At 68.5% G+C, this 57,671-nt stretch carries 49 protein-coding genes and 1 riboswitch (1 of these 50 running past the window's edge); of the genes, 42 read left to right on the forward strand and 7 right to left on the reverse strand.

Annotated elements, in window-relative coordinates:
* The 9 genes from J2Z79_RS06800 to J2Z79_RS06840 form a co-directional block, all read left to right on the forward strand.
* Positions 1-554 (forward strand): group II intron maturase-specific domain-containing protein (locus tag J2Z79_RS06800; RefSeq protein WP_280953627.1); only part of this gene is annotated, 554 nt, incomplete at its 5' end.
* A gap of 348 nt (positions 555-902) precedes the next feature.
* Positions 903-2,405, forward strand: coding sequence for an SLC13 family permease (locus J2Z79_RS06805; protein WP_209466117.1), 1,503 nt, complete (start codon positions 903-905; stop codon positions 2,403-2,405).
* Between the two features lie 190 nt (positions 2,406-2,595).
* A complete protein-coding gene (locus J2Z79_RS06810) occupies positions 2,596-4,290 on the forward strand; it encodes an ABC transporter substrate-binding protein (RefSeq protein WP_209466118.1) in 1,695 nt (564 codons plus the stop codon).
* 73 nt (positions 4,291-4,363) lie between these two features.
* The gene (locus J2Z79_RS06815; protein WP_209466119.1) at positions 4,364-5,284 is read left to right on the forward strand and encodes an ABC transporter permease; all 921 of its coding nucleotides are present in this window, start codon (positions 4,364-4,366) and stop codon (positions 5,282-5,284) included.
* 16 nt (positions 5,285-5,300) lie between these two features.
* Positions 5,301-6,221, forward strand: coding sequence for an ABC transporter permease (locus tag J2Z79_RS06820; RefSeq protein WP_209466120.1), 921 nt, complete (start codon positions 5,301-5,303; stop codon positions 6,219-6,221).
* A gap of 4 nt (positions 6,222-6,225) precedes the next feature.
* Entirely contained in the window at positions 6,226-7,188 is a 963-nt protein-coding gene (locus J2Z79_RS06825) for a peptidase C39 family protein (protein WP_209466121.1), read from the forward strand.
* 44 nt (positions 7,189-7,232) lie between these two features.
* Positions 7,233-8,381: an aminotransferase class V-fold PLP-dependent enzyme gene (locus J2Z79_RS06830; protein WP_209466122.1), complete on the forward strand. Its 1,149-nt coding sequence runs from the start codon at positions 7,233-7,235 to the stop codon at positions 8,379-8,381.
* 243 nt (positions 8,382-8,624) lie between these two features.
* On the forward strand, positions 8,625-9,122 hold the full coding sequence (locus tag J2Z79_RS06835; protein ID WP_342589434.1) for a cation:proton antiporter regulatory subunit: 498 nt from the start codon (positions 8,625-8,627) through the stop codon (positions 9,120-9,122).
* Positions 9,123-9,125: 3 nt separating this feature from the next.
* On the forward strand, positions 9,126-10,370 hold the full coding sequence (locus J2Z79_RS06840) for a cation:proton antiporter (protein ID WP_209466123.1): 1,245 nt from the start codon (positions 9,126-9,128) through the stop codon (positions 10,368-10,370).
* A gap of 61 nt (positions 10,371-10,431) precedes the next feature.
* Here J2Z79_RS06840 and J2Z79_RS19125 read toward each other — a convergent pair whose 3' ends face one another.
* A complete protein-coding gene (locus J2Z79_RS19125; protein WP_209466124.1) occupies positions 10,432-11,244 on the reverse strand; it encodes a pyrroline-5-carboxylate reductase dimerization domain-containing protein in 813 nt (270 codons plus the stop codon).
* 159 nt (positions 11,245-11,403) lie between these two features.
* Between J2Z79_RS19125 and prfB the strand changes: the two genes are divergently transcribed.
* The 15 genes from prfB (at position 11,404) to J2Z79_RS06920 (ending at position 28,492) form a co-directional block, all read left to right on the forward strand.
* A protein-coding gene (prfB, locus tag J2Z79_RS06850) for a peptide chain release factor 2 (RefSeq protein WP_209466125.1) occupies positions 11,404-12,523 on the forward strand; the annotation gives its coding sequence in 2 pieces (ribosomal slippage) (positions 11,404-11,472 and positions 11,474-12,523; 1,119 coding nt in all).
* Between the two features lie 86 nt (positions 12,524-12,609).
* On the forward strand, positions 12,610-13,023 hold the full coding sequence (locus tag J2Z79_RS06855; protein WP_209466126.1) for a hypothetical protein: 414 nt from the start codon (positions 12,610-12,612) through the stop codon (positions 13,021-13,023).
* Positions 13,024-13,047: 24 nt separating this feature from the next.
* On the forward strand, positions 13,048-15,150 hold the full coding sequence (locus J2Z79_RS06860; RefSeq protein WP_209466127.1) for a DUF5693 family protein: 2,103 nt from the start codon (positions 13,048-13,050) through the stop codon (positions 15,148-15,150).
* 26 nt (positions 15,151-15,176) lie between these two features.
* Positions 15,177-16,733: a murein biosynthesis integral membrane protein MurJ gene (gene murJ, locus J2Z79_RS06865; RefSeq protein ID WP_245302390.1), complete on the forward strand. Its 1,557-nt coding sequence runs from the start codon at positions 15,177-15,179 to the stop codon at positions 16,731-16,733.
* 51 nt (positions 16,734-16,784) lie between these two features.
* Positions 16,785-17,894 (forward strand): polysaccharide pyruvyl transferase CsaB, encoded by a 1,110-nt coding sequence (csaB, locus tag J2Z79_RS06870; RefSeq protein WP_209466129.1) that lies wholly within the window; start codon positions 16,785-16,787, stop codon positions 17,892-17,894.
* On the forward strand, positions 17,879-18,637 hold the full coding sequence (locus J2Z79_RS06875) for a WecB/TagA/CpsF family glycosyltransferase (protein WP_209466130.1): 759 nt from the start codon (positions 17,879-17,881) through the stop codon (positions 18,635-18,637). Before csaB ends, J2Z79_RS06875 begins: the two co-directional genes overlap by 16 nt.
* Positions 18,638-18,869: 232 nt before the next feature.
* Positions 18,870-19,559, forward strand: a complete 690-nt coding sequence (gene ftsE, locus J2Z79_RS06880; protein WP_209466131.1) for a cell division ATP-binding protein FtsE — start codon at positions 18,870-18,872, stop codon at positions 19,557-19,559.
* Positions 19,549-20,472, forward strand: coding sequence for a permease-like cell division protein FtsX (ftsX, locus tag J2Z79_RS06885; RefSeq protein ID WP_209466132.1), 924 nt, complete (start codon positions 19,549-19,551; stop codon positions 20,470-20,472). Before ftsE ends, ftsX begins: the two co-directional genes overlap by 11 nt.
* Before the next feature lie 17 nt (positions 20,473-20,489).
* Entirely contained in the window at positions 20,490-21,644 is a 1,155-nt protein-coding gene (locus tag J2Z79_RS18855; RefSeq protein ID WP_209466133.1) for a murein hydrolase activator EnvC family protein, read from the forward strand.
* A gap of 164 nt (positions 21,645-21,808) precedes the next feature.
* Positions 21,809-23,050 carry a S41 family peptidase gene (locus J2Z79_RS06895; protein ID WP_209466134.1) on the forward strand — a complete coding sequence of 414 codons (1,242 nt, stop codon included), beginning with the start codon at positions 21,809-21,811 and terminating at the stop codon, positions 23,048-23,050.
* 89 nt (positions 23,051-23,139) lie between these two features.
* Positions 23,140-23,814 carry a hypothetical protein gene (locus tag J2Z79_RS06900; protein ID WP_209466135.1) on the forward strand — a complete coding sequence of 225 codons (675 nt, stop codon included), beginning with the start codon at positions 23,140-23,142 and terminating at the stop codon, positions 23,812-23,814.
* Between the two features lie 130 nt (positions 23,815-23,944).
* Complete coding sequence (locus J2Z79_RS06905; protein ID WP_209466136.1) at positions 23,945-24,481, forward strand: hypothetical protein; 537 nt, start codon at positions 23,945-23,947, stop codon at positions 24,479-24,481.
* 304 nt (positions 24,482-24,785) lie between these two features.
* Positions 24,786-26,492 (forward strand): ABC transporter substrate-binding protein, encoded by a 1,707-nt coding sequence (locus J2Z79_RS06910; protein ID WP_209466137.1) that lies wholly within the window; start codon positions 24,786-24,788, stop codon positions 26,490-26,492.
* Between the two features lie 83 nt (positions 26,493-26,575).
* Complete coding sequence (locus tag J2Z79_RS06915; protein WP_342589435.1) at positions 26,576-27,571, forward strand: ABC transporter permease; 996 nt, start codon at positions 26,576-26,578, stop codon at positions 27,569-27,571.
* Between the two features lie 12 nt (positions 27,572-27,583).
* Complete coding sequence (locus tag J2Z79_RS06920) at positions 27,584-28,492, forward strand: ABC transporter permease (RefSeq protein WP_209466139.1); 909 nt, start codon at positions 27,584-27,586, stop codon at positions 28,490-28,492.
* A 74-nt stretch (positions 28,493-28,566) separates the two neighbouring features.
* On the opposite strand, the gene J2Z79_RS06925 is transcribed toward J2Z79_RS06920, so the two are convergent.
* Positions 28,567-29,295 (reverse strand): geranylgeranylglyceryl/heptaprenylglyceryl phosphate synthase, encoded by a 729-nt coding sequence (locus J2Z79_RS06925; RefSeq protein WP_209466140.1) that lies wholly within the window; start codon positions 29,293-29,295, stop codon positions 28,567-28,569.
* A gap of 80 nt (positions 29,296-29,375) precedes the next feature.
* Here J2Z79_RS06925 and uvrB point away from each other — a divergent pair, with 80 nt between their 5' ends.
* Positions 29,376-31,346, forward strand: a complete 1,971-nt coding sequence (uvrB, locus tag J2Z79_RS06930; RefSeq protein WP_209466141.1) for an excinuclease ABC subunit UvrB — start codon at positions 29,376-29,378, stop codon at positions 31,344-31,346.
* 224 nt (positions 31,347-31,570) lie between these two features.
* Here uvrB and J2Z79_RS06935 read toward each other — a convergent pair whose 3' ends face one another.
* Positions 31,571-32,305, reverse strand: a complete 735-nt coding sequence (locus J2Z79_RS06935; protein ID WP_209466142.1) for a phosphotransferase — start codon at positions 32,303-32,305, stop codon at positions 31,571-31,573.
* A complete protein-coding gene (locus J2Z79_RS06940) occupies positions 32,302-32,739 on the reverse strand; it encodes an NUDIX hydrolase (protein WP_209466143.1) in 438 nt (145 codons plus the stop codon). Before J2Z79_RS06940 ends, J2Z79_RS06935 begins: the two co-directional genes overlap by 4 nt.
* 220 nt (positions 32,740-32,959) lie before the next feature.
* Positions 32,960-33,065, forward strand: a riboswitch (TPP riboswitch).
* An 88-nt stretch (positions 33,066-33,153) separates the two neighbouring features.
* Here J2Z79_RS06940 and thiD point away from each other — a divergent pair.
* The 3 genes from thiD to thiW are packed head-to-tail and all read left to right on the forward strand — an operon-like array spanning position 33,154 to position 35,923.
* Positions 33,154-33,987 (forward strand): bifunctional hydroxymethylpyrimidine kinase/phosphomethylpyrimidine kinase, encoded by an 834-nt coding sequence (thiD, locus tag J2Z79_RS06945; protein WP_209466144.1) that lies wholly within the window; start codon positions 33,154-33,156, stop codon positions 33,985-33,987.
* Positions 33,984-35,402, forward strand: coding sequence for a hydroxyethylthiazole kinase (gene thiM / locus J2Z79_RS06950; RefSeq protein WP_209466145.1), 1,419 nt, complete (start codon positions 33,984-33,986; stop codon positions 35,400-35,402). Before thiD ends, thiM begins: the two co-directional genes overlap by 4 nt.
* Positions 35,399-35,923 (forward strand): energy coupling factor transporter S component ThiW, encoded by a 525-nt coding sequence (gene thiW, locus J2Z79_RS06955; RefSeq protein ID WP_209466146.1) that lies wholly within the window; start codon positions 35,399-35,401, stop codon positions 35,921-35,923. Before thiM ends, thiW begins: the two co-directional genes overlap by 4 nt.
* A gap of 77 nt (positions 35,924-36,000) precedes the next feature.
* Here thiW and J2Z79_RS06960 read toward each other — a convergent pair whose 3' ends face one another.
* Positions 36,001-36,822, reverse strand: coding sequence for a TolB-like translocation protein (locus J2Z79_RS06960; protein WP_209466147.1), 822 nt, complete (start codon positions 36,820-36,822; stop codon positions 36,001-36,003).
* 348 nt (positions 36,823-37,170) lie between these two features.
* On the opposite strand from J2Z79_RS06960, the gene J2Z79_RS06965 reads away from it, so the two are divergent.
* The 8 genes from J2Z79_RS06965 (at position 37,171) to J2Z79_RS07000 (ending at position 47,677) form a co-directional block, all read left to right on the forward strand.
* Positions 37,171-38,799: a long-chain fatty acid--CoA ligase gene (locus J2Z79_RS06965; protein ID WP_280953629.1), complete on the forward strand. Its 1,629-nt coding sequence runs from the start codon at positions 37,171-37,173 to the stop codon at positions 38,797-38,799.
* 477 nt (positions 38,800-39,276) lie between these two features.
* Positions 39,277-40,146, forward strand: coding sequence for a multicopper oxidase family protein (locus tag J2Z79_RS06970; RefSeq protein ID WP_209466148.1), 870 nt, complete (start codon positions 39,277-39,279; stop codon positions 40,144-40,146).
* Positions 40,147-40,344: 198 nt separating this feature from the next.
* Positions 40,345-40,914, forward strand: a complete 570-nt coding sequence (locus J2Z79_RS06975; RefSeq protein WP_209466229.1) for a DsbA family oxidoreductase — start codon at positions 40,345-40,347, stop codon at positions 40,912-40,914.
* A 59-nt stretch (positions 40,915-40,973) separates the two neighbouring features.
* Complete coding sequence (locus J2Z79_RS06980; RefSeq protein ID WP_209466149.1) at positions 40,974-41,276, forward strand: hypothetical protein; 303 nt, start codon at positions 40,974-40,976, stop codon at positions 41,274-41,276.
* Positions 41,277-41,529: 253 nt separating this feature from the next.
* Entirely contained in the window at positions 41,530-42,558 is a 1,029-nt protein-coding gene (locus J2Z79_RS06985; RefSeq protein WP_209466150.1) for a multicopper oxidase family protein, read from the forward strand.
* Positions 42,559-42,710: 152 nt separating this feature from the next.
* On the forward strand, positions 42,711-44,318 hold the full coding sequence (locus J2Z79_RS06990; protein ID WP_209466151.1) for an alpha/beta hydrolase family protein: 1,608 nt from the start codon (positions 42,711-42,713) through the stop codon (positions 44,316-44,318).
* Positions 44,319-44,430: 112 nt separating this feature from the next.
* Entirely contained in the window at positions 44,431-47,268 is a 2,838-nt protein-coding gene (locus J2Z79_RS06995; protein WP_209466152.1) for a phosphodiester glycosidase family protein, read from the forward strand.
* Positions 47,269-47,371: 103 nt separating this feature from the next.
* The gene (locus tag J2Z79_RS07000; protein WP_209466153.1) at positions 47,372-47,677 is read left to right on the forward strand and encodes a winged helix-turn-helix transcriptional regulator; all 306 of its coding nucleotides are present in this window, start codon (positions 47,372-47,374) and stop codon (positions 47,675-47,677) included.
* A gap of 49 nt (positions 47,678-47,726) precedes the next feature.
* Here J2Z79_RS07000 and J2Z79_RS07005 read toward each other — a convergent pair whose 3' ends face one another.
* On the reverse strand, positions 47,727-48,311 hold the full coding sequence (locus J2Z79_RS07005) for an HNH endonuclease (RefSeq protein ID WP_209466154.1): 585 nt from the start codon (positions 48,309-48,311) through the stop codon (positions 47,727-47,729).
* Positions 48,312-48,547: 236 nt separating this feature from the next.
* Here J2Z79_RS07005 and uvrA point away from each other — a divergent pair, with 236 nt between their 5' ends.
* The 6 genes from uvrA to J2Z79_RS07035 all read left to right on the forward strand — a co-directional run bounded on the left by uvrA (position 48,548) and on the right by J2Z79_RS07035 (position 57,549).
* Entirely contained in the window at positions 48,548-51,412 is a 2,865-nt protein-coding gene (gene uvrA, locus J2Z79_RS07010) for an excinuclease ABC subunit UvrA (protein WP_209466155.1), read from the forward strand.
* Positions 51,413-51,487: 75 nt separating this feature from the next.
* On the forward strand, positions 51,488-53,446 hold the full coding sequence (locus tag J2Z79_RS19130; protein WP_209466156.1) for an ABC transporter substrate-binding protein: 1,959 nt from the start codon (positions 51,488-51,490) through the stop codon (positions 53,444-53,446).
* A 176-nt stretch (positions 53,447-53,622) separates the two neighbouring features.
* Positions 53,623-54,282, forward strand: a complete 660-nt coding sequence (locus J2Z79_RS07020; RefSeq protein ID WP_209466157.1) for an RNA polymerase sigma factor — start codon at positions 53,623-53,625, stop codon at positions 54,280-54,282.
* Between the two features lie 4 nt (positions 54,283-54,286).
* Positions 54,287-54,640, forward strand: a complete 354-nt coding sequence (locus tag J2Z79_RS07025; protein ID WP_209466158.1) for a hypothetical protein — start codon at positions 54,287-54,289, stop codon at positions 54,638-54,640.
* A gap of 89 nt (positions 54,641-54,729) precedes the next feature.
* Entirely contained in the window at positions 54,730-56,619 is a 1,890-nt protein-coding gene (uvrC, locus tag J2Z79_RS07030; protein ID WP_209466159.1) for an excinuclease ABC subunit UvrC, read from the forward strand.
* A gap of 45 nt (positions 56,620-56,664) precedes the next feature.
* On the forward strand, positions 56,665-57,549 hold the full coding sequence (locus J2Z79_RS07035) for a polysaccharide deacetylase family protein (RefSeq protein WP_209466160.1): 885 nt from the start codon (positions 56,665-56,667) through the stop codon (positions 57,547-57,549).
* Between the two features lie 32 nt (positions 57,550-57,581).
* Here J2Z79_RS07035 and J2Z79_RS18860 read toward each other — a convergent pair whose 3' ends face one another.
* A protein-coding gene (locus tag J2Z79_RS18860; protein WP_209466161.1) for a redoxin domain-containing protein crosses the window boundary here: on the reverse strand, positions 57,582-57,671 show its end. 1,095 nt of this gene lie beyond the right edge of the window; only the last 90 of its 1,185 coding nucleotides appear in the window; the start codon falls outside the window, past its right edge — the gene reads right to left on this strand; the stop codon is at positions 57,582-57,584.

Consider the following 57,671-nt stretch of genomic DNA (forward strand, 5'->3'; position numbering starts at 1 on the left):
GAGTCATGCAGGGCATGAGAAAATTTCTGGAGGGCCGACTGAAGCTGAAGGTCAACGAGGAGAAGAGCGCGGTGGACCGTCCCTGGAAGCGCAAGCTTCTGGGGTTCAGCTTCCTGCCCGGAAAGCGGGTCCGCATCCGTCTCGCCTCGAAGACGAAAGAGCGGTTCGCGGCGAAAGTCCGCGAAATCACCAGCCGGACACGGCCGCTGGCACCTGGCGAGCGCATCCGCCAACTCAACGCATACCTGGGGGGATGGCTGGCGTACTTCCGCCTAGCCGAAACACCCAGCGTGTTTGCGCGCATGGACGAGTGGATACGGCGCCGCCTGCGGATGTGCCTCTGGAAGCAGTGGAAGCGGGGGCGAACCCGCTACCGCGAACTGAGACGCCTGGGTCTGAAGCATGGACCCGCCCGAGAGGCGGCAGGGATGCAGGCGAGACCCTGGAGAGCAGCGCACACCCCTCAGGTGCACAAAGCCCTCGGGCTTGCTTACTGGCAAGCCCAAGGGCTGAAGAGCCTGAAGGAAAGCTACGAATCGACTCGGAGTGCTTGACGAAACGCCGGATGCGTGACCCGCATGTCCGGTGTTGTGAGAGGCCGTAGGGCGACCCTACGGTCTACTCGATCGCCTCCTCTTCGGCCACTTCTGGATCCCGCTGGTCTGGAGGAGGTAGCCGCACAGCGAGGGAACCCCGTTACTCTGCCGCCGCGGCGTACCGCCCGCGGCGGCTCTTTGTGTTCTGGTGGCGGCGCATATTACATTTTCGCAACTAGAAGGAATTGCGGCAGGAACTTGCAGAATACAGACTAGGGCCTACAAGGGCGGTTCCAGGAACAGAAAAGTACACAATCGCCATGCACTTAGAAACCACCATGCCTACTTCAGGGAGGAGGACGTCGCATGGCCGTGGAGCTCAACATCCGGCACGTCAACGTCGAAGAGCGGGCGCCCGGCTACAACGTGGGCCAGATGGTTGGCCTGGCCCTGGGTCCGGTTCTGTTCCTGAGCCTCTACCTGTTCCTCAAACCGGCGGGCCTCGGCCCCGAAGGCGTGGCCGCCCTGGCGGCCACGGCCTGGGTTGCGGTCTGGTGGGTGACGGAGGCCCTGCCGATCCCGATCACCAGCCTGCTGCCGATCGTTTTGTTTCCGGCCCTGGGGCTGGGCTCGGTGCGCGACGTCCTGGCCCCGTACGCCGACCCGACCATCTTCCTGTTCCTCGGCGGCTTCGTCATCGCCCTGGCCATCGAGCGGTGGAACCTGCACCGGCGCATCGCCCTGGGCGTCATCAGCCGCGTGGGGACCAACTCCACCCGCCTGGTGCTGGGCTTCATGCTGGCCACCGGAGGGCTCTCCGCGTTTCTCTCCAACAGTGCGACGGCCATGATGATGCTGCCCATCGGAATGGCCGTGATCAAGCAGATCGCGGAACTGCAGTGTACGTTGGGGCCTGACGGCGAGGTGCCCCGGACGAACTTCGCCAGGGTGATCATGCTCGGTATCGCCTACGCCGCATCCATCGGCGGCGTCGGCTCCATCATTGGCTCTCCGCCCAACGCCGTGATGGTGGGCGTGGCGTCCAAGACCCTGGGCGTGCAGATTACCTTCCTGGAGTACATGTACGTGGGCGTCCCGTTCGCCCTGGTCATCCTCTTCGTCGCCTGGCGGATCTTGCTGCGAGTCTTTCCGCCGGAGTTCCGTGAGCTCGACGGCGGCCGGGAGTTCGTCCGCAAGCAGCTGGCCGACCTCGGCCCGATGACCGAGCAGGAGTGGAAGGTTCTCGCCGTCTTCGGCCTCACCGCGCTGCTCTGGATCATCTACCCGTTCCTGCTGCAGGATGTCATCCCGGGAATCAGCGACACCACCGTGGCGATGTTCGGCGCCATCCTGCTCTTCCTGATCCCGAGCGGCCGGTGCCGCGGCGAGTTCCTGCTCGACGAGAAGGCCTTCGCCAAACTGCCCTGGGGCGTGCTGCTGCTCTTCGGTGCCGGGTTCTGCGTGGCCTCCGTCTTCCAGTCGTCCGGCGTGGCCGAGTGGCTCTCCGGGTTCCTGACGGGCCTCGGAGGGGTGCACTACCTCCTGATCGTCCTGGCCGTCTCGATCATGCTGGAGGTGCTCACCGAGATCACCTCCAACACGGCCGTCGCGACCATCTTCATGCCGATCCTGGTGAGCCTGGCCGATGCGCTGAACATCTCGCCCGTCGGCCTGATGATGGTCGCCGCCCTGTCCGCTTCCATGGCCTTCATGATGCCGGTGGCCACCCCGCCCAACGCCATCGTCTTCAGCACGGGCTGCGTGACCATCCGGCAGATGATGAAGGCCGGATTCTTCCTGAACGTGGCGTCGATTATCACGATCACCCTCTTCGGCTGCTTCTGGATCCCCCTGGTCTGGGGGAAGTAGCCGCACAGGGAGCGCCGGCACCGGCCGCCGCGGGGCACTGCCCTCGGCGGCCTTCTTGCGTGGACGACTGGCGGTTTTCCCCACCGGCGAAAGGAATAGGAGGGTTGTAGAGTGAATCTTCCTAAAGTAAAGACGCGGCGTGGAGGATGTGCGGCTCCCGCCGCTGTCGGACACACGGGGAGGGGATTGGATGAAGCCGACGTTCATGCGCCTGACAGGCGCGCTGCTGGCCGCGGCCATGCTGCTCTTGTCGGCGTGCTCGAAGCCGTCCGGGACCGACGGCGGTCCGAGCACCAGCAGCGGAACGGGTCAGACCGACACGGGGCAGAGCGGCAGCGGCCAGGGCGGCTCCGACACGTCCCAGGGCGCCCAGCCCAGGCGCGGTCCGAACGGGGAGGTCTATGGCGGCGTGTACCGGATGGCGGTGGGGGCCGAGCCGGCCGGGATCGACCCGCACATCGACACCACGCTGTTCACCTACCGCCTCTCGCGCAACATCTTCAGCACGCTGGTCCGCTACAAGGGCGAGACGCTGGAGCTGGAGCCCGAGCTGCTCGCCGAGATGCCTGCCATCTCGCCGGACGGCCGTACGTACTCCTTCCGCCTGAAGGAGGGCGTGAAGTTCCACAACGGCGCCGCACTCACCGCCCACGACGTGAAGTACACGTTTGAGCGGCTGCTCACGCCGGCCACCAAAGCGGCCAACACCTGGGTGCTGCAGGACGTGGTGGGCGCGGACGAGATGCTGAACGGCACCGCCACGGAGCTGGCCGGGCTGAAGGTGACCGGCGACTACACCTTCGAGATCACCCTCAAGCAGCCGTTCGGCCCCTTCCTCTACTATCTGGCCACCGCGCCGGCCTCCATCTATCCGGCGGAGTACGCCCGGCAGAAAGGCGACGCCTTCGCCCGGGAGCCGGTGGGCACCGGCCCCTTCCGGCTGAAGGAGTGGCGGGAGAACGAGCTGCTGGTCCTGGAGCGGAACCCGGACTTCTTCGAAGAGGGTTACCCGTTCCTCGACGCCATCGAGTACCGCGTGGTGGCGGACGAGTCGACCCGCTGGCTGGAGTTCGAGGCCGGCAACCTCGACAGCAACGAGATCCCGACGGTGGAGTGGGAGAACGCCACGCAGTCCGGCCGCTGGAAGGTGTGGGAGACCACCACGCTCAACACCTACTACCTGTCGCTGCAGCTGGAGATGGTGCCTGACCCGCGGGTCCGCGAGGCCATCTCGCTGGCCATCGACCGGCAGAAGATCATCGACACCATCCATAACGGCACAGGCACGCCTGCCATCGGCTTCACCTCGCCGGGTATCGTGGGTGCGCTCACCGGCGCACCGGGTTTCCCCTACGACCCCGACCGGGCGCGGCAACTGATCAAGGAGGCCGGGGCCGAGGGCATGACCATCGTCTCATGGCAGCGCGGCGGCGACAAGGTGACCGACTCCAACCTGGCGATCCAGCAGATGCTGGCGGAGGTGGGCCTCAACTACGTCGTGGAGATCTACGACTCGGCCACGTTCCGCGAGGCGCGGGCCAACGGCGAGATCATGGCCAACCAGGGCAACTGGTACGCCGACTACCCCGACCCCGACAACTACCTGTGGACCTACTTCCACTCCTCCAGCTCCAGGGGGATGTCGGTGGCCATGAACGACCCAGAGGTCGACCGCATCCTGGAGGAGGCCCGCATCAGCACCGACCAGGCGGCCCGGGTCAAGGCCTACCAGGACCTGGAGCGGAAGCTGCTGTACGAGCAGTACGCCATCATCCCGCTTTGGCACCTGAAGTCCTACTTCGTCAGCCAGCCCAACGTGTACGGCTTCAAGCTGAACCCGGTCTTCGTCTACGATTACAAGACGGTTTGGAAGGACGTCCAGTAACCTGACGCATTCCGGCGGTGGGGGCCGCGGCGCACACGGCCCCCACCCCGATCGCACATGAGGGGAGATTCGCGTGCTCGCCTACATCATCCGCCGCCTCTGGCAGGGCGTCCCGGTCCTGCTGGGGGTGAGCGTCATCACCTTCATCCTGATGCACGTGGTGCCGGGCGACCCGGTCAGCGCCGCCTTCGAGAAGCGGGCCGATCCGGAGACCATCGCCCGTATCCGCCACGAGCTGGGGCTCGACCGCCCGCTGCCGGTGCAGTACGCCGACTTCCTGGTCAAGGCCCTCCAGGGAGACCTCGGCCAGTCCTTCCAGACCCGGCAGCCGGTGGCCGAGATGATCCGCGGCGCCATGCCGGCCACCGTCAAGCTCACCCTCTCGGCGGTGCTGGTCACGGTGGTGATCGGCGTGCCGATCGGCATCATCTCGGCCCTGCACCGCGGGTCGGCCATCGACTACATGGCAACGGTGACAGCGCTCTCCTTCATCTCGGCGCCGGTATTCTGGGTGGCCATGGTCGCCCAGCTGCTCTTCGGGCACCGCTGGGGCGTGCTGCCCATCTCCGGGTTCGACACGCCGCAGCACCTGGTGCTGCCGGCGCTGGTGCTGGGCACCCGCTACGCGGCGTCGGTGGCCCGCTACACCCGCTCCTCCATGCTCGACGTGATCGGCCAGGACTTCATCCGCACCGCCCGGGCGAAGGGGCTGAGCGGGCGCGTCGTCATCTTCAGGCACGCGCTGAAGAACGCCCTGATCCCGGTGGTGACGGTGATCGGCCTGGAGATCGGCGGGCTGCTCACCGGCTCCATCCTCACCGAGTCCGTGTTCGGCATCCCCGGGCTGGGGCTGGTGACCATCCGCGGCCTCAACTCCCTGGACTTCCCGGTGATCCAGGCGACCGTGCTGCTCACGGCGGTGATCTTCGTGGTGATGAACATCGTCGTGGACATCAGCTACTCCCTGCTGGATCCCCGCATCCGCATGACCTAGGAGAGGAGCGTAGGCCATGGCAGTACCGTTACGGCAGCGGGGCCAGGCTCAGGCGGAGCCCGCCGGCCGGCAGCCCAGGACCGCGTGGCACCGGCTGCGGCAGCACAAGCTGGCGATGGCAGGCCTGGCCTTCATCATCCTGCTGATCATCGTCGCCATCCTGGCCCCGGTGCTGGCGCCGGCCGATCCCAACAAGCAGGACCTGTTCGCCAGGCTTGCGAAGCCGGGCACGCCCTTCGACGAGCTCGGGGAGGGCAAGTACTGGCTGGGCGCCGACCAGCTGGGCCGCGACGTGCTCTCCCGGGTGATCTACGGCGCCCGGATCTCGCTGCTGGTGGGCTTCGTGGCGGAGTTTATCGTGCTCTTGATCGGCGTGACGCTGGGGGCGCTGGCGGGTTACTACGGCGGCTGGGTCGACCGGGTGATCATGCGCACGGCCGACGTGCTCTTCGCCTTTCCCGACCTGCTCTTCGCCATCGCCGTCATGTTCGCCCTGGGCCGGGGGCTTCTCAACCTCTTCGTGGCGCTCTCGGTGGTGGGCTGGGCCGGCATGGCCCGGCTGGCCCGCAGCCAGGTGCTGGCGCTGAAGGAGCGCGACTTCGTCGAGGGCGCCCGGGCGGTCGGGGCCCGGGACCGGCGGGTGCTCCTCGCCCACATCCTGCCCAACGCGCTGGGCCCGATCATCGTGGCGGTGACGCTGGGCATCCCCGGCGCCATCATGAGCGAGGCCTCCCTCAGCTACCTGGGGCTGGGCGTGCAGCCCCCGACGCCCACCTGGGGGGCGATGATCTACGAGGGCCGCTCCTACCTGCGGCACGCACCGTGGATGTCGCTGGCGCCCGGGGCGATGATCATGCTGACCGTGCTCGCCTTCAACCTGCTGGGGGACGGCCTGCGCGACGCGCTGGACCCCCGCACGAGCCGCAGAGGAGGCTAGGTCCATGGCGCTCTATCCCGTGGAATCCTTCACCGGCGGCGAGCACCTGGGCATCCGTCCCGCCGCCGGCGGGCTCGAGGGGGACGGCACCTGGACCGGACCGGTGACCGAGGCCGCGCCCTTCGACTGGGCCGTGGCGTCGTGGAACGGCGCGGGCGACCGGATTGAAGTGTGCCTGCGGGTGCGCATGGCCGGGTCCTGGTCGCCCTGGTTCAGCTTCGGCCGCTGGTCGTCCACCGGGCCGAGGGGTTCTGTGGACGGGCAGGAGCGCCCGCCCTTCGGGCGCCTCGCCACCGACACCCTGCTGCTCACCGGGCCGGCGGACGCGTACCAGCTGCGCGTATCGCTCCGGGGGGCCGTGCTGACCCGGCTCTGGCTCGCCGCTGCAGTGGCCTCCCACCGGTCGGAGGAACCCCCGTTCACCCCGGCCTGGGGCGTGGACCTGGACGTGCCCCGGCGCTCGCAGATGGTCTACCCGACCGGCGGGAACGTGTGGTGCAGCCCCACGTCGCTGGCGATGGTGATGGCTTACTACGGTCACGAGGAGTCGATTCCCGACGCCACGGTTCCCGGGGTCTACGACCCCGTCTACGACGGCCACGGCAACTGGCCGTTCAACACCGCCTACGCCGGGACCCGCGGCTTCGTGGCGTACGTCGACCGCCTCGGCGGCTTCGCCGACCTGGAGCGCAGCATCGCCCGGCGCCGGCCGGTCATCGCATCGGTGGCCTACGACCGGGCGTGGCTGCCCAACGCGCCCATCGCCCGCACGGCGGGCCACATCCTGGTCGTGCGCGGCTTCACCCGGGAGGGCGACGTGATCGTCAACGACCCGGCGGCGGAGGACGACCGCGGGGTGCGGCGGGTCTACCGGCGCGACCTGTTCCAGCGGGCCTGGCTGGACCGGGGCGGCGTGGTATACGTGGTGGCCCCCTTGGCCAGGCCTGACGGGCCTGGTGTAGAATAGCACCAGACCGGCCGTAGAGCTGCGCCGGTCGAGGAGGTGCACCTGTGGACAGGTTGATGGAGATTCGCGCCCAGGTTCCTGCGGTGAGCACCCAGGTCTACCTGAACACCGGCACGGCCGGGCCCATGCCCGAGCCGGTGCGCGCCGCGATGGTGGAGTCGCTGGCATCCCAGTTGGCCGACGGGCGAATCCGGGCGGACTACTACGTGAAACTGTCCCGGCTCAAGCGGGAGATCCGGGAGCGGCACGCGGCCCTCCTGGGCTGTGACCCCGAGGAGATCGCCCTCACCCAGAACACCACCGACGGGATGAACATGGTGACCCTGGGGGTGAACTGGCAGCCCGGCGACGAGGCGATCACCACGAACCTCGAGCACGCGGGCGCGCTTTTCCCGCTCTTCGCAGCCCGGCAGCGCTACGGCATCACCATCCGGATCGCCGACGTGCTGGACCGGCCCGAGGAGGCCGCGGCGGTGATCGAGCGGCTGATCACGCCGCGCACCAAGCTGATCTCGCTCTCGCACGTCTCGTACATCACCGGGGCCGTGCTGCCCATCCGGGAGATCGCCGAGGTCGCGCACCGCCACGGCGTGCTGCTGCTGGTGGACGGCGCCCAGTCCTTCGGCGCCATGCCGGTGGACGTGAAGGCGCTCGGGGTCGACTTCTACGCCGTGACCAGCCAGAAGTGGCTCTGCGGCCCCGAGGGGGCCGGTGCCCTCTACGCCTCCCGCGACGCCATCTCGCAGGTACGGATCACCTTCGCCAGCTACGGCACCGCGCAGTCCTACGACCTGTACGGCGGCCTGTTGCCCTGGGGCAACGCGAAGAAGTTCGAGCAGGGTACCGTCCAGCCGGCGGTCCTGGCCGGGCAACTGGCCGCGCTCCGCTGGCTGACGGAGGAGGTGGGGACGGACTGGGCCCACGGGCGCATCAGACGGCTCGCGGCCGACGCCCGGGAGCTGCTCGCCGCCGTGCCCGGCGTCACCGTGGTCACCCCGGCCGAGACGGCGGGGCTGGTGACCTTCCAGGTGGAGGCGAACGCCGATGCGGTGCTGAAGGCCCTGGCCGCGCAGGAGATCATCGTCCGCACGGTGCCGCACCCCCGCAGCCTGCGGCTCTCGACGGGCTTCTACAACACGGAGGAGGAGCTGGAGCGGCTGGCCGCTGCACTGCAGCCGCTGGCCCGGGCCTGAGCGAACCCGAGGGCCGCCCCCGCCAGGGGAGCGGCCCTCATCCCGCTTGATGCGCCGGCTGCGCGGAAATCGAACCAAAAGGGCCGCCCCCGATATCGTTCAGGTAGACCGTCGGGGGCGCCATCCGTGCACTGAGGGCGGGCCGATCCCGCCCGGGCCGGGGCGTATGGACCATGGAATCAGGCCCATGGTAGCATAAGACCTGTTAAGATCGCTGAACATGAGTAAAAAGGAGGACGAACCGTGCCCAACATCCGGGAGTCCGCTCTCCCTGGCATTGGTCGCAAGTTCCAGATCGAGGCTCGCAGCGGTGACAAGATGGTTGTGGTGATCCACGACGACGGGCGGCGCGCCCTGTATCACTTTCACTACGATGATCCCGAAGAGCCGATCTCGATGGTGACGCTCGACGACGACGAGGCCCGCCAGGTGGCCGCGATCATCGGCGGCATGACGTATCAGCCCAAGGATCTGGAGTCCGTGGAGGTCGCGCTGCACGACCTGGTCATCGAGTGGTACAGGGTCGAGCCCGGCTCGCAGGCAGTGGGCAAGCGCATTGGCGACCTGCAGGTGCGCCAGAAGACCGGCGCCAATATCATCGCCATCATCAACAAGGACAAGAGCCAGAAGGTCAGCCCTGGGCCCGAGGAGGTGCTCAGCGCCGGGCAGACCCTGGTGGTTGCGGGAGAACGCCACCAGGTGAAGGCGCTGAAGCAGCTCATCATCGGGGAGGGCAAATAGCGGATGGAGCATGTCGTATTTGAACTCGGTCTCGCGCTGGCCCTGATGGCGGCGGCCGGCTACCTTGCCGCCAGGCTCCGCATCTCCAACGTACCCTTCCTGATCGTGACGGGCATGCTGCTGGGACCGCATGCCCCCAAGATCGGGATGATCGACCTCAGCTTCATCAACAGCGCCCCGCTGATCGAGTTCATGGGGCGCCTGGGCGTGCTGTTCCTGCTCTTCTACCTGGGCCTTGAGTTCTCCATTGGCCGCCTGGTGAAGTCCGGCAGGAAGATCGCCGTGGCCGGCACCATTCACGTCGGCCTCAGCCTCCTCGTCGGCCTCGGCTTCGGCCTGCTGATGGACTGGCCCCTCAAGGAGGTCCTCGTGGCCGCCGGCGCCATGACCGTCACCTCCAGCGCGATCATCGCCAAGGTGCTGGTCGACCTGAAGCGCACCGCGAACCCGGAGACCGAGCTGATCCTGGGCATCGTCATGGCCGACGACATCTTCCTCGCCGTCTACCTCTCCATCGTCTCCGGCTTCGTGCTGAGCGGCGCTACGTCCGTGGGCGGGGTTCTTCTCTCGGCGGGCACCGCGTTCGGCTTCATGATCGGCGTGCTCCTGCTCAGCCGGCTGGCGATGCCGTGGATCAACCGGTTCCTCAATGTCCAGTCGAACGAACTCTTCCTGCTCATCGTCTTCGGCGCGCTCATGCTGGTCGCCGGCTTCGGCGAGTCGCTGCACGTCGCCGAGGCCATCGGCGCCCTCCTCTTCGGCCTCGCACTGGCGGAGAGCGACCACCGGGAGCGCGTGGAGCACCTGATCCTGCCGTTCCGGGACTTCTTCGGGGCCCTGTTCTTCTTCAGCTTCGGCCTGTCCATCGACCCCTTCGGGCTGGGCGGTGCCATCGTCCCGGCCGTGATCGCCGCCGTGGCCAGCCTGATCGGCAACTACACCGCCGGCATGTTGGCGGGCCGCGCGGCGGGGCTCTCCTACAAGGCCTCGTCCAACATCGGCCTGACCATCGTCGCCCGCGGCGAGTTCTCCATCGTCATGGCCAACCTCGGTGCGGCGGGTGGTCTGCTGCCGATCCTGCAGCCGTTCGCGGCCCTGTACGTACTCATCCTGGCCATCGCGGGCCCGCTGCTGGCCAAGGAGTCGCGTGCGATCTTCAACCTGCTGAACAAGGTCTTCCGGTGGCAAAAACCGCTGCCTGAGCGGAAAATCGTCGTGCCCGCCGCCCCGACGGAGGGGCAGGACTAGCCGGCACGGGCAGCTCAAGATGTGGGCCGCTCCACACACGGGGGAGCGGCCCTTCGTGATCTCACAGGTCCAGCTGCTCCCGCTTGACGGCCTCGTGCGCGGCCGTTGCCGCCAGCACCTGGTCCCACAGGCCGCCCACGCGCTCGCGCATGGCCGCGAGGCCGGCGGCCGTCACACCGCCGGGGGTGGAGACCCGTTGCATCGTATCGGCGAAGGAGTAGCCGGTCTGCTCCATGAGCTCGCAGGTGGCCCGGGCCGTCTCCCGCACCATCGCCTCCGCGACCTCGCGGGGGAGGCCCGGGGCCCTGCGGCAGGCTGCCTCGGCCAGGGCCTGGAAGGCGCAGCTGAGGAAGGCCGGCCCGCAGGAGGTGAGGTCCGAGGCCGCCCGCACGTCCGCCTCCGCGATCACGTGGGGCCGGCTGATGGCGCCCATCAGCCGCACCAGCAGGGCGCGGTCGCCGTGGGTGCAGCGCTCGCCAAAGATGAGCAGCGACGCCCCGCGGGCGACGGTCTGCACCACCGACGGGATGACCTTGGCCACCCGGGCCGGGGTCCGCTCCTCCAGCATGGCCAGGGTGACGGTGTTGTTGATGACGACCAGCAGGTGGTCGCGCGTTATGTACGGCGCGATCTCCGCCAGCACGGCTCCGGTGTCGCCCGGCTTCACGCAGAGGAAGACGGCGTCGCACCGCCGCACCAGGTCGGTGCCCGAGTACGCCTGCTGCACCCCGGGGAGCGACTCCGCCACCCGGCGCCGCTTCTCGGCGGTGCGGGAGTGGATGATTACCTCGTCCGGCCTGAGCGCCCCCGCGCGCACCAGCGCGGTCACCAGCAGCCGGCCCATGTTGCCCATGCCAATGAAGCCTACTCTCACCGCCGGTCCCTCCCGTGCCTGATCGACTGCTAGCCAGACTATTCCGGGCGCCCTTGGCCCGACACCGCAGCCGGGCCACCGGCCGGCGAACGAATTGCCCGCGCATGGGCCGAATGGTACAATGCAGTGATGTGACCACCTTAGGGGAGGCTGAAATCCATGTATGACGAACTCGCCCGCCGTGCCGCGCGGCTGAACGACAAGATCACCGAACTCAGGAGGTCTCTTTGACGTCGACAGGCGACTCGAGGAGATCGCAGCGCTGGAGCACCAGATCGCTGCCCCCGACTTCTGGAACGACCAGGCCACCGCGCAGCGGGTGACCCGCCGGGTGGCCGAGCTGCGCGCGCCCATCGAGGAGGTGGACGGCTTCCGGCGGCGGCTCGACGACCTGAACGTCATGATCGAGCTGGCCGAGGAGGCGGCGGACCTCGAGATGGCGGCCGAGGCGCAGCGCGAGGCGGCCGACCTGGAGGAGAAGGTGCGGCAGTTCGAGCTGAAGGTGCTGCTCAACGGCAAGTACGACGCCTACAACGCCATCCTCACCATCCACGCCGGCGCCGGCGGCACCGAGGCCCAGGATTGGGCGGAGATGCTGGAGCGCATGTACCTGCGCTGGGCCGAGCACCATGGTTACAAGGTGGAGGAGTTGGACCGCCTGGCCGGCGACGAGGCGGGCATCAAGTCGGTCACCCTCGCGGTACGGGGGCCCTACGCCTACGGGTTCCTGCGCCCCGAGATGGGCGTGCACCGCCTGGTGCGCATCTCGCCCTTCGACGCCTCCGGCCGCCGGCACACCTCGTTCGCGGCCGTCGAGGTGATGCCCGAGATCGAGGATGACGTCGAGGATATCCAGATCCGCCCCGAGGACCTGCGCATCGACACCTTCCGGTCCAGCGGCGCGGGCGGCCAGCACGTGAACAAGACGGAGTCGGCCGTGCGCATCACCCACCTGCCCACCGGCATCGTGGTCTCCTGCCAGCAGGAGCGGTCCCAGATGCAGAACCGGGCGGTGGCCATGATGATGCTGCGCTCCAAGCTGGTGGAGCTGAAGATCGAGGAGCAGAACAAGGAGATGGCCCAGGTGCGGGGGCCGCAGATGGAGATCGCCTGGGGCAGCCAGATCCGCAGCTACGTCTTCCAGCCCTACACGCTGGTGAAGGACCACCGCAGCGGCGTCGAGGTGGGCAACGCCCAGGCGGTGATGGACGGCGAGCTCGACCCGTTCATCTACGGGTACCTGGAGAAGCGGGCCAGCGGCGAGCTTTCGCGGCCCTGACCGGGGAGCCCGCCGGGAACCTGTGCACACCGGGGATAGTCAAACTTAAAAAGTACGCGCGTGCACTGGAAGGGAGCAGATGTCCCATGGCACACCGTTCGAGGCTCTTGTCGCTGCTGGTGGTCGCCGGAGTGGCCGCAGGGGTGCTGGCGGGGCGGGTGATGGCCCAGTCCGCCGAGCCGGGCACCGGCGCCGACCCGCTGGTCAGCAAGTCGTACGTGGACCAGGTTGCGCTGTACCGGGTCGTCGAGGTGCCGGCGGGTCAACAGGTGATCGGCGAGGCCGGAACCGAGATGGTGCTGCGCGCGGGTCAGGCCACCGCCATCGTCTCCGAGCTGGGCGGCCTGCTGGACGTCACGGCCGGCATCGACACGCCCGGGGGCGCCGAGATCCCGCCGAACCACCTGATCGTCATCCCCCGCAGCGACGGGCGGGGGTTTTATGCCGTCACCGACCTGACCCTGATGGTGAAGGGCAGGGTCAGCATCAAGGCTCCGTAAGCTGCGAGCGCTGGAGGAATCAACATGCTGGGGCACAGGACGATCCGCCTCATCGCCCAGGGGCTGATTCTGGTTTCCCTGCTGGCCGCCGTCCCCGTTCTCTGGAACCGGTACGTGCGGGAGTCGGCCAGCAAGTCGGTGGACCTGGTGCTGGACCTGCCGGCCATGCAGAGGCTGGCGCGGCAGGACGGTCTGCCCCTTGAGGATGTGCTGGCGGAGATGGCCGCCGCTGGTGCCACCAGCCTGGCCATCCCCGAGATGAACGCCGAGGAGCTGGCGGAGCACGGGCTGGCGGTGGTGCGCACGGGCGCCGAGCTGCGCGCGGAGCTGGTCCTCACCGCTGAGCCCAACCCGTTCTTGGCAAGGCTCATCGCCGACCCGGCCTTCTCAGAGGCCGATACCTACCTGCTTCCGGTGGACGACGCGGTGGCGGCGCGGCTGTGGCGCGACATCCAACTGCGCCACCCGGAAGAGCGCGTCGACTTCTTCGCACCGCTGCCGGGCGAGCCGGGGGCGGGCGCCATCGCGCTGCGGTATGACGACGAGCAGCTGGAGGCCTACGGCCTGGGCTTTGATCCCGACGACTTCGCCCTGGCCGAGGGGGCCGGCCTGCGGCCGCTCCCCCGGCCGCGGCCCGCGCCCGGTGCGACGCCGGAGTCCGTCCGGGCGATCTTCGCAGACCTCGACCAGATGAGCGCCGAGATCCGCGGCGTCATGTTCTTCGGCCGGATCGCCCTGGGCTGGCGGCCCGACCGCACCGACGCCCTGGCCCAGACCGCGGAGGAGCTGAAGAAGCGGGGCTGGGTCCCCCACCTGATCGAGCACGCCAACCAGCTGGCCTACATCGACCAGAAGGGCTCGCTCTCCGTGGCTGACGCCCTCGGCTATCAGATCGCGCGCGTCTTCAGCATGGGCCAGGAGTGGCAGGACAAGGTGCAGCCCTACGAGGCCGTCGATATGTGGTGGCGGTCGGTGCTGGAGCGGAACATCCGCTCGCTCTACGTGCGCCCCTTCCTCGCCAAGCAGGATCCCGGGCTGACCGCCACGGAGACGACGGCGCGGTACATCGCCCGCACCGTGGAGGAGCTGAACGCCCGCGGGTTCACGACGGGGACCCCCGGGCTGTTCGCCCCCTATGAGGTTCCCTTCATTCTGAAGGTGTTGATCGGCCTGGGGGTCGTCGGGGCCACCATCCTCTGGCTCGCCTGCGTCCTCCCCTTTGACCCCCGCTTCCTGGGCGCGCTCATGGCCGTCGGGGCGGTGGGCCAGGCGGGCATGCTGTTCGTCGCGCCGAACCTGGGCACGATCGTGCTCGGAATCGCCCTGGCGACGCTCTTCCCCACGCTGGCCGCGGCCTGGCTGCTGCTGCGCTGGGGGCTGGGCGCCGGTTCGCCCGAGCCCCGGGTTGCGGTGCCGGCGCGGCCGGCCCCGGGCTGGATCGTGCGGGAGGCCGTGGTGGTCTCCGCCGCCTTCTTCGCCATCAACATGGTCGGCGGTCTGCTGATCGCCGGCCTGATGGGCGACATCCGGCACATGCTGGAGTTCGAATACTTCCGCGGTGTCAAGCTCGTCTTCCTCGCCCCCCTGCTGCTGGCGGTGCTGACCTACCTGCTGCTGGGGCGCAAGGGCAGCGTCGCGGACGTCGTGCGCAGCCTCGCCCGCGACGGCGTCGACCTGGTGGGCACCGCCGTCAAGTACCGGGAACTGCTGCTGCTGGGCGTCCTCGGCCTGGCCGGCCTCTATTACATCCAGCGCTCCGGCAACTTCCCCACGGTACCCGTCTCGCAGCTGGAGCTGGACATCCGGGCGGCCCTGGAGCGGCTGCTCCTCGCACGGCCCCGCACCAAGGAGTTCCTCATCGCCTACCCCGCCATGGTCGCGGCTGCCGCCTTCATGACGGCGGGCCTGCGCCGCTACGTCCCGCTCCTGGTCGTCGCAGCCGTGACCGGCGGCGTCTCCATCATCAACTCGTTTGAGCACCTGCGCACCCCGGTGGCCCTCAGCCTGCTGCGCGGGTTCAACGGGCTCTGGGTCGGACTCGTGATCGGCCTGGTGGTGCTGGTCGGGCTGGCGGCGCTGCGAGCCGTTCTGACCTGGCTCTTCCCCGACCGGCAGGCGGCGCGGTAGAGAGGAGGCGTGCCTCGTTGAGCAGAATGCGCTCCGGGTTTGTGGGCGCGGTGAGCCTCGTCGCCCTGGCGGCGGTGCTGAGCCGGCTCCTGGGCTACGTCCGGGAGATGCTGCTCGCTGCCAAGTTCGGCGCGACCGGCGTCACCGATGCCTACCTCGTCGCACAGGAGATCCCCGGGGCGATCTACTTCGTCGTCTCAAGCTCGCTGGTGCTCGCCTTCATCCCCGTCTACCGGGAGGTCGTGGAGCGCCGGGGCGAGGAGGCCGCATGGCGCCTGGTCAACACGGTGCTCAACGTCGCGACCCTCGCCTTCGCTGCGCTCTGGCTCGTGGGCGAGCTGGCGGCGCCGGCGCTCATCCCCCTGCTCGCCCCGGGCTTCTCGGCGGAGTCGGAGCGGCTGGCCGTCAGCCTCACCCGCGTCATGCTGCCCATCCTCCTGCTGGTCAGCCTGAGCGGCCTGTCGGCCGGCGTGCTGAACGCCCACCGCCGGTTCGCGGCGCCCGCCTTCTTCGGGCTGGCCAGCAACCTGGTCGTGGTGGTCACCCTGCTCTGGGTGCAGGAGGCCGGGCAGATCTCGTGGGTGGCCTACTCGCTGGTCGGCGGCTGGGCGCTGGGCGCGCTGATCCAGCTGGTCGACCTCCTGCGCACGGGGTACCGCTACCGCCCCGTGATGGACCTGGCGGAGCCGGCCCTGGGGCGGGTGTGGCGCATGCTCCTGCCGGTGCTGGTGGCCACCAGCGTTACGCAGGTGCAGACCTTCGCGGCGCGGGTCGTCGCCTCGCACCTGGCGGAGGGCACCATCTCCTTCCTGAACTACGCAGTGCGCATCAGCCAGCTGCCGTTCAACGTGATCGGGCTGGCCCTGACGACGGTCATCTACCCCACCCTGGCTGAGCAAAGTGCTTCCGGGGGGCAGGACGAGCTGAAGGAGACGCTGCGCGACGGGCTGCGCCGGCTGGCGTTCCTGCTGGTGCCGATGGCCGTGGGCACGGCGCTCTTCGCCGTCCCCATCGTGCGGGTGGTCTTCGAGCGGGGCGCCTTCACGCCGGACGACACCCGCATGACGGCGGCGGCCCTGCAGTTCTACGCCGTCGGCATTCTCTTCACCGGCTGGGTGGACATGCTCAACCGCACGTTCTACGCCGTTCAGGACAGCCTGACGCCCATGTGGACCGCGCTGGTGATGATCGCATTCAACATCATGCTGAACGTCGCGCTCGTGGGCCCGCTGGGGCACGCCGGGCTGGCGCTCAGCGCCTCGCTGGCGCCGTTCCTGGGCAGCCTCGTCCTCCTCGCGCGCCTCCGCATGCGGCTGGGCCGGCTGGGCGGCCGGGAGATCGCGGGGTCGCTCCTCACCTACCTGGCCACGTCCGGCGCAGGCGCGCTGCTCGGCTGGCTGGTCTGGCAGGGCGGCGTGCGGTTCCTGGGCAACGGGACGCTGGCGCAGCTCATCCTGCTGATTCTGGCCCTGGGCGCGATCGTGGTCGTGCACGTGGCAGCGGCTTTGCTCCTCCGGACGCCAGACGGCGCCGAGCTCAACCGGATCGCAGGCCGACTACTCAGGAGAACACGGGATACATGATGCGACTGATCAGTATGGCAGCTTCAAGGGCGCAAGGGTGGTGGCATTAGGTTGGCGGAGATCCTGGTGTCGGGATACTACGGATTTGGTAACGCCGGGGACGAAGCCATCCTGGGTGGCATCATCACCGCGTTCCGCGACATCGATCCCTCGTTCAAGTTCACGGTGATCTCGGGCAAGGCCGCCAGCACCCGCCAGGTGCACGGGGTGGAGGCCGTGAGCCGCGGCGACTTCCGGGCGATCTGGAAGGCGATGGGCCGGGCCGACCTGTTGCTCTCCGGCGGCGGCAGCCTGCTGCAGGACGTGACGGGCACCAAGTCCATCGTCTACTACCTGGGCATCGTGACCCTGGGCAAGCTGCGCCGGCTGCCCACGGTGTTCTACGCCCAGGGGATCGGGCCCGTCAACCGGCTGGTGGGCCGGGCCCTGGTTCCGCTGGTGGCCAACGCCGTCGACCTGATCATGGTGCGGGACGCGGAGTCCGCAGAGGCCATCCGGCGGCTCGGGGTCAGCCGCCCCGAGGTGCGCGTGACCGCCGACGCGGCGCTGGTGCTGCCCCCGTCCACCCGGGCCGAGGGGGAGGCGGTGCTGGAGGCGCACGGGCTCGGGAGCTGCGGCCGGCCATTGATCGGCGTGTCGGTCCGGCCCTGGAAGTTCGCCACCGCGGCCGCGGTGGAGGCGCTGGCCGACGGGCTGGACCGCGTCGTGCAGGAGACGGGCGGCACGGTGCTCTTCATCCCGATGCAGCAGCCCCACGACGTCGAGGCGGCCCGCGCGGTGGCCGCCCGCATGCGCAGCCGGGCGCTGCTCTTCGAGGGCGACGTGACCTATCGGGAGCTGCGGGCCCTGACAGCGGCCTGCGACGTGTTGGTGGGCATGCGCTACCACGCCCTGGTCTTCGCGGCGGTGAACCGGGTGCCCCTGGTCGGGCTGTCGTACGACCCGAAGAACGACAGCCTGCTCCGCCTGCTGGGTGAGACGGCGGTGGGCACGACGCAGCAGCTGGACGCCGGGCGCCTGCGGGCGGCCGTGCTTGACGCCCTGGACCGCGCCCCGCAGATCCGGGAGCGCTACGACCGGGTGCTGGCGCAGCTGGTGCCGCGGTCGCGGGAGAACGCGCGCCTGGCGGTGGAGTTGATGAAGCGATGGCAGGCAAGGTGAACCGGGTCAGGATCCTCGCGATCGAGGTGGACAGGGTGACGATGGCCGAGGCCGTGGAGCGCTGCCTCGGCTTCATCGACGCGGGCGGCGCGCACATGGTGGTCACCCCCAACGCGGAGATCGCCGACGCGGCGCGGCGCGACCCCGAACTTGCGGCGATCATCAACGGGGCAGACCTGGTGGTGCCGGACGGCATCGGCGTCGTGATGGCCGCCAGGCTGCTGGGCGATCCCCTGCCGGAGCGGGTGGGGGGCGCCGACCTGGCCGCCAGCCTGCTGGCTGCCCTCGACCGCCGCGGCGGCGGGCGCGTCTTCCTCCTGGGCACCCGGCCGGAGGTGGTGGCGGAGGCCGCCCGGCGGGTGCAGGAGCGGTACCCGCGCATCCGGGTGGTGGGCTGGCGCGACGGCTTCTTCGGTCCCGAGGAGGAGCCTGCGGTCCTCGCCCAGGTGCGGGAGGCCCGCCCGGACGTGCTGTTCGTGGCCCTGGGCTCGCCCAAGCAGGAGCGGTGGCTCCACCGCCACCTGCGCGACCTGGGAGTGCCGCTGGGCATGGGCGTCGGCGGCACGATCGACGTGTGGGCGGGGGCTGTGCCCCGGGCCCCGGAGTGGATGCAGAAGCTCAACCTGGAGTGGCTCTTCCGCATCGTGCGCCTGCGCCGGGCGAGCCGCAGCCTGCCGCCTCTGGCGCGGTTCGTGCTGGCCGTGCTGCGCCAGCGCACCGGCGGCGCCGTGAAGAAGCGCTGACGAACGAACGGCCCACCCGCGGCGAGCGGGTGGGTCTCATCGCGCGCAGAAGGGCCATGCCACGAACTGGCAGGCGAACCAGAATCGGCATGACCTAGAATTTCACCGGTAAGAAGGGATGATCCCGCCACTCGTCGAAACCCCCAAGGGTAACTTCTAGGTTCGACAGTCGGACGGTGAAGGATAGGAGCGAATCGCGGCGTATTCGAAGTATGCGATGGGGTGATCCCGCGTGATTGAGTTTATAAACGTGACGAAAGTTTATCCTCATATGAAAACCCCTTCCCTCGATGGCATCAACCTGCGGGTTGAGCGGGGGGAGTTTGTCTTTCTGGTGGGTCCTTCGGGCGCTGGCAAGTCCACCCTGATGAAGCTGCTCTACCGGGAGGAGGTTCCCACCTCCGGCCAGCTCATCCTCGACGGCAAGGACGTGGCCCGGCTGCCGGCCAGGGCGGTCCCCTACCTGCGGCGCAGCCTGGGCGTGATCTTCCAGGACTTCAAGCTGCTGCCGGACCGCACCGTCTTCGAGAACGTCGCCTTCGCGCTGGAGTGCACGGACGTGCCCCGGCGCGAGGTCGCGCGCCGGGTGCCCGCGGCGCTGGAGCTGGTGGGCCTTCGCCACAAGAGCCGCGCCCTGGCGGCCGAGCTCTCGGGCGGCGAGCAGCAGCGGGTTGCGGTGGCGCGCGCCATCGTCCGCAACCCGGTGCTGGTCATCGCCGATGAGCCCACCGGCAACCTCGACCCCGAGAACACCTGGGCCATCATGAACCTCCTCAATCAGATCAACCAGATGGGGGCCACGGTGGTCGTCGCGACCCACGCGGCCGAGATCGTCAACACGATGAAGAAGCGCGTCGTTGCCCTGGAACGGGGCCGCATCGTGCGGGACGAGAACAGGGGGACGTACGGCTATGAGTCTTAGGGGATGGGCGACCGCGCTGCGCGACGCCCTGCACAACACCACGCGCGGCAGTCTCATGTCCCTGGCCTCGATGCTCTCGGTCGCGGTGACGCTCCTGGTGCTGGCGGTGGTGGTGCTCCTGGCCCTCAACCTGGAGAACGTGGCGGCCACCGCGGAGAGCCAGGTGGAGATCAAGGGGTACCTCTGCACCGCCCGGCGCGAGGAGGTCAAGTGCAACCAGCGCGACCTGACCGAGGCCGAGACCAAGGCCATCCTGGACCGCATCCGCAGCATGCCCTATGTGCAGCAGGTCACCTTCCTCAGCCGGCACGAGGCGCTGGAACAGATGAAGCAGGCGGACCCCTCCCAGGCGGCGCTCCTGGCCGGATACGAGGGGGATGAGAATCCGCTCTCCGACGAGATCTACGTGAAGGTGACCGACGTGGAGCAGGTGGCGGCCGTCGCCGAGCAGATCCAGGCGATGAGCGGCGTCGCCAGGGTGGACTACGGCAAGGAGATCGTGGCGGACCTGCTGGCCTTCACCAACGCCGTGCGAATCGGCGGCCTGGGCCTTGTGGTGCTCCTGCTCTTCGCCACGGTGCTGACCCTCTCGAACACGATCCGCCTGTCGGTCTACGCACGCCGGCGCGAGGTCTCCATCATGAAGCTGGTCGGTGCCACCGACTGGTACATCCGCCGACCGTTCGTGCTGGAAGGGATGCTGCTCGGGGCAGTGGGCGCGGCCCTGGCCGGCGGCGTCACCGCCTGGGGTTATATCCGGCTCGCGCCGGCCATTCAGGAGTCGCTCCCCTTCCTGCCCCTCGTGCAGCCCGAACTGATCCTGACCGACCTGGTGCTGGCCCTGCTGGGGCTGGGCGCGGTGCTGGGCGCTGTGGCGAGCTACTTCTCGCTCCGCCGCTTCCTGAAGGTCTGACGGAGGTGACGCCGACGATGCGCAGGGGATTTCGCTGGGCGTGGATCATCGCGGCGGCGCTGCTTCTGAGCGCCTTCGCGCCGCTGGCCCCCGCCCGGGCCAACGATATCCGGCAGCAGCTGGAGCAGGCGCAGCGCGACCTGGAGGCGGTGCGGCAGAAGCAGGTCGAGGTACAGAACGCACTGGCCGACGTCGCCTTCCAGGCCGAGGAGGCCGAGATCCAGCTCCGGCTGGTGGAGGCCGAGCTGGTTCAGGCCAACGCCAACCTGGCGGTGATCACTGCCGAGTACGAGGAGGTCGCCGCAGAGCTGGAGCAGGTGGAGGCCGAGTTGGCCGATGCACGGGCCCGCTACGCGCAGAAGCGCGAGGTCCTCGGCGACCGCATCCGGGCGCTCCGGGAGAACGGCCCGGTCGACCGGCTGTCGCTGCTTTTCGGCGCGGTCTCGTTCCGCGACTTCATCAGCCGCGCTGAGATCCTCTCCACGCTCGCGAAGAAGGACCGGGAGCTGGTGGAGCAGGTCACGGCCGAGAAGCTCGCGCTGGAGGCGAAGCAGCGCGAGGTCGAGGGGCGGAAGACCCGCCTCGCCGCCCTGAAGACGGAGGCGGAGAACTACCAGGCCACGGTGATGGCCAAGCGCAGCGAGCGGGAGCAGGTCTCGCGCTCGCTGGAGGAGCGGCGCTGGGCGCTGGCGGCACAGCTGGACGAGTACGAGCGGTACAGCCAGCAGCTGACGGAGCAGGTGGCCGCCCTGGTGCGGGAGCTGAACCGGCAGGCCGGGGTGTTCGCGCCGATCCCGCCGGTGACGCCGATCATCATCACCGACCACTTCGGCATGCGGTGGCACCCGATTCTGGGCACGCAGCGCATGCACTACGGCACCGACTTCGCTGCCAACTGGGGCCAGACTGTCCACGCCATCGAGGCCGGGGTCGTGCTGCGGACGAGCTACGACGACGTCTTCGGTAACCTGGTGATCATCGACCACGGCGGCGGCATCACCTCCTGGTACGCGCACAACAGCGAGTTCCTGGTCTGGGAGGGTCAGGCGGTGAGCCAGGGGGACCCGATCGCCCGCGCAGGCTCGACGGGCTGGTCGACGGGGCCGCACGTGCACCTGGAGATTCACGTGGACGGCGTGCAGAAGAACCCGCTGGACTACATCAACTGGTAGCCGGGCAGATGCGGAGGGGGCCCGGACCGCGCCTGCGGTCCGGCCCCCTCCTGGGTTCTGCGCATGTTGTTTGACCACAAAAGAATGCGCGGAGTATACTCCTAGTCAGCCCCTGATACACATGGGGGAGAGGCTTGTTTCCCCAAAGAGAGGATGACGCTGTCGTGGACGACCGCCGCACCGGATTTGCGCGATCCCTCGGCCTTGTCGCCGTGGCCAGTGTGATCAGCGTTGTCAGCTACGCTGCCGGAGCCCTCGGCCTGATTCCCTGGGCGAACCATCAGGTCTCCCGGCTGGTCGAGCGCGTGCCGCAGACCAACGAAGGGGCGCGCGGCCTCCAGACGGAGCGGCTGGAAGAGGTCATGCAGGCGATTCAGTCGCAGTACGTCGAGGAGGTGGAGCCGGAGACGCTGAACGTCGGCGCGCTCCGGGGTATGGTGCAGGCCCTCGGCGACCGCTATTCGGCCTACTTCACCCCCAAGGAGTTCTCGGCGTTCGTCCAGGGCTTCGAGCCCACCTTCAGCGGCATCGGCGTGACGGTTGAGATCTCCCAGAAGACGGGGCTGCTGACCGTCGTGTCGCCCATCAAGGGGAGTCCGGGCGAGCAGGCCGGCCTGCGGACGGGCGACGCGATCGTGGAGGTGGACGGCAAGGACATCGTCGGCATGAGCCTGGAGGAGGCCGTGGCGCTGATCAAGGGGCCCAAGGGCACCCAGGTGAAGATCGCGGTGAAGCGCGAGGGCGAGCGCGAGCTGCTCCACTTCACCATCACGCGCGACACGATCACCGTGCCGGTGCTGGATTACAAGATGCTGGACACGGAGGCCGGCATCGGCTACCTGCAGCTCTTCGAGTTCAGCAAGAAGGGCACCGCCGACCAGGTCAAGGCGGCGATCGCCGACCTGCGCAGCCAGGGGATGAAGCGCCTGATCTTCGACGTGCGCCAGAACCCCGGCGGCCTGCTGGACGAGGTGGTGGAGGTCGCCTCGCTCTTCGTGAAGGGCGGCGACCCGGTCGTCCACATCGTCGAGCGCGGCAAGCCTGAGCGGGCGCTCACCTCCACCGGGACGGCGGCGTGGGATCTGCCGCTGGTCGTCCTGATCGACGGCGGGAGCGCCAGCGCCTCGGAGATCCTGGCCGGCGCCGTCAAGGACACCAGGGCGGGCACGCTGATCGGCGAGAAGACCTTTGGCAAGGGCTCGGTGCAGACCTTCTGGAAACTGAAGGACGGCTCGGGCATCAAGCTGACCACCGCCAAGTACCTGACGGCCGGCCGCAAGTCGATCGACGGCGTGGGCATCGAGCCGGACATCGTCGTTCCAAACCCCGACCGCATCTACCCCGGCCACCCCGGCGACCCGCAGCTGGAGGCCGCGGTTCGCCACATCAAGGCGATGACCCGCTGAGGCCCGCCGCCCCCGGGGCCTGTCCCGGGGGCGGTTCGCTGTTCACCTTTGGGTGCTCCGGCTCATACCCTGCACACAGGGGTGAGCCTATGTCGAGCAACAAGTCGCCGACAGCCGGCGAGATGGATGTAACTGTGATTCCGGGGCCGATCCGGGGAGGGCAATGTCCCACCCCGCGCGAGATCGTCGTGGTAGACGCCCGGAAGGTGTTCGACTTCTGTACACAGGAAGACCTCCTCGAGCGCTGCTTCACCATTCCGGACCTGGGCGAGGATGCGTCCGTGCTGGACTGCCGGATCACGAACATCCAGTGCGAGGAGATCATGGACCGGGAGCCGGTACGCGACGGCAGCGGCAGAGCCGTGGTCTCCATCCAGATCACGCTGACGCTCCGCCTCACCATCCTGCCCGATGCGGGCGAGCAGCCGGTCCGGGTAGAGCGGACCATCACCTTCCCGAAGCGGGTCGTCCTCTGCGCACCGGAGGGCACCGAGGTCAGCTGCGACGTGCGGGGCACCTGCATCTGCACGGTGCAGCCCGACGCCGCGGAGGGCGAGCCCAACGTCTGCTGCACCATCCAGCTCTGCACCGTCCTGACCGTCACGGCCAACGTCAAGCTGCTGGTTCCCGCCTTCGGCTCTGTGCGCGCCCGGCGGTGCCCCTCGGCGGCGTCGCCCAGCGGGTGCCCCCCCGAGGTGGAGGACTGCGAGCCGCCCTTCGTCCAGCTGCCGACGGGCCGCAAGGAGCGGAACTGCGGCTGCTGAGCTGGACCGAACGCACCGGCGTCGGACCTCCGGCGCCGTTTGCGCGTTGCCCGGGCCGGGGGGCCAAACGTCCGCCGCGCGACATAACATGGAGCAGGCCGGTCTCGGGCCGGCCGAAGGAGGTTCGCGTGTGGGCGGCAGGCACGACGTAGTCTGCATCGAGGCCAAGAAGCTATTTGATCTGTGCGTTCAGGAGCACCGCGTGGAGCGGTCCTTCCGGGTGGAGGGGATCTCGGACGGCCACGACGTCGAGGTGGACTGCCACATCGATACTCACAGGATCTCCTGCAGGGAGGTCTCAGACCGCAAGTGCGTGGACCATCACAAGCACCGGGAGCAGGTATGCCTCGCCATCGAGGTGCCCGTCTCCCTGCGGCTGGTGAACCGGTCCACCGGAAAGGTCCTGAGGCGGCTCCACAGGAAGGTACTGATCCCGAAGAAGGTTGTGCTCACCGTTCCCCCGGGGGCCGACGTGGAGTGCGAGGCCACCGGCGACTGCTGCTGCGTGTTCGACCATGAGAACCACGAGATTCACTGCGTGTTCGACCTCTGCATCACCATCAAGTCGAAGGGTACGGTGGAGGTGCTGGTCCCCGTGCTGGGCGACTGCCGGCCCCGGGAGTGCCACGCCGTGAGGGACGCGTGCCGCAAGGCGGACCACTGGTGAACAGAACCGGGGCGAGCCGGCTCGCCCTCGGTACACAGCGCGACGGAAACGACTCCGAGACACATATCCCCGTACCGGAACCAGCAGCTCCGCCCGGACACCCCTGCGCGGGGCGAGGTGGGCGCCGGCTTCTCCGCGCGTGGACAAGCCAATGACTAGATTATTTTTAAGAATCTCCTTGTCCGCACAGACAAGAATACGCGGAAGAAGGCCGGTAGTAAGGTCAAAGAGGAAAATCGGGTGAACCGGTGAATCAATGCGATAGTCTGATGAGTAGCACCTGCACAGAGGAGGTAAGTCGAGAATGAGAAAGAACCGCAAGTCCCTTGCCGCGGCTGCGGTCATGCTCGCCCTGAGCATGGTTCTCGCCGCGTGCGGCCCCAAGCAGTCGGCTCCGCCTCCCAGCAACGGCGGCGGCACGCAGACGCAGACCCCGTCCCAGCAGCAGCCGACCAATCAGGCTCCCAAGTCCAAGGTCGGCGGGGAGCTGAACCTGCGCCTCGACCAGGACCCTGACATCCTGAACCCGATCCTGTCGTCCTCTGCTTACGGCTCCATGATCTACGGCCTGGTCTACTCCAGCCTCTTCGACTTCGACACCAGCTGGGCGCCCAAGCCCGACCTCGCCAAGAGCTGGGAGACCTCGGAAGACGGCCTGACCTTCACCGTCTATCTGCGTGAGGGCGTCAAGTTCCACGACGGCGCTGAGCTGACCGCCGAGGACGTCGTCTTCACGATGAAGGCCATCAAGGACCCGGGCTACACCGGCCCGCGCGCCGCCTCGCTGTCCTCGGTTGAGGATATCATCGCCAAGGACAAGTACACGGTGGAGTTCAAGCTGGCCGAGCCCTTCGCGCCGATCTTCACCAACATCAACTACGGCATCCTGCAGGCCAAGCTCTTCGAGGGCACTGCGATCGCCGATATGGAGAACCATCCGGTCTCCTGGAACCCTGTCGGCACCGGCCCGTACATCTTCAAGGAGTACGTCCGCGGCCAGTACGCCCTGCTCGAGCGGAATCCCAACTGGTTCCGCAGCGAGGAGGAGGGCGGCGCTCCCTTCATCCAGACCATCCGCATGAAGGTCATCCCGGACGATCAGACCGCTCTGGCCGCCCTGGAGAACGGCGAGCTTGACGTCGAGACCCCGCCGCCCGCCGAGGTGAAGCGCCTGCTCACCGAGTACCAGGGCAAGCTGATCCCGGTGCAGTACGAGCGCAACGGCTGGGGCTACATGCTCCTCAACACCACCCGGGCGCCGCTGGACGACGTGAAGGTCCGCCAGGCCCTGACCCACGCCCTGAACCGGCAGGCGATCGTTGACGTCGCCCTGGACGGCGAGGCCGTGGTGCCGCCCGGCCCGATCCCGCCCGTGTCGTGGGCCTACAAGCAGGACCTGAAGACCCTCGACTACGATCCGGCCAAGGCCGAGCAGCTGCTGCAGGAGGCCGGCTGGACCAAGGGTGCTGACGGCATCTACGAGAAGAACGGGCAGAAGCTCGAGCTCCAGTTCTTCGCCACCGCCGGCTCCAGCCTGATCGAGGCCCTGGCCACCATGGCCCGCCAGGATTGGGAGAAGGTCGGCATCAAGGTTGACGTCCAGCTGATGGACTTCAACGCCATGAACGAGACCCGCCTGCAGCCCGGCGAGTACCACATCGCCTTCCAGGCATTCAACCTCGGCCTCGATCCCGACAGCCTGTACTCGCTCTTCCACGGCAAGTTCGCCCAGCCCAACGCGCAGGGCCTCGTGACCAGCTTCAACCGGATGCGGTACGACAACCCCGAGGTCAACGCCCTGCTCGAGGAGGGCCGCCGGGAGTCCGATCCCGAGAAGCGTAAGGAGATCTACGGCCAGGCGCAGCAGCTGATCGTGAACGATGCGCCGGTCATCCTGATGTACTCCAACCTCTACACCGACTTCCACACTCCGCGGGTGAAGGACGTCGTCAACTTCCCTGGCGGCGGTGCCACGCTGGACTACCTGTACCAGTGGTACATCGAGGAGTAGTGGCGTATACGAAGCCGACGGCATGAGTGGGGGGCGCCCCTACGGCGCCCCCTTTCTGCCCACCTAGCTGAAGCCGTAAGGTGGTGACCGGTTTGACTCGATTCCTGGTGAAGCGAGTCCTGAACATGATTCCTCTCCTCTTCATCGTAACCATCCTGTCCTTCGGGGTCATGCAGTTGGCGCCGGGCGGTCCCGAGTACATCATCCTCTCGGCCGAAGCGGACGCGATGTCTGACCCGGCGGCGGTGGAGGCCCTCCGCGAAAAGTGGGGACTGAACGACCCGATTCCGGTTCAGTACTTCCGCTGGGTGGGCAACATGCTCCAGGGCGACTTCGGTCGTTCCTACTACTACCGGCTGCCGGTCAAGGAAGTGCTGGGCACCGCGCTGCCCAACACGATCCAGCTCAACGTCTTCGCGCTGTTCTTCATCTACTCGCTGTCGATCCCGCTTGGCGTCATCTCAGCCGTTCGGCAGTATTCGAAGACCGACATGGTGGTGACGGCGACGGCGTTCGCCGGTCAGGCGGCACCCAGCTTCTGGGTGGCGACCATGCTCATCTGGGGCGTGGCCATGAAGTCCAACGGCCTCATTCCTACCAACGGCATCGCAACCCCGGGCATCAACTTCGATACCTACGGCTGGATCAGCGTGCTGGCCGACCGGGCCAGGTACATGGTCCTGCCTCTGACCGTAATCGTGTTCGGCGGCCTTACCGGCCTCACCCGCTACATGCGCTCCAGCATGCTGGAGGTCCTGCGTGAGGACTACGTGCGTACGGCGCGTGCCAAGGGCCTGGCCGAGAAGGTCGTGATCTACAAGCACGCCCTGCGCAACGCCGTGCTGCCGATCCTGGCCGTCTCGGGCGGCCTCCTGAGCAGCATGGTGGGCGGGTCGGTCATCATCGAGAACGTCTTCTCGTGGCCGGGCATCGGCCGGGTGGCCTGGCAGGCCGTGAATAACCGTGACTACAACGTCTCCATGGCGGTCATGCTCTTGGGCGCCGTGCTGACGATGATCGGCTATCTGCTGGTCGACATCGCCTACGTGTGGGTCGACCCGCGCATCAAGTACGACTAGGGGGGAACTGCCGTGGCGGCGCCGCATCTCAACACTGAGGCCCAGGATCAGCTGCAGGGTCTCGCCCATGAGGAGAGCCAGTTCCGGCAGTTCGTCCGCCGCTTCGCCCGCAACAAGCTGGCCGTCGTGGGGCTTATCGTGCTCGTCTTCCTGTACACCGTCGCCTTCCTGGCCCCGTTCCTCGCGAGCGAGCCGCTGGATGCGCCGGTGAATCCGGCGGCGCGCTTCCTGCCGCCCCTGTCGCCCGGGCACCCCCTGGGCACGGACAACCTTGGGCGGGATCTGCTCTCCCGGATCATCTGGGGCAGCCGCATCTCGCTCTCGGTCGGCTTTGTCGCGATGGGCGTTGCGGTGGTGCTGGGCTCTCTGGTGGGCTCCATCGCCGGCTACTACGGGGGTACGTGGATTGACATCGTGCTGATGCGTATCGCTGAGGCCATCGACGTCATCCCGGTCTTCTTCCTGCTGGTGACGGTGGTTGCTGTTCTCAAACCCAGCGTCTACAACATCATGGTCGTCATCGGCGTCACGTCGTGGCCCGGGCTGGCGTACATCGTGCGCGGCCAGTTCCTCAGCCTGAGGCAGCGCGACTTCACCGAGGCCTCCCGTGCCATGGGGGCCACGGACAGCCGACTGATCTTCCGCCACATCCTGCCCAACGCCGTTGCGCCGATCATCGTCTCGGCCACCCTGCGCATCGGTGGGGCCATCCTCTCCGAGGCCGGCCTCTCCTTCCTGGGGCTGGGCGCTCCGCCTCCCTCCGTCTCGTGGGGGCAGATTCTGTCGGTGTCGCGGTCGTTCCTGAAGCAGGGCCCGTGGCTGATGTTCTGGCCAGGCCTCGCGATCTTCATCACCGTGCTGGCGTTCAACTTCGTCGGCGACGGCGTCCGCGATGCACTGGACCCGAAGCTGAAGCGGTAAACATCGTCGCAAGAAGCAACCACCGCCGGATTCTCGCCGCCTCACGGCAGAGAATCACGGCGGTTCTTGCTTGGTCACCCCCGGACGGCGGCCACCGTCTCGGCCAGCAGGTGCGGATCCTCGTAGACCAGGTTGCCCACCACGACGGTGTGGGCCCAGCGGGCGGCCCGCTCGGCCTCCCGCGCCGAGCGGATCCCGCCGCCGTAGACGACGCGGGCCGGCCCGGCGTGCTCCCGGACCGCCTGCAGCAGGGCCATGTCGCCGAAGGTACCGCTGTACTCCACGTAGACGAGCGGCAGCCGCAGCACGCGCCCGGCGAGCGCCGCCCACGCCGCCGCACCCTCCGGGGTGATCTGCGTGTCTGCCCCCGTGATGCGGGCCGCGGTGCAGTCCGGGTTCAGGACCAGGTAGGCCTCGGGGAGCAGCAGGTCCCACGGGATGTACTCGCCGACGACGGGGAGGATGTGTGACAGGGCGTCCGCCTGGGCGCCGCCCAGCCAGCGGCTGTCGGGGGCGTTCAGCACGAGGGGGATCAGAAAGAGGGCGGGGCCCGGCACGGCCGACTCCAGCGTGGAGACCTCGAGGGCGACCGGCACCGGGCTGTCGGCAAGGCGAGCCAGCATGTCCAGCACCGCCGCCTGCGTCATACCGGCGGAGCCGCCCAGCACGATGGCGTCGGTGCCGCTGCGGTAGACCGCATCCAGCGCCGCGCGGCCCAGCGGGCGGTCGGGATCGAGTTTCGTCACGTGCCGCCAGGCCCGCCAGTCCGGGGCGGGCGGCCAGGTTACCGGCGATGCGGACATCGGCATCCTCCTCCAGGCTTTGCAAACGTATGTTTGTGGGGTATACTCAAGGGTGCGATCCGTGAGAGGGGGGAGACGGGGTGAAACCGTTCAAGGTCGTCTCGGAGTTCGAGCCGCGGGGTGACCAGCCCAAGGCCATCGCGGCGCTGGCCGAGGGCGTGGTGCGGGGGGCGCGCGAGCAGATTCTGCTGGGGGCCACCGGCACCGGCAAGACCTTCACCATCGCGAAGGTGATCGAGAAGGTGCAGAAGCCGACGCTGGTGCTGGCCCACAACAAGATCCTGGCGGCCCAGCTCTGCTCGGAGTTCCAGGAGTTCTTCCCGGAGAACGCCGTGGAGTACTTCGTATCTTACTACGACTACTACCAGCCGGAAGCCTACATCCCATCGACAGATACCTACATTGAGAAGGACGCGCTGATCAACGACGAGATCGATAAGCTGCGCCACTCGGCCACGATGGCGCTGTTCGAACGGCGCGACGTGATCATCGTGGCCTCGGTCTCGTGCATCTACGGCCTGGGCTCGCCCGCCGACTACAAGGACCTGGCCGTCTCCCTGCGCGTGGGCAACCAGGTGGACCGCGACCACATCCTGCGCCGCCTGGTCGATATCCAGTACGAGCGGAACGACGCGAACTTCGTGCGCAACAAGTTCCGGGTGCGGGGCGACGTGGTGGAGATCTACCCCGCCGGCGCCCACGAGCGGGCGGTTCGGGTGGAGTGGTTCGGCGACGAGATCGACCGCATCTCCGAGTTCGATCCCCTGACCGGCGAGATCACCGGCACGATGAACCACGTGGCCATCTACCCCGCCAGCCACTACGTCGTGGCCGACGAGAAGCGGGAGCAGGCGCTGATCTCCATCGAGGAGGAGCTGGAGGAGCGGCTGAAGGAGCTGCGCGCCCAGGGGAAGCTGCTGGAGGCGCAGCGGCTGGAGCAGCGGACCCGGAACGACCTGGAGATGCTGCGGGAGATCGGCTTCTGCACGGGCATCGAGAACTACAGCCGCCACCTCACGGGGCGGGCGCCCGGCGAGCCGCCGTACACGCTGCTGGACTTCTTCCCCGACGACTGGCTGCTGGTGGTGGACGAGAGCCACGTCACCATCCCGCAGGTGGCGGCGATGTACAACGGCGACCGGTCGCGCAAGGAGAACCTGATCGAGTACGGCTTCCGCCTGCCGTCGGCAGCCGACAACCGGCCGCTCAAGTTCTCCGAGTTCGAGGCGCGCATCAACCAGGTGATCTACTGCTCGGCCACCCCGGGCCCGTACGAGCTGGACCGGGTGCCGCCGTCGCTGGTGGTGGAGCAGATCGTGCGCCCCACCGGCCTGCTGGACCCGGAGGTGGAGGTGCGGCCCATCAAGGGGCAGATCGACGACCTCTACGCCGAGATCCGGGCGAGGGTGGCGAGGAACCAGCGGGTGCTGGTCACCACGCTCACCAAGAAGATGGCCGAAGACCTGACCGAGTACTTCAAGGAGCTCGGCGTGAAGGTGCGCTACATGCACTCGGACGTGGAGACCATCGAGCGCATGCAGATCGTCCGCGACCTGCGGCTGGGCGTGTTCGACGTCCTGGTGGGCATCAACCTGCTGCGGGAGGGGCTGGACATCCCCGAGGTGTCTCTGGTGGCGATCCTCGACGCGGACAAGGAGGGCTTCCTGCGGGCGGAACGCTCGCTGATCCAGACCATCGGCCGGGCGGCGCGCAACGCCGAGGGCAAGGTGATCATGTACGCAGACCGGGTGACGCAGTCGATGCAGCGGGCGATCAGCGAGACCAACCGGCGCCGGGCGATCCAGGCGGCGTACAACCGGGAGCACGGCATCGTGCCGAAGACGGTCGTGAAGCCGGTGCGCGACGTGATCCAGGCGGTGAAGCCGGCGGAGGACGCGGCGCCCATCAACCTGCTGGATACGCCGCGGCATGAGATTCCGAAGCTGATCGAGAAGCTGCGCAAGGAGATGCGGCAGGCGGCCAAGGACCTGGAGTTCGAGCGGGCCGCGGAGCTGCGTGACCTGATCATCGAGCTGGAGAAGCGAAGGTAGCAATACGCACAACAACAGCAGACAACGGGCATTATACGCGACGACGCGCCGAAGCCAGCCCTGTCAGGCTGGCTTCGTTGCATCCCGAGTCGGGCGTAGAATCCCTGCACGTCCGGATCGCAGGACAGGCTGATCTGGTACATGCCCTTCAGTTCGTCCACCATTCGCCGGACCAGCTCCCGGCCGATCCCCCGGCATGCCCTAGACGAGCCCCAGATCACGCTTCACCTGCTCCAGGATGCGCCGTCCGTGCCCTCCGGAACCCGCAGCTCCCGATCGACACTCTTGGCCAGGTCCAGCCAGGCCGGGCCGATGAACGCGCGCTCGAAGTCCAGAAGCACGAGCGTGTGGTCAGCGCGCACGAGCAGGTTGCGCCAGCCGAAATCGCCGTGCAGGAGCACGGAGGGCTGCGCTTCGTCAGACGCCTGCACGACGGGGTAGAGCCGCCGCGCGCTGGCGGCTACCGGGGCTACCGCGGCGAACGCCGCAGGGGCTGTGTGCGCCAAGCGGTCCAGCATCGGCTCCAGCACATCGGTCAGGGATCGGATCCGTGGAAGCCCCTCCAGGTCCACTCCGGCCGATGCGCGGTGGACCGTTCCCAGGACGCGCCCCGCCGCCGCCACCTCCCGGGGAGTGGATGGCGTGAACGGGCGTCCGCTGAGCCAGTCGAATGCACGCCAGAAGAGGTGATCGGAAACAGAACCCTCCCCGCGAATGGTCAAATGGGGAAATCCGCGCGCCGACAGAAACCGGCACGCGATTCCTTCCCGCCGGAAGCGCCTGCCGTCTGATACCACCTTGACAAAATAGGGCTGTTCACCCGCCTGGGTGTACACCGCAAAGTGGTGGTTGGGCGAGCCCGCCTGCTGCGGCAACGGCTCCGCCCGTTGCGCGCCCAGACGCTCCCGCCATGCCGCGAGCAGCCGGTCATGGCCTTCTGCCCTGGAGCCCGGGTTCATGGCTGCAGGATGCGACCGCGGACCGCAGTCCACGTGTGCCGGTTGGATTCCCAGTGCAGCGCCGTCTCCACGGCGGAGACCGGAACCCAGCGCCACCCGTGGTGTTCCGTCAGGGTGATCCCGTCGGTCGCCTCTGGAACCTCCACCCAGAACAGATCCTTTCGGATGACCTGATGGGGGAGGTCGAACTCCCAGTGGCCAGGAACCGGGCGGAGATCCTCCGTCCGTATCGTCAGGCCGGTCTCTTCACTGATCTCTCGGACGCAAGCCTCGCGCGGGGTCTCCCCTTCGTAGATGCCTCCCGTAATGGGCTGCCAGAAACCCCCCGGAGCGTCCGGGCTCGCCGGCTTGTGAAGGAGGAGTACGGCATCCTCCGCATCCTCCACGCGGCGGATCACCCAGCACTCGATGCTGTTCTGGACGGGCTTACCCACCAACTGACATACACCTCCCGACAATATATACCACCTTCTTCAGACATATTGCAATCTACCTATTATACGAGACGCTGCACCACGCACTGCCAGCAGGCGCAGTAAACCCGCTGACGGTGGGCGCAGGCCCCGGAGACGGCTTCCAGGGCGAACCAGCGGGCGTCAACTTGACATTCGCTTACCGGCGGTGGTACCCTGTACCGCGAAGTTCATACTGGGTTCGATCCACTAGGGGAGCCATGTGGCTGAGAACAGGTCCGCCGGGGCCTGGACCCTTAGCACCTGAACTGGGTAATACCAGCGGAGGGAAGTGGATGGCCGGCCGTCCTGAGTACATGGGTCGCCTCCACATTCTTCGTGGAGGCGACCTTTTCTGCTCAGAACAGGACTTGCAACGGAAAGGTGTGAGATCGCATGACCCAGCCCCGGGCCTTGACGATCGCCGGCTCCGACTCGGGCGGCGGCGCCGGCATCCAGGCCGACCTGAAGACCTTCACCGTCCTCCGGACCTACGGGACCTCCGTGATCACCTGCGTCACCGCGCAGAACACCCTGGGGGTGACCGGGGTCTACCCCCTCACCCCCGACCAGGTCGCGGCCCAGCTGGACGCCGTGCTTTCCGACATCGGCACAGACAGCGCCAAGACCGGCATGCTCTACGACGCGCCCATCATCGCCGTGGTCGCCGACCGGGTGCGGCGGTACGGCATCCGCAACCTGGTGGTCGACCCGGTGATGATTGCCAAGGGCGGACACCCCCTGCTGCTGCCCGAGGCACAGGCCGCGGTGCGGGAGCTGCTGCTGCCCCTGGCGCTGGTGGTGACGCCCAACCTGCCTGAGGCCGAGGCCCTGACGGGCATGACCATCCGCACCCGCGCGGACATGGCGGCCGCCGGGCGCCGACTCCTGCAGATGGGGGCTAGGGCGGCCGTGGTCAAGGGCGGCCACCTGGAGGAAGGGCCGGCCGCCGACCTGCTGGTCGCCGCCGACGGCAGCCAGCAGTGGCTGGAGGCGGAGCGGGCGGAGAGTCGGCACACCCACGGGACGGGATGCACCTTCAGTGCCGCCATCGCAGCCGGGCTCGCAAGGGGGCTGCAGTTGCCCGAGGCCGTCTCCCTGGCCAAGGCGTTCATCTCCCTGGCGATTCGGAAGGCGCCGGGAATCGGCGCCGGGCACGGCCCCACCAACCACCTGGCCTGGCTGGAGGAAGGGTGCGGGCTGCCGGGAGAGGGGGACGAGCGGCGATGACGGGACTGCCTGAAAGGGTCCGGGACCGGCGCCCCCTGGTCCACGCCATGACCAACTACGTGACGATGGACTGGGTGGCCCGGGGGCTCCTGGCCGCCGGCGCCCGGCCGGTGATGGCCCGGGACGGAGCGGAGGCTCCCCAGGTCGTCGCCGTGGCCGACGCCCTGGTGCTCAACCTGGGCAACTGGAGCCCCGCGCTGCAGCAGGCGATGCTGGAAGCAGGTGAGGTGGCCTCCCGGCACGGGATCCCGGTGGTCCTGGATCCTGTGGGTGCAGGCGGAACGGCGATCCGGACGCGCGCCGCCCTCGAGCTGCTGGAGCGGGTGAAGGTGACCGCCGTCCGCGGCAACGCCGGGGAGATCATGGCGCTGGCGGGCGACCAGGGGCTGGTGCGCGGTGTCGACGCGGCGCAGGAGGCGCTCGGCCTGCGGGTGGAGCGGGCGGCCCGCGCCGTGGCACGGCGCTCCGGCTGCGTCGTGGCCGTCACAGGGCCTGCGGACCTGGTGACCGACGGCCGGCGCACCCTGGCGGTCCGGGCGGGCCACCCGCTGATGGCGCAGATCCCCGGGAGCGGGTGCCTGGCGACCGCGCTCGTGGCGGCAGCGCTGGCTGCACAGGGCGATGGCGCCCCGTCCGTTGCCGTGGTGGCGGAGGCGCTCCTGTGGGCCGGCTGGGCGGGCGAGGAGGCGGCGAGAAAGGCGTCAGGACCCGGCAGCTTCGCCGTCGCCTACCTCGATCAGCTGGGTCAGGCAGGCCCGCTGCCGGCGGGACGGATCGCCCCGCCCCTTTCGGATCTGCTCAGCCTGTACGTGCTGGTCAGCGGCGCTACCCCCCTGAGCGTGGTGGAGGCGGTCCTGCAGGCGGGGTGCCGGATGATCCAGTTCAGGGAGAAGCACCTCCCTCTTCCGGTCCAGGTGGAGGCGGCCGCCCGCGTGCGGGAGGCCTGCTGGCGGCACGGGGCGCTGCTCCTGATCAACGATCGGGTCGACCTTGCGCAGGCGGTCGGGGCCGACGGCGTCCACCTCGGGCAGGACGACCTGCCCGTCGCGGTCGCCCGGCGGATCCTGGGGCCGGGCGCGATCGTCGGGGCGACCTGCGAGACCGCCGGGGAGGCGCGGATCGCCCAGGCGGCCGGGGCGGACTACATCGGCACCGGCCCGGTCTACGCGACCCCGTCCAAGGCGGACGCCGGCAAGCCCTACGGCCCGGACGTCGTCCGGCGGGTGAGCGAGGCGATCCGCCTGCCGGTGGTCGGCATCGGCGGAATCGGCATCGGTGGCGCGGCGCCCGTCATCCGGGCGGGGGGCGTAGGGGTGGCGGTGATCTCCTCCGTCGTGGGGGCGCCCGACCCCGGGGCGGCGGCCCGCGCCATTCTGGACGAGGTCGAAAGGGCAAAGGAGGGGGTCCTCGCATGAGCCGGGTCGAACGGCTGACCCGGATGGCGATCCTGGTGGCGCTGGGTGTGGTCTCGTCGTACTTCTCGGCGATTCCGCTGTTCGGGGCGAAGCTCTTCCCCGCCCAGCACGCCATCAACGTGGTCGCGGGTGCCATGCTGGGCCCGGTCTACGGCGGGGTAGTAGGCCTCGGCATCGCGGTGATCCGCATCCTGCTGGGCAGCGGCACCCCGCTGGCCGTCCCGGGGACGATCTTCGGCGTGGTGCTGGCGGGCCTCCTCTACCAGCGCACGGGATCGCGGCTGGCCGCCATGGCCGGCGAGGTGATCGGGACCGGCCTGGTCGGCGCGGTGGCGGCCTATCCGGTGGCGGTGCTGCTGTTGGACAACGCCAAGGCGGCCGCGGGCGGCATCGGCTTCTTCATCCCCAGCTTCGCGGCCAGCAGCGCAGCGGGCGCCCTGATCGGCGGCCAGGCGCTGGTGGTGCTGCAGCGGTTCCGCTTGATGGCGGCAGGCCGTGCGGCCTACCGGAGTGGAACCTGATTGCAGGACCTGCATGCCCGCAGGGGCGGCCCCGCCCTGCGGGCCTTCCCTTGCGCCAAGCCCGGGAAATCCGTCGCTCAGTCCTCCTCGTGAGTCCTGTCACCCATCAACGCCGAGAGCGGAACCCGCACTTGCTGCCCGTCAACCTCTCCTGTCAACCCTGCCTCTGTCCACGCGGGTGACCGGAGACCGGGGATGGTGTGGAACCAACCCGATTCGACGTACACCAAGACCGTGTTGCCGACACCGTCTTCGTAGTGCATCCACTTGTGATCATCTGGGGAGAACTGGGGAGGTGTGTGCGCGAGGGGCAGCCCCCGGGCGACCTGCGCAAAGCCGCCATCGGGCGCCAGAGCGTGCAGGTCCATGGCATCCCCGGCCTGCCGGGCGTCCCATTCGCTCACCACCAGCTTGTCGTGGCCCCACCCGTCGCGGTACCAGCCGTGGGGATGCGTGAACGCGCCTTCCCGTGTGCGCGCGGCGACCACCTCGCCGCTCTCCAGGTCCATGATGGCAGCCCCGTACAGGCCGACCTGGGTCGAACCAGGCGGAAGCTCAATGGGTGCGGCGAATCCGACGTACCTTCCACCCGGACTCATGTGCAGGAACCCGGCTGCGCTCCCCGCGGGAAGCAGCTCCCGCACTTCGCCGTCGGGGAACAGCCGCTTCAGAGACAGGTCTTCACTGTCCGCGTACACAACCGAACCGTCCGGTGCACGCACGGGAGACCACCTGCTTCCCGGTTCGGCCAGGAGGCTCACCGGCCCCACCTGATCCGCGCTGACGGTTTCCGGCGCCTCTGGTGACTCGCTGCTGGTGACAGCGCGGTCGGGCGTGCGCGGGACAGCACCGGCATCCCCGCCCGAACAGCCCGTCGACGAGACGAGCGCGAAGAGCAAGAGAGGCAACACCGCCCTGCAGGCGGCACTTGGGCTGCACATCGGGCCGCACCTCCATGCGCCGTGACGCCAGGTCCGTCCCTTCGCCACGACTGCGATTCCGCTCTGCGGATTCCAACGAAGCAAGTACCCGCAGGTTACGTTCCAGGGGCCGCTTCGGGGCCAGCCCGCACATCCGCAGCGACGTGCACAGGAGTTCTAGCCCGTCCTCCACCCAGACACGTGAATAAAAGAACTAGTCCGAATAGGTGTGAATGTCAGGAGGTAACCCGCTGGTCACGGCCAATAGTTGAGAGAAGCACGGCCCTCGCTGGGAAGCGGAGGGTGGAAGAGGAGGGGTTGAGACCCATGACCATGCGGCACAACCTGACCCTGCACACCATGCTGGAGCGGGCCCGGCGGTACTTCCCGCACAAGGAGATCGTCTCCCGCACGGGTTCCGGAATCCTCCGGTACACCTACGCCGACTACTACGACAGGACGCGCAAGCTGGCGGCCGCCCTGACGAAGCTCGGGGTCAGGCGCGGGGACCGGGTGGGCACCATCGCCTGGAACCACCACCGGCACCTGGAGGCCTATTTCGCGGTGCCCTGCATGGGGGCCTCGCTGCATACCATCAACCTGCGGCTGCCCCCGGACCACCTGGCCTATGTGATCAACCACGCCGGCGACCGCGTCCTCCTGGTCGACCCGGACCTGGTGCCGCTGGTCGAGGCGGTGAAGGAGCAGCTGGAGACCGTCGAGCACTACATCATCATGGCCGACGGTCCGCTGCCCGAGACCAAGCTCTCGCCGGTCTACAGCTATGAGGAGCTGCTGTCCGCCGCCCCCGACGACTACCGCTTCCCCGAGGACATCGATGAGTGGGCCGAGGCGGGCATGTGCTTCTCGTCGGCCACCACGGGCCTGCCGAAGGGGGTCACCTACGCCCACCGGGCGATCTACCTCCACTCGATGATGGTCTGCATGGCCGACACCGTCGGGATTGGGGAGAAGGACGTCGTCATGCCCGTGGTGCCGATGTTCCACGTCAATGCCTGGGGCATGCCCTTCGCTGCCACCTGGATGGGCTCCAAGCAGGTGCTGCCCGGTCCCCGCCCGGATCCGCACACCCTCTGCAAGCTGATGCAGGACGAGAAGGTCACGCTGGCCGCCGGCGTACCGACGGTCTGGATGGGCGTCCTGCAGGCGATGGAGCAGGAGCGGTACGACCTCTCCTCCATCACCCGGGTGGCGTGCGGCGGCTCGGCCGCGCCCAGGGCGCTGATCGAGGCCTACGAGCAGAAGCTGGGCGTCCCGTTCCTACACGCCTACGGCATGACCGAGGCGGCGCCCGTCACCCACGTCAGCCGGCTGAAGTCGACGCTGGAGGACGCGCCGGCCGACGAGCGGTACGCCAAGAAGTCCAAGCAGGGCCTGCTCGCCCCGGGGCTGGACATGCTGGTCCTGAAAGAGGACGGCACGGAGGTGGCCTGGGACGGCCGGGAGATGGGCGAGGTGGTGCTCCGCGGGCCGTGGATCGCCGATTCCTACTACAACGACGAGCGGTCCCGTGCGACCTTCAGGGAGGGCTGGTACTACACCGGCGACGTGGCCACCGTGGACCCGGACGGCTACATGCAGATCGTCGACCGGATGAAGGACCTGGTGAAGTCCGGCGGCGAGTGGATCTCGTCGGTCGACCTGGAGAACGCGATCATGGCACACCCGAAGGTGGCCGAGGCGGCGGTGGTGGCCGTCTACCACCCGAAGTGGCAGGAGCGGCCGCTGGCCTGCGTCGTGCCGAAGCAGGGAGCCGAGCTGACCGCCGAGGAGATCAAGGAGTTCCTGAAGGGCAGGGTCGCCGACTGGTGGATCCCGGACGAGGTGATCTTCATCAGCGAGGTGCCCAAGACGAGCGTGGGCAAGTTCAACAAGAAGGTACTGCGGGAGAAGTACTGGAACCATCTGGCTCCGGAGCAGGAGCCGGCGGACTAGGCAGAACGAGGCAGCCCCGGAACTGATCGCCCGCCGGGGCTGCCTCATCACGCGCCGGTGGGCATCCGCCTTCCACCCGGTCAGGCGTGCAGGGGGTCTGCGGCAACCGCAGCGGGCAATCTCCGGTGCGCGTCGGCTGAATCAGGTGGCGCGAGGACGCCCATCCGACTTCGCAAGTAGGGGGCGGCGATGGGGCATCAGGCGCGAATCCAGAATAGAGACTATACACATTAGGTCGACTTTTAGGAACATAACCTCATGCGGCTGCGTGCTGCGACTTCCTATAGTGGTGTTACTACGAGACGGGAGGTCGTTCGCATGGCAGTCGAGACTCGCCGTGACTTCCTCAAGGCCGCCGGCCTGGTTACGGGCGGTCTGATGGTTCTGGGGCTCAGTGGATGTGCGTCAGGTGCTCGGGAAGCCAGCACTGGCGATAACCACGCCGGTAGCACCTCGGCTGCCTCGGACACCGGACGCATGGACTGGCAGGAGATGGACCGGCACCACCGGGAGGGCATCGAGGCATTCCCCGCCGCGACCGAGGGGAAGGGGAACCAGCTCCTGCCCTACACGATGGACGGTGACGTGAAGGTCTTCGAGCTCACCTGTTCGGAGATCGAGTGGGAGGTCGAGCCGGGCAAGAAGGTCCGGGCGATGGCATACAACGGCACCGTACCCGGCCCGGTGATCCGGGTGACCGAGGGCGACAAGGTGCGGGTCCACGTGCGGAACCAGCTGCAGGAGTCCACCTGCGTGCACTGGCATGGTCTGCGGGTGCCCAACAACATGGACGGCGTGCCGTTCATCACCCAGGACCCGATTCCGCCCGGAGGCAGCTTCACCTACGAGTTCGTGGCCAAGCCGTTCGGCACGCACATGTACCACTCGCACCACAACTCGGCCCAGCAGGTCGGGCTCGGCCTGCTCGGCGCCTTCATCATCGACCCGAAGGATCCGGGCGTCGAACCGGCCTATGACCGGGAGTACCTGATCGTGCTCAACGACGGTGCGCACGGGTACACCCTCAACGGCAAGGGCTTCCCGGCCACCGAGCCCTTCACCGCCAAGCTGGGCGAGCGCGTCCGCTTCCGGTTCATGAACGAGGGCGTGATGTACCACCCGATGCACCTGCACGGGTTCGCCTTCGAGGTCTTCGCCCGGGACGGCTATCTCCTGCCGCAGCCGTTCCGCTGCGACACGCTCTCCATCGGCCCCGGCGAGCGGTGGGACGCCATCGTCGTCGCCGACGAGCCCGGCGTGTGGGCCTTCCACTGCCACATCCTGCCCCACGCGGAGAGCCAGATGGGCATGTACGGCATGGTCACCGCCTTCATCGTCGAGGGATAACGCCTGTCCGCCCCGCCGGCCGCCGTGGCCGGCGGGGTCTTCCAGTTGCCGGTCGACGGTGTACCTGCCGCGCACTCAGGTGCCGTGGACGGTGTGCCGGGTCCCGCCGGGAGTGGTAACATGTTGGGGAGGGACGCGCAAAGGGGGATGCTCGTGCACATCAAGATCTTTTCCGACTACATCTGACCCTTCTGCTACATCGGCGAGGGGCTCGTCGAACGACTCCGGCGGGAGCCGGACCTGGACCTGACCGTGACGTGGCTGCCCTTCGAGCTGCACCCGGATACCCCGCAAGAGGGCGTGTCGCTGCTGCAGAAGCTGGGGCACCTCAGCGCCCCACAGCTCGAGATGATGATGGCAGAGCTGCGGCAGCGGGCGGCCGGGCTCGGCCTGCCCTTCAACCCGCCGCCCACGCTGTTCAACACCCGCAGGGCCCTGCAGCTCGCCGAGTTTGGCCGCGACCGTGGACGCCTGGACCATCTGCACCGGCCGCTCTTTCAGGCCTACTTCGTGGACGGGGCCAACCTGAGCGACGAGGGGGTCCTGCGCCGGGTGGCCGAGGCGGCCGGCCTGGACGCCGACGCCGGGCTGGCGGCCGTGCGGGAGGGGCGGTACGCGCGCAGGCTGGCCGACGCCGCGGCAGAGGCCGACCGCTATGGCGTGCGGGCTGTGCCCACCTTCATCATCAACGACCGCTACAAGGTGGTCGGGGCGCAGCCCTACGAGAAACTGAGGGAGATCCTGCGAACGGTGGCCCGGGAGGGCTGACCGCATGGGCCGAGACCCTGCATCTGCCTCCGTGCGGGCATGCAGGGTCTTCTTGCGTTATGGCGGTGCGTGTCGAGGTGGAGTACGGCGACGAGGTGGTTGACGGAGACACAGCCACGGTCGCCATGACGATTTTCGCGCCGGACATCGCGGCGATCGGCGATGCGGTCTTCGCAGATGCCGCGGGCTCGCTCGCGGCGGCCGGGCATGGCGGCAGGGTCGAACCGGACCCTGAGCTGCCGCTGGTATTCATGTCCGCCCTTGCCGATCCGTACTCGCCGAAAACGGAATCGAAATACGAAGCTCGCCTGGTGAGAGTCGACGGGGAATGGCGGGTGCGCGCCATCACCCGGGTGCGGTGAGCCTCTCTGCCTCCTGTGCGACGCGGCCATCGGGCGATATGTTGCCGGGCGCGGCAGCAGGATCGGGTACATGCCGGTAGGGTGGTCCGCGGAGTGATCTACGGCCTCGCGAGGATAGACCGCCGGCGTCACCTCGGGTCGGCGACCGGATATACGCCATGAAAAATAGATATATGTTTAGTAACCGGGCCTCATGCGGTTAACGTATGAGGCTTTCTATACTGGTCTTACACAAACATGGGGGGTCGTTCGCATGGCAGTAGAAACACGCCGCGACTTTATCAAGGCCGCGGGTCTGGTTACGGGCGGCCTGATGGTCCTTGGCATCACTGGATGTGCCACCGGTACGAAGCAGGACAGCCACGACAACGACAACACCAGCCACACCCCTTCGACCACCGACCCCGGGAGCATGGACTGGCAGGAGATGGACCGCCACCACCGGGAGGGGATCGAGGCCTTCCCCGCGGCCACCGAGGGGAAGGGGAACCAGCTCCTGCCCTACACGATGGACGGCGACGTCAAGGTCTTCGAACTGACCTGTACGGAGATCGAGTGGGAGACGCAGCCCGGCAAGAAGGTCCGGGCGATGGCCTACAACGGCACCGTGCCCGGCCCCGTGATCCGGGTGACCGAGGGCGACAAGGTGCGGATCATTGTCAAGAACGAGATGAAGGAATCCACCGCCGTGCACTGGCACGGCCTGCGGCTGCCCAACAACATGGACGGCGTGCCCTTCATCACCCAGGATCCGATCCCGCCCGGCGGCAGCTTCACCTACGAGTTCGTCGCCAAGCCGGCCGGTACGCACATGTACCACTCGCACCACAACTCGACTGAGCAGGTCGGGCTTGGTCTGCTCGGCGCCTTCATCATCGATCCGAAGGACCCGGCTGCCGAGCCGGCCTATGACCGGGAGTACCTGATCGTGCTCAACGACGGCACCCACGGGTACACCATCAACGGCAAGAGCTTCCCGGCCACCGAGCCCCTCGTCGCCAAGAAGGGCGAGCGCGTGCGCATCCGCTTCATGAACCAGGGCGTGATGTACCACCCGATGCACCTGCACGGGTTCGCCTTCGAGGTCTTCGCCCGGGACGGCTACCCCCTGCCGCAGCCGTTCCTGTGCGACACGCTCTCCATCGCCCCCGGCGAGCGGTGGGACGCCATCGTCGTGGCCGACGAACCCGGCGTCTGGGCCTTCCACTGCCACATCCTGTCCCACGCCGAGAGCCGGATGGGCATGTACGGCATGGTGACCGCCCTGATCGTCGAGGAGTAACGCGGCACAGCCCCGCCGGCCGCCACAGCCGGCGGGTTTCGCGCGCTCCGGAGGCCCTTGCGCCCGCTCTTTCACGCACCCATGCAGGTCATGCGGCGTGCTCTCCCGAATTCCCACCGGGTAGCAAGACCGCACCAGAAGGAGGAGATCAGATGCGCACGATGCTCTGGATGCGGCGGTGGCTGGCCGTGGGGCTCCTGGCCGTGATCGCGTTCGCGCCCGCCGCGGCGTCGGCGGCTGCCGCCGACCTGGTTCCGCTGCGGTTCGTGGCCGAGGCGGCCGGTGCGACGGTTTCGTGGGACGGTGACAGCTACACCGTCACCGTCGTCACCGACGACGGCGTGACGGCCACCCTGCAGATCGGCGCCACCGAGGCCGTCGTGGACGGGCAGCCCGTCCCGCTGGGCGCCGAAGCCGTCCTGGTGGGCGACAGAACCATGGTTCCGCAGTCCTTCATGGACAGCCTGCTGGCCATGCCCGTGACCTGGGACCCTGCCACGGGGGAGGCCGCGGCCGACCCGTACATGCTGAAGGCGCGCCGGCTGGTGCGCGACCTGATGAACGGGGAGCTCACCGCCGTGTACGACCAGCTGAGCCCGGCCCTTCGCGCAGCGCTGCCCTACGAGGCCATCCTGCAGATCGGGCTCCAGCTGGCCCCGTACGGTGAGCCCGGGCGTGCGCAGGTGCTGGGGGCGGCCGCCACGGCCGTTCACCAGAACGTCGACCTGCTGGTTCCCTTCACGGTTGCGCCGCTGAAGGCGACCATCCGGTTCGACGCCGAGGGGCGGGTCGACGACTTCCGCATCGACCCCTACGCCCCGGTTCAGGCCGCGGGCTCGCCGGCCTATGCGGACCCGGCCGGCTTCACCGAGGAGGAGGTGGCCTTCGGCGAGGCGCCCTGGGTCCTGCCGGGCACGCTGACCCTGCCCGCCGGGGAGGGACCCTTCCCCGCGGTGGTGCTGGTGCACGGGTCCGGTCCCAGCGACCGCGACGAGACGGCCTACGCCGTGAAGCCCTTCCGCGACCTGGCGCAGGGCCTGGCCGCACGCGGCATCGCCACCCTGCGGTTCGACAAGCGCACCTACGTGCACTCCCAGAAGTTCGCCAGCAACCCCGCCTTCACGCTGCAGGAGGAGTCGGTGGATGACGCGCTGGCCGCCGTCCGCTTCCTCGCCGGCGACGAGCGCATCGCCGCGGGCCGCATCTACGTGCTGGGCCACTCCCTGGGCGGCATCGCCCTGCCCCGCATCCTGGACCAGGACGAGGAGGGCCTCATCCGGGGCGGCATCGCCATGGCGGCGCCCAACAGCATGCTCGATACTCTCTGGGCCCAGAACAGCATCCTCGTCGAGGCCGGCCAGCTGCCGCCCGAGCAGCTCGACTTCATCCGGCCGCAGCTCGACATGCTCCGCGACCCGGCCTTCGACCCGGACAATTCGCCCAAGGGCTACCTGCTGGGCACACCGCACTACTGGCACGACCTGGTGCCCAAGGCATCAGGACTGCTGAAGCAGCTGGATCAGCCGGTGCTCTTCCTGCAGGGCGCCCGCGACTTCCAGGTGCCGGTGTCGGAGTTCGAGAGCCTCAAGGCCGACCTGGCGGAGCGCACGAACCTCACCTTCGAGCTCTTCCCGAGGCTGAACCACCTCTTCACCGAGGGCGAGGGTGAGATCGGCCTGATATCCGAGTACCTGGTGCCGGCCAACGTGCCCGAGTACGTGGTGCAGACCATCGCAGACTGGATTGCGTCAAACCCGTAGCTCCGCCTTGGGGAGGGCAGCAGCCCTCCCCTTTTTCCGCCGCAACTGGGAAACCGCGGTGCGGCGCCCCCCGTCCAAGGTTACAGAACACCTGGCCGGGAGGTATTACCCGTTGCGCAAGCGCATTGCCTGGCTGCTGATACCCGCCGTCGCAACCGCACTCACCGGGCCGGTCGCGGCGGCATCGCCGACATATTCCGAGGTATCCCCGAAGCCGTACGTCAGGGCAGCGGAGGCCGAGACCCCGCTGGCGCAGGGGCTGACCCTGACCAGCTTCGAACGGCTCTACCCCCACGGCTGGGCCAAGGGCTGGCTCCTCACCGCCCAGCTTTCGCACCCGGCCCTATCGACTGACCTGATCACCGCTCCCGGCGTGACGGAGGGTGAGCCGCTCTCCGCGATGGCGGCGCGCGCCGGCGCCATCGCCGCGGTCAACGGCGACTTCTTCGACATCGGCCAGACCGGCATCGCCCTGGGAACCTCCGTGAAGAGCGGCCAGTTCCTGCAGTCGGCCATCCCCGACTGGCCCCTGGGCGCCGGTGTCGGCCGGGACCGGATCGGCCGGCTGATGTCGGTCGTGCTCGAGGGCAGCATCACGCTGCCCAGCGGCACCTACCCCCTGGGCGCCGTCAATCTGCCCACCGTACCCTCGGGCACCATCGGCCTCTTCACCCCGCTCTGGACGCGCGACCGCAGCGCGGCGACGGTCGGGGCCTCGGAGGCCGTGGAGGTCGTGGTGCGCCAGGGCAAGGTCGTCTCGGTGAGCCCGACGGTCACCGACGGACCGGTGCCGGATGACGGGTTCGTGCTGGTGGGGCGTGAAGCCTACGCCGCCCCGCTGGCCGCGCTGCAGGTCGGCGACCTGGTGACCCTGGAGTACCATGCCAACCCCGACGTCCTGTGGGCCGTGGGCGGGCAGCGCTACCTGGTGGCGGAGGGCGTCGTCACGCCGGGACTGGACGACGTCACCCGGCGGCCCAGGACCGCCCTCGGCTTCTCGGCCGACGGCTCCACCCTCTTCCTCGCCACCGTCGAGGGCGGCTCGACCGCCAGCAGCGGCCTTACCCTGCGCGAGATGGCGGAGCTGATGAAGGGTTTCGGCGCCGCCTCTGCCATGGAACTGGACGGCGGCGGCTCGTCCGCGATGGTCGCCCGCCTGCCGGGCACGGAGGGCCTTACCCTGCTCAACCGCCCCAGCGACGGCCAGGAGCGCCGCATCCCCAACGGCGTGGGCATCTTTGCCCAGGCCGGGTCGGGCATCCCGCACTACCTCTCCGTGCAGGGTGAGCGGCGGGTCTTCCCCGGGCTCTCCCGCACGCTCTCGGTCTCCGCCCTTGACGAGCAGTACGGACCCGCACAGGCCGCGCCTCCCCTCTGGAGCCTCGCCGGGCCCGGGGTCCTCGCGCCTGACGGCCGGTACGCGGCGGTCCAGGCCGACGGCACGCCGGTGGCGGCGGGCACCGAGGTCGTCGTCGCGGCCGAGTCCGGCGGGCTCACCGCCGCCACCCGCCTCAAGGTCCTCGGGCCGCTGGCCCGGATCGTCCCCTCCGTGGAGGGTGGCCTGCGGCTGCACCCGGAGGAGGGTACCGTCTTCACGGTGATGGGCTACGACGCCGACGGCTTCGCCGCGCCCATCGACCCGGCGGATCTGACCGTGTCGTTCGACCCCGCCCTGATCCGGTTCGAGCGGGAGGGCGACAGCCTGCGCGCCATCCCGCTGGCCGAGGGCACCGGGCTGATCGTGGTCTCCGTCCAGGGCCACGAGGCGGTGATCCCGTTCGCCGCCGCGTACCGCACCACCGTCCTCGATGCCTTTGCGAACCCCGCGGCCTGGCAGTTCGAGCGCTACCCCGCCGAGGTCATGGGCGGCGTGGCGCCCGTGGAGCAGGCCGGCACCGATCCGACCCAGGGCGCCGGCGACGCTGCCGCCGGGCCAACCGGCGCAGCCATGGTTCTCAGCTACATCTTCGGCCCGGCGAGCGGAAACCGCGCGGCCTATCTCCAGGCGAGCGAGCCGCTGGCGCTGCCCGGGCAGCCCGTGCGGGTCGGCATGTGGGTGAAGGGCGACGGGCAGGGTGCGTGGCTGCGGGCGGTCCTGCAGGACGCCTCCGGCGCCCGGTACACTGTCAACCTGGCGCCCGCGGTCGACTGGACCGACTGGCGCTACGTCGAGGCGGAGGTTCCAGCCGGGGTGCAGTACCCCGTCAGCCTGCACCGGGTCTACCCCGTGGAGACCGACGGGACCCGGATCTACGCCGGCAGCCTGCAGTTCGCCGACCTGACGGTGCGGGATGCCGTGGAGATGCCCGCGGCCCCGCCGCCGGTGGCCCCGCCCCGCGACCTGATTCTCGCTCCGGCCGCACCGGCCGGCGAGGGCAGCTGGTCCTTCGCGGTGCTCGACGCCATGCCGCCCGTGGAGCCTGCGCTGGTCTTCCGGATGGCGCTGGCGGCGAACCCCGTCTTCTTCCTGGTCGACACCGGCCTGCGCGAGCCGGTCCAGCAGGCCCTGGCAGAAGCCGGCGCAGCGGACGTGCCCGTCTACGAGATGGCGCCGCCCGAGCGCTTCTTCGACGTCGGCAACGTGCGGTTCATCCTGCTGGGCACCGGGCAGGGCGGCCTCCGGGCCACCGATTTCAACCAGCTGGAGGGGCTGCGGACCCTGCTCTACCTGGCCGGGAACAGCGAGACGGTCCAGCAGGTGATCGTGGTCGGCGGGGAGACGCCCCTGGACTTCGCCGACCGGCGGGAGGGCGAGCTCATCCAGCGGTGGCTCACCGAGTTCGAGGATGCGTCGGGCAAGGCCGCGGCGTACCTGGCCTCGGGCGGGTTCTTCCCGAAGGTGACCCGGGTGGAGGGCATCCCTTACATCGAGGCCGGCAGCCCCATGGTGCCGCGCGTCTTCACCGTCGACCCGACCCCCGGGAGCGTGTGGATCCGGATGGAGCAGTAGCGCCCTCCGGGCCGCTTACAAGAAGGAACAAGGTGTTGAAAAGATAGTTACCGTTGTCAACAGAAGTCCATCGGATATAATACCTACAAGGAGGTGATGGGCCATGGCCGACTTCCATCTCTGCCCGAAGTTCGAACACGCGATTCAGCTGCTCGGCAAGCGCTGGACGGGGCTGATCCTTTCGACCCTGCTCAGCGGGCCGAAGCGATTCTCGGAGATCGAATCAGCCATCCCGGTCAGCGGGCGGCTGCTCTCCGAACGCCTGAAGGAGTTGGAGTCGGAGGGGCTCGTCACCCGGGAGGTATTCCCCGAAGTGCCGGTTCGGGTGGTCTACTCGCTCACGCCGAAAGGAAAGGCGATGGAGCCGGTGCTGGCCGCCGTCCAGCAGTGGGCCGAGCGCTGGGCATGAAAAGGCGGAGGCCGGGGTTCACTCCCGGCCTCCGTAACTGTTTTCGCTGCTAGTAGAGTGACGCCCGGGTGACCGGGGTGGCCTGAAGCAGTCGGGTCATGCGGGCGAAGCGCGCCCGATGACTGGCCGCGGCCGGCCCTGCAACCGGGTCGCGCCGGGCGGCGGGTACGGCCGCGGCGGCCTTCCTCGCAGCCGGGGCCGTTGCGGGCTTCTCCTCCAGCGCGGCGGTTCCCCAGGTCAGGTGGGCGCCTGCCAGGATCAGCCCGGGCACAGGGGTCGGCCGGCCCATGCGCTGGGCGAACTCGGCGGCGTCCAGGTCGCCCCGGAGCCCGTTGCACTCCTCGCAGGCGCAGATGCAGTTGGCCATGGTCGTGCGGCCGCCCTTCGACCAGGGGATGACGTGGTCCATTGTGAAGCCCGGCCGGCCGCACCAGTAGCAGATGTAGCGGTCGCGGGCGAGCACCTTCAGCCGGATGTACCGGTAGGCAAAGGGGTCAAAGCGCAGTCGGATGCGCGAGCGGCCGATCCACTTGGCCCGGCCCAGCCTGACCTCGCGGTCGGCCACCTTGCGCTTGCAGGGGGTGAGCGTGCGCCCCCGGCTGTCGATCACTTCAATTAGATCCGTCGTACTCATTCCTCCACGGGGCACGTCACGTCTCGCCCCCTTTCGTATTGTAGCCGACTGGATCGGCCGCTAATCTCTTCCGTTATGACACTAAGTACATTATTATACGACAAGATTATACCACAACATCGAACGAATCGGTACGTTGCAAACAAACGTTCGTCATGGTATGATTTGCACGTCCCGGTTGCGCGACCGGGTGTGGTAACATCCATTGTTGAGACAGTTGTGGGGGGCGTTGGGTTGTGGCCAAGGACCGTCTGGTGATTAAGGGTGCACGACAGCACAACCTGAAGAACATCAACCTCGAGATCCCCCGCGACAAGCTGGTTGTCCTGACCGGCGTGTCGGGGTCGGGCAAGTCGTCGCTCGCATTCGACACAATCTACGCCGAGGGTCAGCGGCGCTACGTGGAGTCGCTCTCCGCCTATGCGCGGCAGTTCCTGGGGCAGATGGACAAGCCCGATGTGGACTCCATCGACGGGCTCTCGCCGGCGATCTCCATCGACCAGAAGACGACCTCCCGCAACCCGCGCTCGACCGTGGGCACCGTCACCGAAATCTACGACTACCTGCGCCTGCTCTACGCCCGGATCGGACGGCCCCACTGCCCCACCTGCGGCAAGCCCATCCAGAGGCAGACCGTGGACCAGATGGTGGACGCGCTGCTCCGGATGGAGGAGGGCACGCGCATCCAGGTGCTCGCGCCGCTGGTGCGGGGCCGCAAAGGAGAGCACGTCAAGGTCTTCGAGGACATCCGCCGCGGCGGCTACGTCCGCATGCGGGTCGACGGGCAGATCATGGACGTCACCGACGAGCCGCCCGCCCTCGACAAGAAGCGGAAGCACACCATCGAGGTCGTGGTGGACCGGCTGGTGATCCGGCCGGACATCGAGCGGCGCCTGGCCGACTCCCTGGAGATCGCGACCAAGCTGGCCGGCGGCATCGTCACCATCGACGTCGTCGGCGGCGAGGAGCTGCTCTTCAGCGAGAACTTCGCCTGCCCGGACTGCGGCGTTTCCATCGACGAGCCGCAGCCGCGCAACTTCTCGTTTAACTCGCCCTTCGGCGCCTGCCCCGCCTGCACCGGCCTGGGGTTCAACACCGAGTTCGACCCCGAGCTCGTGCTCGACCCCTCGCTCTCGCTGGACGAGGGCGCCCTGGTGCCCTGGGCCAACTCGACGCAGCAGTTCTTCCACAACCAGATCGACGCGCTCTGCAGCCAGCTGGGCATCCGGAAGGACGTGCCCCTGAACCAGCAGGACCCGAAGTTCCGGGAGATCCTCCTGTTCGGCTGGCCCGACGGGAAGGTGCGCTTCCAGTACGAAAATATGTACGGACAGCGCAAGTGGTACGAGGTGACCTACGAGGGGGCCATCAAGCAGCTGGACCGGATGTTCCGCGAGACCTCCAGCGACGCCATCCGCGACCACCTCGCCGAGTTCATGACCACCCGGCCCTGCCCGGCCTGCCACGGCGCCCGGCTGAAGCCGGAATCGCTGGCCGTGAAGGTAGGCGGCCTCTCCATCGCCGAACTGACCGACCTCGACGTCGCACAGGCCCGCAAGTTCCTGGCTGGGCTGGACCTGACGGAGAAGGAGCGGGCCATCGGCCGCCAGATCCTGAAGGAGATCGACGCGCGGCTGGGCTTCCTGATCAACGTCGGGCTGGACTACCTGACGCTCAGCCGGTCCGCCGGCTCCCTGTCGGGCGGCGAGGCGCAGCGCATCCGGCTGGCCACCCAGATCGGCTCGCACCTGGTCGGGGTGCTCTACATCCTCGACGAGCCCTCCATCGGGCTGCACCAGCGGGACAACGAGCGGCTGATCGAGACCCTGCAGCAGCTGCGCGACCTGGGCAACACGCTGATCGTCGTGGAGCACGACGAGGATACGATCCGGGCGGCCGACTGGGTCGTCGACATCGGCCCCGGGGCCGGCCAGGCCGGCGGCCGCGTCGTGGCTGCGGGGCCGGTGGAGAAGATCCTGGCCACGCCCGAGTCGCTGACCGGCGCCTACCTCTCCGGCCGGCGCCAGATCCCGATCCCCGAGAAGCGGCGGCAGCCCAACGGCAAGTGGCTCGTCGTCAGGGGCGCGCGGGAGCACAACCTGAAGGACATCACCTTCCGGGTCCCGCTGGGCACCTTCACGGTGGTGACCGGCGTGTCGGGATCCGGCAAGTCCACCCTGGTCAACGAGATCCTCTACCGGCGGCTGGCTGCCGAGCTGAACCGGGCCCGCACGCGCCCCGGGGCCCACGACGCCATCGAGGGCCTGGAGCACCTGGACAAGGTGATCGACATCGACCAGTCGCCCATCGGCCGCACGCCCCGCTCCAACCCGGCCACCTACACCGGGGTCTTCGACCTGATCCGCGAGCTGATGGCCCAGACGCCCGAGGCGAAGATGCGGGGCTACAAGCAGGGCCGCTTCTCCTTCAACGTGCGCGGCGGCCGCTGCGAGGCCTGCAAGGGCGACGGCATCATCAAGATCGAGATGCACTTTCTGCCCGACGTCTACGTGCCCTGCGAGGTGTGCAAGGGCGCGCGGTACAACCGGGAGACGCTGGAGGTGCACTACAAGGGCAAGACCATCGCCGACATCCTCAACATGACCGTCGACGAGGCGGTGGAGTTCTTCCGGCCCCTGCCGCGCATCTACCGGAAGATGCAGACCCTGCAGGACGTGGGGCTGGGCTACATCAAGCTGGGCCAGCCGGCCACGACGCTCTCGGGCGGCGAGGCGCAGCGGGTGAAGCTGGCCACCGAGCTCTCTCGGCGCGCCACCGGGCGGACGATCTACATCCTCGACGAGCCGACCACCGGCCTGCACACGGCCGACGTGCACAAGCTGCTGGACGTGCTCCAGCGCCTCGTAGACGTGGGCAATACCGTGCTGGTCATCGAGCATAACCTCGACGTGATCAAGCAGGCCGACTGGATCGTGGACCTCGGGCCGGAGGGCGGCGAGCGCGGCGGCCAGATCGTGGCCGAGGGCCCGCCGGAGGAGGTCTGCGCGAACCCGGCGAGCTACACCGGCCTCTTCCTCAAGAGGCACATGGAGCGGCAGCGCGCCCAGGTGCCGCTGGGTGCGGCCTCGGGGACGGACTGACCGGCAGGGAGGAAGGGGCCGGTTCTCGAAAGTTGAACCTAACCCGCCTGAGCAATCAGACAGGAGAGGAGACCGGTGACAGGACCGACCAGGTGCCCTTACTGCGGGACTGAGGTCTCGGCTTCCGCCAACTACTGCGACAGGTGCGGGACGCCGCTCCGGCCGTCCGGCGCGCCCACGCCCCTCCGCCGCCGCGAGCGGCCCGGGCGGCGCGTGGCGGTATGGCTCTTCGTCGTCGTGCTGCTCACGTTCTTCGGCTCGGGGGTGCTGGGCGGCTTCCGCCTGCACTCCGGGAGATGGCCGTGGAGCGCCGCGGTCCCGGCGCTGGCCGGCCCCGACCCGACAGAGCCCCCGTCCGGGAACGGGGAGGGGGAGGGGCGCTACCTGCGCGCCGTCGTCTCGATCCAGGTGCGGGGCGATCGGGGCAGCAGGGTCGGCACCGGTTTCATCATCGATACCGGCGGTCACATCGTCACCAGCGCTCACGTGATCGAGGGCCACAAGGGCTGCGTGACCGTCATCGACGACAACGGCACGACACACCAGGGGATGGTCGTGGGCCACGACCAGAACCGCGACGTCGCGCTGATCTACGTGCCCACCCTCACGAAGTGGCCCCAGGTGCTCACCCTCTCCTCGGGGACGCTCTCGCCGGGCGATCCGGTCTACGCCTGGGGCAGCCTGGAGCGGAGCCCCAACCACGCACCCGTTCCGGCGGAGGTCCGCCAGGTCGGCCTCTCCCAGCGGATCGACGGGCGCTATTACGCTGACCTGGTGGAGTTCCGCGGCGCCAGCGTCATGCACGGCGCCAGCGGCGGGCCCCTGGTGCACCGGGAGACCGGCGAGGTGGTCGGCATCGTCACCGCCGGATCGGACAGCGCCATCGCCTACGCGATCCCCGTCGCCGGAGAGGTGAGCCGCCTGATCAAGGCGTGGGCGGAGGAGCCGGTCGCCTTCCAGTGCGCGCCGAACCCTGCAAAGGTGCGGACGCCCGTCGTCCTGGCCACCGTCACGCCCCTGTCGGGCCCGCACGGCGTGTGGGGCAGCGACCTGGCCAGCGGTGCCGAACTGGCGCTGCGGGACCTGGAGGCCGACCTCCTGAGGGTCGGCTACCAGGTGTCGCTGGTCCGATACGACGACCAGGGCACGCCCGAGGCCGCGGCCGAGCACGCGCGACGCCTCGCCTACGACCAGGAGGTCATCGGCGTCGTCGGCAGCTTCACCAGCCCGGCCAGCGCCAGCCTGGCAGAGGGGCTGCTGGAGAGCGGTCTGGTGCTCGTCGTGCCCAACGCCGGTGCGGAGGACCTCATGCAGCCGGGCTGGCTGCACGTCAACCGGCTCATCGCGCCCCAGGTCCGCCTGGAGGCCGCCGCCGCAGCGTACGCCAGGGGCAGACTTGGGGTGGAGTCCGTCCTGATGCTGCTGGATGGCAGCGCGGAGTCAGAGCGGCGGGCTGCCGCCTTTGAGACCGCGGCGGAGATCGTCGCGCTGCCTGTCGCAGGGCGCATCGTGCTTCCCGCGCGCATCGAGGGGAGCGCTCTGGCCGCCGCGGTGCGGGCTTACGTCCCCGATGCCATCTACTACGCAGGAAACAGCCAGCTGGGCTACCAGGCGGCGGCCGCCCTGCGCCAGCAGGGGCTGACGCTGCCGATCATCGGCGGCTCGGAGCTTTACAATCCGGCCTTCGAGAGCACGGCTGGCCGCGGCTGGCGCGACATCTACTTCACCCATTACACCCGGGGGACCGACGCCCGCTTCATACGCCACTTCGAGGCCATCCTCGGCAAGCCGACCCGCGGGTACGGCACGTTCGGCTACGATGCGGCGCGGGTTATCCTGGAGGCGCTGATCCGCTACGGCGAGGAGAACCCCGGAAAGATCCCCGACCGGGAGGAGTTCGCGGCGCTGGTGCGGTCGACCCGCGGACACAAGGGCTGGTCAACCACCATCAGCTTCGACCCGAACACCGGCGAGAACCAGGCGGCGCAGGTCTACCTGTTCCAGTGGGTGGACGGGCGGATCGAACTGCAATAGTGACGGAAAGCGCACCGTGTCTGCACTGCACGGTGCGTATAATTTCTGGATCGAAGCAGTCTAGGAGGAGAAACACGACCAAGCGGGGAATTCTAATAAACCTCTCATCGAGCCGGCGGCTTTCGGTTATAGAAAGCGTTGTGGTATAGTAAGTTGTATTTATCGGTGGCGGGGAGGTGAGGGCCATCGCTGAGTTGGAGCCCGTGCGCGACGCTGATCTGGGGTTGATCGCGCGCTGCCAGGCGGGCGACAGGATCGCTTTCGAGGAGATGTTCCTGCTCTACCGCGACGACGTCTTCCGCTTCGCCTACCTGGTCGTGCGGGACGCCACGCTGGCGCAGGATGTCGTTCAGGAGACGTTTCTGAAGGTCTTCCGCTCCATCGCCAAGTTCGAGTTCCGTTCCAGCTTCAAGTCGTGGCTCTACCGGGTGGCCGTCAACGAGGCCATCACGCTGCTGCGCCGGCGCAGGATCAAGGAAGAGCTGGACCCCATGCCCGGCGCGAGCCAGGAGCAGCAGCGCGGGCGTGAGGTGCGCGCCTGGCAGCCGGAGGAGGCCGTCCTCGACAGCGAGGAGCGCCGCCTGCTGCGCAACGCCATCGGCCGCCTGGATCCCGTGCATCGCTCGGTGGTGGTGCTGAAGTACTTCCACGAGTTCTCCGACACCGAGATTGCGGCAATCATCGGCTGCCCGCCTGGCACGGTGAAGTCGCGCCTGCACCGGGCACGCGAGCTGTTGCGCAACCAGATGGCACGCCAGCTCGGCCGGCCCGACCTGGTTGCCCTGTCCTACAACCGCCTTTCGGCCCACGCCCCGCTCGTGGCCTGCGAGGAGTGAGAGCATGCGCGTCGACGAACGGACGATTCGCGAGACCCTGCGCGCGGACGCAGCACAGGTCTCGCCTCCGCCCGATCTCTGGGAGCGCATCAGCCGGGAACTCGACCGCGACTCGGCCCGGTCGGCGCGGTTTGCGCTGCCGCGCATCCCGTCTGCGCGCCTCCGCCAGCTGGTGGCCGTGGGCGTCGCCGCCGGCCTCTGCTGGTTCCTGGCCGTCCCCGCCGGTCCGCTGATCGAGCGGGTGGTCGTCCCGCCGGGTTACTGGGTGGGCGCGTTCCGCACCGGTGCGGTGGCCGCCGCGGGCCAGGGGGTGGGCGACCTGCGCTGGTCGTCGGCCGAGATCACGCTACTGCGATGAGGAAACGGATTCCGACCGGATTCGCCCCGCTGCGGCGGGGCTTTTCTGTCGCCTGTAGTGCTACACTAGTGGTGGGGAGGTGAGCGCGCGTGGACCTCGGGGAGCAGATCAGGCTGCTGCCGGAACGGCCGGGGTGCTACCTGTACAAGGACAGCTCCGGCCGCATTATCTACGTCGGCAAGGCGCGGAACCTGAAGAACCGCGTGCGCCAGTACTTCCAGTCTTCCCGCAACCTCACGGCCAAGGTGCTGGCCATGGTCAGCCAGATTGCGGAAATCGAGCATATCGTCACGGACACGGAAACCGAGGCGCTCGTGCTCGAGTCTAACCTGATCAAGAAGCACAAACCCAAGTACAACATCCGGCTGCGGGACGACAAGCACTACCCCTACCTGCGGCTGACGCTCACCGAGCAGTGGCCGCGGCTGGTCGTGACCCGCTCCATGAAGAAGGACGGCTCCCGCTACTTCGGACCCTTTACCAGCAGCCAGGCCATGTGGGAGACCATGAAGCTGGCCCGGCGGCTCTTCCCGCTGCGCACCTGCAACGACCCGTCCCGGCATCCCCGGGCCTGCCTGCAGTATCACATCGGGCGCTGCCTCGGTCCGTGCCTGCCGGACTTCGACCGGCATGCGGCCTACGCCGACGCCGTGCGCGACCTGCAGGCCTTCCTGGAGGGCCGCACGCAGGAGGTCGTGGCACGCATCCGTGCCCGCATGGAGCAGGCCGCGGAGAATCTGGAGTTCGAGCGGGCGGCCGAGCTGCGCGACCAGATGCGGGCCATCGAAAAGGTGACCGAGAAGCAGAAGATCATCGGCCACGAGATGGAGGACCTGGACGCGATCGCCTACGCCCGCCTCTACGATGAGGCCTGCGTACAGGTGTTCTTCGTCCGGCAGGGGAAGCTGGTGGGACGCGACCAGTTCATCATGGCGGGTGCCGATGAGATGGAGGGCGGGGAGATCCTCGCCGCCTTCATCCAGCAGCACTACGCCCAGACCGACTTCGTTCCGAGGGAGATCCTCGTGAGCGAGGAAGTCCCCGAGGCCGGTGTGCTGGTGGAGTGGCTCTCGTCCAAGCGCGGTGCGCGGGTTGTGCTTCGCCGCCCGCAGCGGGGGGAGAAGCGCGCGCTCGTGGAGATGGTGAGCCAGAACGCCCAGGAGGCCATGGCCGAGCGCCGGCAGCAGCGGGAGCTGGAGCTGGCGGCCACCGAGGGTGCGCTGATGGAGCTGCAGCAGGCCCTGGGCCTGCCGCGCCTGCCCCACCGCATCGAGTGCTTTGACATCTCGCACGTGCAGGGCTCGGAGGTCGTGGCTTCCATGGTGGTCTTCGAGGGCGGCCGGCCCAAGAAGGAAGACTACCGCCGCTTCAAGATGAAGGTGGATCAGAACAACGACTTCGCCAACATGGCGGAGGCCGTCACGCGCCGGTTCCGGCGGGGCCTGGCCGAACGGGCCGCCCGGGTGGAGGGTCGCGTCAAGGACCTGGCCGAGGGGCGCGTGGCCGAGGAGGGAGTGGAGTACGGGGAGAAGTTCGCCGAGTTCCCCGACCTCCTGATCATCGACGGCGGCAAAGGGCAGCTCGCCTACGCCAGGGCGGCGATGCGGGAGCTCGGCGTGGATCACATCCCGACGTTCGGGCTGGCCAAGGAAGAGGAGCTGCTCTGCGCCGAGGACCGCCCGGACTGGATCGAGCTGCCGAGGGGCTCCCAGGGGCTCTTCCTGCTCCAGCGGATCCGGGACGAGGCCCACCGCTTCGCCATCACCTACCACCGCAAGCTTCACCGCAAGGCGACCACGCGCAGCCGCCTCGACGACGTGCCGGGCATCGGTCCGAAGCGGAAGAAGGCGCTGCTGCAGCACTTCGGCTCCCTGAAGGCGATCCGGGCCGCCTCCGTGGAGGAGGTGGCAGCGGTTCCAGGCCTGAACCGGGAGCTGGCCGAACGCGTGAAGGAGGCGCTGGGCGGGGCATCGCAGTAGACCTTATCTGTTCGACTATGGCTTAATGAAAGGATATGCATAATGATGAAGAAGCAATGGATCGCATCCGTCCTCTGCGCGGCGATGCTGCTGAGCGGCTGTGCCGCTGCTTCGTCCGACCCGCCGTCCGGTCGGACGCCCCCGGTCTCGGACCCGACGGACCCCACGCCTGGCATCGCCGACCCCGGCGACCCGAACGGGCCCGCCGGTCCGGGCGACCCTTCCGGAGCGGACGAACCCGGCTCGCCGTCCGACCCGTCCGGCCCGGACGGCGAGCCGGACGGGTCCGAAAACCCCGGTGCCCCGGCCGTGACCTGGAAGCCCGGCGGCATCGGCTACCCGCTGGTGCCCAGCGACCCCGCGGTGGAGCAGAAGGTCGCCATGCTCACCTTCGACGACGGCCCCTCCAACTACACGCCGCAGGTGCTGGAAGGGCTCCGGGAGGCCGGCGTGAAGGCGGTCTTCTTCATCACCGGCTACGGCGCCGCGCAGCACCCGGACCTGGTGAAGCGGATCCACGAGGAGGGCCACCTGCTGGGCATCCACACGATGACCCACCCCAACATGACCAGCCTGGGCCGGGAGGAGCAGATCGCGGAGATCCAGCCGCTGATCGACCTGATCACCGATGTCACGGGCGAGCCACCCCGGTACTTCCGGCCGCCCTTCGGCGCGTACAACGACGAGCTCCTGGCGACACTGGACGAGCTGGAGCTGGAACTGATCAACTGGAGCAACGGTTCCCTGGACTGGGATGACGTGGTGGACGGCTACAAGGACCCGAACCTCGTGGTTGAGGCGGTCCTGGACCAGCTTCATCCCGGTTCCGTCATCCTGGCCCACGACACGATGAAGCACACCGCGGAGGCCGTGCCGCTGATCATCGCGGCGCTGCGGGAGCGGGGATACGAGTTCGTGGTGCTGCCATAACGCACTAGAGCGGGGGGTGCTGCCCCCGCTCTTCACGCGCGCTCCGGCCGCCTCCGCCGCCAGAGCCATGCGGCCGTCGCCGCGAGCCCCGCTGCGACCTGGAGGGCGCTCACACCGGCCGG

This window comes from Symbiobacterium terraclitae (assembly GCF_017874315.1).
GTDB lineage: Bacteria > Bacillota > Sulfobacillia > Symbiobacteriales > Symbiobacteriaceae > Symbiobacterium > Symbiobacterium terraclitae.

Excerpts from the sequence above, each read along its gene's own strand:
- J2Z79_RS06805 (WP_209466117.1), top strand. The coding sequence starts at position 903 with ATGGCCGTGGAGCTCAACATCCGGCACGTCAACGTCGAAGAGCGGGCG.
- J2Z79_RS06810 (WP_209466118.1), top strand. The coding sequence starts at position 2,596 with ATGAAGCCGACGTTCATGCGCCTGACAGGCGCGCTGCTGGCCGCGGCC.
- J2Z79_RS06820 (WP_209466120.1), top strand. The coding sequence starts at position 5,301 with ATGGCAGTACCGTTACGGCAGCGGGGCCAGGCTCAGGCGGAGCCCGCC.
- J2Z79_RS06825 (WP_209466121.1), top strand. The coding sequence starts at position 6,226 with ATGGCGCTCTATCCCGTGGAATCCTTCACCGGCGGCGAGCACCTGGGC.
- J2Z79_RS06840 (WP_209466123.1), top strand. The coding sequence starts at position 9,126 with ATGGAGCATGTCGTATTTGAACTCGGTCTCGCGCTGGCCCTGATGGCG.
- J2Z79_RS06855 (WP_209466126.1), top strand. The coding sequence starts at position 12,610 with ATGGCACACCGTTCGAGGCTCTTGTCGCTGCTGGTGGTCGCCGGAGTG.
- J2Z79_RS06860 (WP_209466127.1), top strand. The coding sequence starts at position 13,048 with ATGCTGGGGCACAGGACGATCCGCCTCATCGCCCAGGGGCTGATTCTG.
- murJ (WP_245302390.1), top strand. The coding sequence starts at position 15,177 with ATGCGCTCCGGGTTTGTGGGCGCGGTGAGCCTCGTCGCCCTGGCGGCG.
- J2Z79_RS06875 (WP_209466130.1), top strand. The coding sequence starts at position 17,879 with ATGGCAGGCAAGGTGAACCGGGTCAGGATCCTCGCGATCGAGGTGGAC.
- ftsX (WP_209466132.1), top strand. The coding sequence starts at position 19,549 with ATGAGTCTTAGGGGATGGGCGACCGCGCTGCGCGACGCCCTGCACAAC.
- J2Z79_RS18855 (WP_209466133.1), top strand. The coding sequence starts at position 20,490 with ATGCGCAGGGGATTTCGCTGGGCGTGGATCATCGCGGCGGCGCTGCTT.
- J2Z79_RS06900 (WP_209466135.1), top strand. The coding sequence starts at position 23,140 with ATGTCGAGCAACAAGTCGCCGACAGCCGGCGAGATGGATGTAACTGTG.
- J2Z79_RS06910 (WP_209466137.1), top strand. The coding sequence starts at position 24,786 with ATGAGAAAGAACCGCAAGTCCCTTGCCGCGGCTGCGGTCATGCTCGCC.
- J2Z79_RS06925 (WP_209466140.1), bottom strand. The coding sequence starts at position 29,295 with ATGTCCGCATCGCCGGTAACCTGGCCGCCCGCCCCGGACTGGCGGGCC.
- J2Z79_RS06935 (WP_209466142.1), bottom strand. The coding sequence starts at position 32,305 with ATGAACCCGGGCTCCAGGGCAGAAGGCCATGACCGGCTGCTCGCGGCA.
- thiD (WP_209466144.1), top strand. The coding sequence starts at position 33,154 with ATGACCCAGCCCCGGGCCTTGACGATCGCCGGCTCCGACTCGGGCGGC.
- thiM (WP_209466145.1), top strand. The coding sequence starts at position 33,984 with ATGACGGGACTGCCTGAAAGGGTCCGGGACCGGCGCCCCCTGGTCCAC.
- thiW (WP_209466146.1), top strand. The coding sequence starts at position 35,399 with ATGAGCCGGGTCGAACGGCTGACCCGGATGGCGATCCTGGTGGCGCTG.
- J2Z79_RS06965 (WP_280953629.1), top strand. The coding sequence starts at position 37,171 with ATGACCATGCGGCACAACCTGACCCTGCACACCATGCTGGAGCGGGCC.
- J2Z79_RS06970 (WP_209466148.1), top strand. The coding sequence starts at position 39,277 with ATGGACTGGCAGGAGATGGACCGGCACCACCGGGAGGGCATCGAGGCA.
- J2Z79_RS06980 (WP_209466149.1), top strand. The coding sequence starts at position 40,974 with ATGGCGGTGCGTGTCGAGGTGGAGTACGGCGACGAGGTGGTTGACGGA.
- J2Z79_RS06985 (WP_209466150.1), top strand. The coding sequence starts at position 41,530 with ATGGCAGTAGAAACACGCCGCGACTTTATCAAGGCCGCGGGTCTGGTT.
- J2Z79_RS06990 (WP_209466151.1), top strand. The coding sequence starts at position 42,711 with ATGCGCACGATGCTCTGGATGCGGCGGTGGCTGGCCGTGGGGCTCCTG.
- J2Z79_RS07000 (WP_209466153.1), top strand. The coding sequence starts at position 47,372 with ATGGCCGACTTCCATCTCTGCCCGAAGTTCGAACACGCGATTCAGCTG.
- J2Z79_RS07005 (WP_209466154.1), bottom strand. The coding sequence starts at position 48,311 with ATGAGTACGACGGATCTAATTGAAGTGATCGACAGCCGGGGGCGCACG.
- J2Z79_RS07025 (WP_209466158.1), top strand. The coding sequence starts at position 54,287 with ATGCGCGTCGACGAACGGACGATTCGCGAGACCCTGCGCGCGGACGCA.
- J2Z79_RS07035 (WP_209466160.1), top strand. The coding sequence starts at position 56,665 with ATGAAGAAGCAATGGATCGCATCCGTCCTCTGCGCGGCGATGCTGCTG.